The organism is uncultured Maribacter sp. (assembly GCF_947500985.1).
Classification (GTDB): domain Bacteria; phylum Bacteroidota; class Bacteroidia; order Flavobacteriales; family Flavobacteriaceae; genus Maribacter.
Window position 1 is genome coordinate 288,357 of the sequence record NZ_CANMTX010000005.1, and the last position, 57,671, is coordinate 346,027.

At 34.3% G+C, this 57,671-nt stretch carries 52 protein-coding genes (2 of these 52 cut by a window edge); 29 read left to right on the forward strand and 23 right to left on the reverse strand.

Annotated features, from left to right (window positions below; translation table 11 throughout):
- Positions 1 to 1,759, reverse strand: partial view of a 1,4-alpha-glucan branching protein GlgB gene (glgB, locus tag Q0871_RS13170; RefSeq protein WP_299324437.1) — the 5' portion only. The gene continues 137 nt to the left of window position 1, outside the view; only the first 1,759 of its 1,896 coding nucleotides appear in the window; the start codon lies at positions 1,757 to 1,759; the stop codon falls past the left edge of the window.
- Positions 1,760 to 1,932: 173 nt separating this feature from the next.
- On the opposite strand from glgB, the gene Q0871_RS13175 reads away from it, so the two are divergent.
- The 4 genes from Q0871_RS13175 to Q0871_RS13190 all read left to right on the forward strand — a co-directional run bounded on the left by Q0871_RS13175 (position 1,933) and on the right by Q0871_RS13190 (position 5,052).
- The gene (locus tag Q0871_RS13175) at positions 1,933 to 2,496 is read left to right on the forward strand and encodes a collagen-like protein (RefSeq protein ID WP_299324441.1); all 564 of its coding nucleotides are present in this window, start codon (positions 1,933 to 1,935) and stop codon (positions 2,494 to 2,496) included.
- A 159-nt stretch (positions 2,497 to 2,655) separates the two neighbouring features.
- A complete protein-coding gene (msrB, locus tag Q0871_RS13180; protein ID WP_299324446.1) occupies positions 2,656 to 3,153 on the forward strand; it encodes a peptide-methionine (R)-S-oxide reductase MsrB in 498 nt (165 codons plus the stop codon).
- A gap of 198 nt (positions 3,154 to 3,351) precedes the next feature.
- Positions 3,352 to 4,743: a dihydrolipoyl dehydrogenase gene (gene lpdA, locus Q0871_RS13185; protein WP_299324451.1), complete on the forward strand. Its 1,392-nt coding sequence runs from the start codon at positions 3,352 to 3,354 to the stop codon at positions 4,741 to 4,743.
- Between the two features lie 21 nt (positions 4,744 to 4,764).
- A complete protein-coding gene (locus Q0871_RS13190) occupies positions 4,765 to 5,052 on the forward strand; it encodes a DUF3817 domain-containing protein (protein ID WP_299324455.1) in 288 nt (95 codons plus the stop codon).
- A gap of 119 nt (positions 5,053 to 5,171) precedes the next feature.
- On the opposite strand, the gene aroQ is transcribed toward Q0871_RS13190, so the two are convergent.
- Both aroQ and Q0871_RS13200 read right to left on the reverse strand, forming a co-directional pair.
- Complete coding sequence (aroQ, locus tag Q0871_RS13195) at positions 5,172 to 5,588, reverse strand: type II 3-dehydroquinate dehydratase (protein WP_299324460.1); 417 nt, start codon at positions 5,586 to 5,588, stop codon at positions 5,172 to 5,174.
- Positions 5,589 to 5,655: 67 nt separating this feature from the next.
- Entirely contained in the window at positions 5,656 to 6,174 is a 519-nt protein-coding gene (locus tag Q0871_RS13200; RefSeq protein WP_299324464.1) for an outer membrane beta-barrel protein, read from the reverse strand.
- A gap of 187 nt (positions 6,175 to 6,361) precedes the next feature.
- On the opposite strand from Q0871_RS13200, the gene xerD reads away from it, so the two are divergent.
- Entirely contained in the window at positions 6,362 to 7,264 is a 903-nt protein-coding gene (xerD, locus tag Q0871_RS13205; RefSeq protein ID WP_299324469.1) for a site-specific tyrosine recombinase XerD, read from the forward strand.
- Between the two features lie 126 nt (positions 7,265 to 7,390).
- Here the strand turns inward: xerD and Q0871_RS13210 are convergent, their stop codons facing one another.
- Together Q0871_RS13210 and Q0871_RS13215 are read right to left on the reverse strand one after the other, a co-directional pair.
- A complete protein-coding gene (locus tag Q0871_RS13210; protein ID WP_299324473.1) occupies positions 7,391 to 7,777 on the reverse strand; it encodes a hypothetical protein in 387 nt (128 codons plus the stop codon).
- Between the two features lie 136 nt (positions 7,778 to 7,913).
- A complete protein-coding gene (locus tag Q0871_RS13215; protein WP_299324477.1) occupies positions 7,914 to 9,206 on the reverse strand; it encodes an NAD(P)/FAD-dependent oxidoreductase in 1,293 nt (430 codons plus the stop codon).
- Positions 9,207 to 9,306: 100 nt separating this feature from the next.
- Here Q0871_RS13215 and Q0871_RS13220 point away from each other — a divergent pair, with 100 nt between their 5' ends.
- From Q0871_RS13220 to Q0871_RS13230, 3 genes are all read left to right on the forward strand, one after another.
- Complete coding sequence (locus tag Q0871_RS13220; protein ID WP_299324481.1) at positions 9,307 to 10,734, forward strand: amidohydrolase; 1,428 nt, start codon at positions 9,307 to 9,309, stop codon at positions 10,732 to 10,734.
- Between the two features lie 125 nt (positions 10,735 to 10,859).
- Complete coding sequence (locus Q0871_RS13225) at positions 10,860 to 11,354, forward strand: sigma-70 family RNA polymerase sigma factor (RefSeq protein WP_299324485.1); 495 nt, start codon at positions 10,860 to 10,862, stop codon at positions 11,352 to 11,354.
- A 4-nt stretch (positions 11,355 to 11,358) separates the two neighbouring features.
- Positions 11,359 to 12,009 (forward strand): hypothetical protein, encoded by a 651-nt coding sequence (locus Q0871_RS13230; RefSeq protein ID WP_299324490.1) that lies wholly within the window; start codon positions 11,359 to 11,361, stop codon positions 12,007 to 12,009.
- Here Q0871_RS13230 and Q0871_RS13235 read toward each other — a convergent pair.
- Both Q0871_RS13235 and Q0871_RS13240 read right to left on the reverse strand, forming a co-directional pair.
- Positions 12,006 to 12,812, reverse strand: coding sequence for a 1-acyl-sn-glycerol-3-phosphate acyltransferase (locus Q0871_RS13235; RefSeq protein ID WP_299324494.1), 807 nt, complete (start codon positions 12,810 to 12,812; stop codon positions 12,006 to 12,008). The two genes, Q0871_RS13230 and Q0871_RS13235, sit on opposite strands and share 4 nt — an antisense overlap.
- Before the next feature lie 26 nt (positions 12,813 to 12,838).
- On the reverse strand, positions 12,839 to 13,480 hold the full coding sequence (locus tag Q0871_RS13240) for a CoA pyrophosphatase (protein WP_299324498.1): 642 nt from the start codon (positions 13,478 to 13,480) through the stop codon (positions 12,839 to 12,841).
- Between Q0871_RS13240 and Q0871_RS13245 the strand changes: the two genes are divergently transcribed.
- Positions 13,479 to 14,198, forward strand: a complete 720-nt coding sequence (locus Q0871_RS13245; RefSeq protein WP_299324501.1) for a peptidylprolyl isomerase — start codon at positions 13,479 to 13,481, stop codon at positions 14,196 to 14,198. The two genes, Q0871_RS13240 and Q0871_RS13245, sit on opposite strands and share 2 nt — an antisense overlap.
- A 74-nt stretch (positions 14,199 to 14,272) precedes the next feature.
- Here Q0871_RS13245 and Q0871_RS13250 read toward each other — a convergent pair whose 3' ends face one another.
- Both Q0871_RS13250 and Q0871_RS13255 read right to left on the reverse strand, forming a co-directional pair.
- Positions 14,273 to 14,884, reverse strand: a complete 612-nt coding sequence (locus tag Q0871_RS13250) for a trimeric intracellular cation channel family protein (protein ID WP_299324506.1) — start codon at positions 14,882 to 14,884, stop codon at positions 14,273 to 14,275.
- Positions 14,885 to 14,887: 3 nt separating this feature from the next.
- The gene (locus Q0871_RS13255) at positions 14,888 to 15,613 is read right to left on the reverse strand and encodes an RDD family protein (protein ID WP_299324509.1); all 726 of its coding nucleotides are present in this window, start codon (positions 15,611 to 15,613) and stop codon (positions 14,888 to 14,890) included.
- A 33-nt stretch (positions 15,614 to 15,646) separates the two neighbouring features.
- Here Q0871_RS13255 and Q0871_RS13260 point away from each other — a divergent pair, with 33 nt between their 5' ends.
- From Q0871_RS13260 to Q0871_RS13300, 9 genes are all read left to right on the forward strand, one after another.
- The gene (locus tag Q0871_RS13260; RefSeq protein ID WP_299324513.1) at positions 15,647 to 16,633 is read left to right on the forward strand and encodes a stage II sporulation protein M; all 987 of its coding nucleotides are present in this window, start codon (positions 15,647 to 15,649) and stop codon (positions 16,631 to 16,633) included.
- Positions 16,596 to 17,534, forward strand: a complete 939-nt coding sequence (locus tag Q0871_RS13265; RefSeq protein WP_299324519.1) for a hypothetical protein — start codon at positions 16,596 to 16,598, stop codon at positions 17,532 to 17,534. The genes Q0871_RS13260 and Q0871_RS13265 overlap by 38 nt, the downstream gene beginning before the upstream one ends.
- Position 17,535: 1 nt before the next feature.
- On the forward strand, positions 17,536 to 18,258 hold the full coding sequence (locus Q0871_RS13270) for a hypothetical protein (RefSeq protein ID WP_299324528.1): 723 nt from the start codon (positions 17,536 to 17,538) through the stop codon (positions 18,256 to 18,258).
- 1 nt (position 18,259) lies between these two features.
- A complete protein-coding gene (locus Q0871_RS13275) occupies positions 18,260 to 19,480 on the forward strand; it encodes a DUF4350 domain-containing protein (protein ID WP_299324537.1) in 1,221 nt (406 codons plus the stop codon).
- Positions 19,470 to 20,468 (forward strand): MoxR family ATPase, encoded by a 999-nt coding sequence (locus Q0871_RS13280; RefSeq protein ID WP_299324544.1) that lies wholly within the window; start codon positions 19,470 to 19,472, stop codon positions 20,466 to 20,468. Before Q0871_RS13275 ends, Q0871_RS13280 begins: the two co-directional genes overlap by 11 nt.
- A gap of 6 nt (positions 20,469 to 20,474) precedes the next feature.
- Positions 20,475 to 21,809, forward strand: coding sequence for a DUF58 domain-containing protein (locus Q0871_RS13285; protein WP_299324548.1), 1,335 nt, complete (start codon positions 20,475 to 20,477; stop codon positions 21,807 to 21,809).
- Between the two features lie 362 nt (positions 21,810 to 22,171).
- Positions 22,172 to 23,548 (forward strand): ATP-binding protein, encoded by a 1,377-nt coding sequence (locus tag Q0871_RS13290; protein ID WP_299324552.1) that lies wholly within the window; start codon positions 22,172 to 22,174, stop codon positions 23,546 to 23,548.
- A 133-nt stretch (positions 23,549 to 23,681) separates the two neighbouring features.
- Complete coding sequence (locus Q0871_RS13295; RefSeq protein WP_299324557.1) at positions 23,682 to 25,874, forward strand: transferrin receptor-like dimerization domain-containing protein; 2,193 nt, start codon at positions 23,682 to 23,684, stop codon at positions 25,872 to 25,874.
- A gap of 5 nt (positions 25,875 to 25,879) precedes the next feature.
- Positions 25,880 to 26,098, forward strand: coding sequence for a DUF2007 domain-containing protein (locus Q0871_RS13300; RefSeq protein ID WP_299324561.1), 219 nt, complete (start codon positions 25,880 to 25,882; stop codon positions 26,096 to 26,098).
- A 58-nt stretch (positions 26,099 to 26,156) separates the two neighbouring features.
- Here the strand turns inward: Q0871_RS13300 and Q0871_RS13305 are convergent, their stop codons facing one another.
- The 3 genes from Q0871_RS13305 to mnmA all read right to left on the reverse strand — a co-directional run bounded on the left by Q0871_RS13305 (position 26,157) and on the right by mnmA (position 29,502).
- Positions 26,157 to 27,095: a DUF1080 domain-containing protein gene (locus Q0871_RS13305; RefSeq protein WP_299324566.1), complete on the reverse strand. Its 939-nt coding sequence runs from the start codon at positions 27,093 to 27,095 to the stop codon at positions 26,157 to 26,159.
- A gap of 117 nt (positions 27,096 to 27,212) precedes the next feature.
- Positions 27,213 to 28,154, reverse strand: coding sequence for a nitronate monooxygenase (locus tag Q0871_RS13310; RefSeq protein WP_299324569.1), 942 nt, complete (start codon positions 28,152 to 28,154; stop codon positions 27,213 to 27,215).
- A 157-nt stretch (positions 28,155 to 28,311) separates the two neighbouring features.
- Complete coding sequence (gene mnmA / locus Q0871_RS13315) at positions 28,312 to 29,502, reverse strand: tRNA 2-thiouridine(34) synthase MnmA (RefSeq protein WP_299324574.1); 1,191 nt, start codon at positions 29,500 to 29,502, stop codon at positions 28,312 to 28,314.
- Between the two features lie 340 nt (positions 29,503 to 29,842).
- On the opposite strand from mnmA, the gene Q0871_RS13320 reads away from it, so the two are divergent.
- Complete coding sequence (locus Q0871_RS13320) at positions 29,843 to 31,714, forward strand: fasciclin domain-containing protein (RefSeq protein WP_299324578.1); 1,872 nt, start codon at positions 29,843 to 29,845, stop codon at positions 31,712 to 31,714.
- 485 nt (positions 31,715 to 32,199) lie between these two features.
- Here the strand turns inward: Q0871_RS13320 and yidC are convergent, their stop codons facing one another.
- The 3 genes from yidC to Q0871_RS13335 all read right to left on the reverse strand — a co-directional run bounded on the left by yidC (position 32,200) and on the right by Q0871_RS13335 (position 36,053).
- Positions 32,200 to 34,053, reverse strand: a complete 1,854-nt coding sequence (yidC, locus tag Q0871_RS13325) for a membrane protein insertase YidC (RefSeq protein ID WP_299324582.1) — start codon at positions 34,051 to 34,053, stop codon at positions 32,200 to 32,202.
- A gap of 69 nt (positions 34,054 to 34,122) precedes the next feature.
- On the reverse strand, positions 34,123 to 35,760 hold the full coding sequence (locus Q0871_RS13330) for a CTP synthase (RefSeq protein ID WP_299324586.1): 1,638 nt from the start codon (positions 35,758 to 35,760) through the stop codon (positions 34,123 to 34,125).
- 50 nt (positions 35,761 to 35,810) lie between these two features.
- Complete coding sequence (locus tag Q0871_RS13335) at positions 35,811 to 36,053, reverse strand: DUF3820 family protein (protein ID WP_133689005.1); 243 nt, start codon at positions 36,051 to 36,053, stop codon at positions 35,811 to 35,813.
- Positions 36,054 to 36,113: 60 nt separating this feature from the next.
- On the opposite strand from Q0871_RS13335, the gene Q0871_RS13340 reads away from it, so the two are divergent.
- Positions 36,114 to 36,983 (forward strand): TIM barrel protein, encoded by an 870-nt coding sequence (locus Q0871_RS13340; RefSeq protein WP_299324599.1) that lies wholly within the window; start codon positions 36,114 to 36,116, stop codon positions 36,981 to 36,983.
- A gap of 118 nt (positions 36,984 to 37,101) precedes the next feature.
- Here Q0871_RS13340 and Q0871_RS13345 read toward each other — a convergent pair whose 3' ends face one another.
- Genes Q0871_RS13345 through guaA form a run of 4 tightly spaced genes read right to left on the reverse strand, consistent with a single transcriptional unit; the run spans position 37,102 to position 41,775 of the window.
- Positions 37,102 to 37,635 (reverse strand): DUF922 domain-containing protein, encoded by a 534-nt coding sequence (locus tag Q0871_RS13345; protein ID WP_299324604.1) that lies wholly within the window; start codon positions 37,633 to 37,635, stop codon positions 37,102 to 37,104.
- Positions 37,623 to 38,027: an OsmC family protein gene (locus Q0871_RS13350; RefSeq protein ID WP_299324608.1), complete on the reverse strand. Its 405-nt coding sequence runs from the start codon at positions 38,025 to 38,027 to the stop codon at positions 37,623 to 37,625. The genes Q0871_RS13345 and Q0871_RS13350 overlap by 13 nt, the downstream gene beginning before the upstream one ends.
- On the reverse strand, positions 38,028 to 40,232 hold the full coding sequence (locus tag Q0871_RS13355; protein WP_299324613.1) for a LysM peptidoglycan-binding domain-containing protein: 2,205 nt from the start codon (positions 40,230 to 40,232) through the stop codon (positions 38,028 to 38,030). It abuts the gene before it with no gap.
- Positions 40,233 to 40,242: 10 nt separating this feature from the next.
- Positions 40,243 to 41,775, reverse strand: a complete 1,533-nt coding sequence (guaA, locus tag Q0871_RS13360; protein ID WP_299324616.1) for a glutamine-hydrolyzing GMP synthase — start codon at positions 41,773 to 41,775, stop codon at positions 40,243 to 40,245.
- A gap of 74 nt (positions 41,776 to 41,849) precedes the next feature.
- Between guaA and Q0871_RS13365 the strand changes: the two genes are divergently transcribed.
- On the forward strand, positions 41,850 to 42,575 hold the full coding sequence (locus Q0871_RS13365) for an SIMPL domain-containing protein (protein WP_299324621.1): 726 nt from the start codon (positions 41,850 to 41,852) through the stop codon (positions 42,573 to 42,575).
- 368 nt (positions 42,576 to 42,943) lie between these two features.
- Positions 42,944 to 43,489 carry a pyridoxamine 5'-phosphate oxidase family protein gene (locus Q0871_RS13370; protein WP_299324626.1) on the forward strand — a complete coding sequence of 182 codons (546 nt, stop codon included), beginning with the start codon at positions 42,944 to 42,946 and terminating at the stop codon, positions 43,487 to 43,489.
- Here Q0871_RS13370 and Q0871_RS13375 read toward each other — a convergent pair.
- Complete coding sequence (locus tag Q0871_RS13375) at positions 43,486 to 44,859, reverse strand: glycosyltransferase family 39 protein (RefSeq protein WP_299324628.1); 1,374 nt, start codon at positions 44,857 to 44,859, stop codon at positions 43,486 to 43,488. The two genes, Q0871_RS13370 and Q0871_RS13375, sit on opposite strands and share 4 nt — an antisense overlap.
- A gap of 3 nt (positions 44,860 to 44,862) precedes the next feature.
- Positions 44,863 to 46,467 (reverse strand): bacillithiol biosynthesis cysteine-adding enzyme BshC, encoded by a 1,605-nt coding sequence (gene bshC, locus Q0871_RS13380; RefSeq protein ID WP_299324631.1) that lies wholly within the window; start codon positions 46,465 to 46,467, stop codon positions 44,863 to 44,865.
- Positions 46,468 to 46,638: 171 nt separating this feature from the next.
- Between bshC and Q0871_RS13385 the strand changes: the two genes are divergently transcribed.
- From Q0871_RS13385 to Q0871_RS13405, 5 genes are all read left to right on the forward strand, one after another.
- Positions 46,639 to 49,092, forward strand: coding sequence for a M14 family zinc carboxypeptidase (locus Q0871_RS13385; RefSeq protein ID WP_299324634.1), 2,454 nt, complete (start codon positions 46,639 to 46,641; stop codon positions 49,090 to 49,092).
- An 8-nt stretch (positions 49,093 to 49,100) separates the two neighbouring features.
- Positions 49,101 to 49,295: a DUF4177 domain-containing protein gene (locus Q0871_RS13390; RefSeq protein WP_299324637.1), complete on the forward strand. Its 195-nt coding sequence runs from the start codon at positions 49,101 to 49,103 to the stop codon at positions 49,293 to 49,295.
- A 242-nt stretch (positions 49,296 to 49,537) separates the two neighbouring features.
- Positions 49,538 to 51,907 carry a DUF2339 domain-containing protein gene (locus Q0871_RS13395; protein ID WP_299324638.1) on the forward strand — a complete coding sequence of 790 codons (2,370 nt, stop codon included), beginning with the start codon at positions 49,538 to 49,540 and terminating at the stop codon, positions 51,905 to 51,907.
- The gene (locus Q0871_RS13400; protein WP_299324639.1) at positions 51,891 to 53,117 is read left to right on the forward strand and encodes a DUF3999 family protein; all 1,227 of its coding nucleotides are present in this window, start codon (positions 51,891 to 51,893) and stop codon (positions 53,115 to 53,117) included. The genes Q0871_RS13395 and Q0871_RS13400 overlap by 17 nt, the downstream gene beginning before the upstream one ends.
- 218 nt (positions 53,118 to 53,335) lie before the next feature.
- Complete coding sequence (locus Q0871_RS13405; RefSeq protein ID WP_299324641.1) at positions 53,336 to 54,292, forward strand: lipid A deacylase LpxR family protein; 957 nt, start codon at positions 53,336 to 53,338, stop codon at positions 54,290 to 54,292.
- Here Q0871_RS13405 and rimO read toward each other — a convergent pair.
- Positions 54,285 to 55,598, reverse strand: a complete 1,314-nt coding sequence (gene rimO / locus Q0871_RS13410; protein WP_299324642.1) for a 30S ribosomal protein S12 methylthiotransferase RimO — start codon at positions 55,596 to 55,598, stop codon at positions 54,285 to 54,287. The genes Q0871_RS13405 and rimO overlap by 8 nt on opposite strands.
- 51 nt (positions 55,599 to 55,649) lie before the next feature.
- Here rimO and Q0871_RS13415 point away from each other — a divergent pair, with 51 nt between their 5' ends.
- Both Q0871_RS13415 and Q0871_RS13420 read left to right on the forward strand, forming a co-directional pair.
- Positions 55,650 to 56,837 (forward strand): serine hydrolase, encoded by a 1,188-nt coding sequence (locus Q0871_RS13415; protein ID WP_299324645.1) that lies wholly within the window; start codon positions 55,650 to 55,652, stop codon positions 56,835 to 56,837.
- An 83-nt stretch (positions 56,838 to 56,920) separates the two neighbouring features.
- Positions 56,921 to 57,523 carry an NAD(P)H-dependent oxidoreductase gene (locus Q0871_RS13420; RefSeq protein WP_299324648.1) on the forward strand — a complete coding sequence of 201 codons (603 nt, stop codon included), beginning with the start codon at positions 56,921 to 56,923 and terminating at the stop codon, positions 57,521 to 57,523.
- 9 nt (positions 57,524 to 57,532) lie between these two features.
- On the opposite strand, the gene Q0871_RS13425 is transcribed toward Q0871_RS13420, so the two are convergent.
- A protein-coding gene (locus tag Q0871_RS13425) for a metallophosphoesterase (RefSeq protein WP_299324649.1) crosses the window boundary here: on the reverse strand, positions 57,533 to 57,671 show its 3' end. Its footprint extends 707 nt past the window's final position; 139 of the gene's 846 nt are visible here — the last part of the coding sequence; its start codon lies beyond the right edge, outside the window — the gene reads right to left on this strand; it ends in the stop codon at positions 57,533 to 57,535.

The following is a 57,671-nucleotide window of genomic DNA, read 5'->3' on the forward strand; positions in this document are numbered from 1 at the left end:
AAACTTCTATTAATTTTCCTTTTTTAGGATTACCAATTCTATAATTCTCTCTAGGCACAGGCGTAAAATTACACGCTATAATTAAATCGTTCTTTTCATCATGACCCTTACGTACGTATGTCAATACAGAATTTTCGTGATCGCCATAATCTATCCATTGAAAACCTTCTGGACTAAATTGCTTTTCATATAATGCCGGTGCGCTTTTGTATAGATGATTTAAATCTTTTACAAAGTCTTGAATTCCTTTATGACCATCATACTGCAATAAATGCCAATCTAAACTTTGCTCAAAATTCCACTCTGCGGTTTGACCAAATTCACCACCCATAAACATTAATTTGGTACCTGGGTGGGTAAACATATACCCGAACAACAATCTTAAATTTGCAAACCGCTGCCATTCATCACCTGGCATTCTATATACTAATGACTGCTTGCCATACACTACCTCATCATGTGAAAAAGGCAACATAAAATTCTCGGTAAAAGCATAGGTCATACTAAATGTTAGATCATTCTGGTGGTGCTTTCTATAAATTGGTTCTTTTTGAAAAAACTGTAATGTATCGTGCATCCAGCCCATCATCCATTTCATACCAAAACCTAAGCCACCATGTTCAACTGGTTTTGAAACCCCTGAAAATGCTGTAGATTCTTCAGCAATAGTCTGTACACCGTCGAAACTAGAATATACCGCCTCATTCAATTCACGAATAAAAGATATAGCTTCTAAATTCTCATTATTACCATAAATATTTGGCTCCCACTCACCATCTTCTCTAGAATAATCTAAATATAACATAGATGCAACTGCATCTACACGAAGACCATCTACATGAAATTGGTCTAACCAAAATATGGCATTACTTATAAGGAATGCTTTTACCTCATTTCTACCATAATTAAATATCAAACTCTTCCAATCGGTATGGTAGCCTTTTCTTCTATCTGGGTGTTCATATAAATTAGAACCATCAAAGAAGCCAAGACCATGTGCATCTTCTGGAAAATGAGAAGGTACCCAGTCTAAAATTACCCCTATATCGTTTTGATGGAAAGCGTCTACTAAAAACTTGAATTCTTCAGGAGAACCAAATCTTGATGTTGGCGCAAAATAACCTGTTAATTGATACCCCCAAGAAGGATCATAAGGGTACTCCATGATCGGCATAAATTCTACATGGGTATACCCCATTTCTTTTACATAGTTTACAAGATCTATTGCAAACTCTTTATAGGTTAAAAACTTATTCTCTGAATTTTTCTTCCATGACCCTAAATGCACTTCATAAACAGAATAGGGTCTATCTAATCCGTTTTTATCTTTTCGATAACCCATCCAAGCATCATCTTTCCAATTGTGCTCTGCTGTCCATACTATAGATGCAGTATTTGGTGGGTGCTCACAGTACCGAGCAAATGGGTCTGCTTTCTCTGTCCAAATATCATTGTTGTTAGACTGTATCTTATACTTATAGACTTCGCCTTTACCTATATTAGGAATAAAACCTTCCCAAATACCGCTAGAATCCCAACGAACATTCAACTTATGGTCATCTGAATCCCAAGAATTAAAATTACCAACTACCGATACAGATTTTGCAGAAGGTGCCCAAACTGCAAAGTATGTACCCGCTACACCGTCAACTTCTACCAAATGAGAACCTAACTTTTCATATAGACGATAATGCTTTCCACCTTTAAAAAGATCAATATCAAAATCGGTAAATAATGAGTGTACTTTTACGTTTGGCATATAATTGGTTTATTTGGGTAAAGCTAATCATCTTTTAAAGACGTTCGACTCTATTTATTTTTTGTTAATAATATAGCAGTTAATATCCGATTTAAATATCTAAATACCAAAAATGGAACGCTTTTTGAAACAACTATTCAAAATTTAAACGTAAAACGAATAATTATAACATTATGAAAAAACTGAATTTATTTTTAGGCGCACTTGTAACTATATTTTTTATTTCATGTGAAGGACCACAAGGACCTCAAGGATTTGATGGATTTGATGGTGCAGACGGATTTGATGGTGCAGACGGAATCAACATCTTGGGGCAAGTAGTAGATATTGAAGGAACCTTTACCTTAGATAATGATTATTCTATATTTTATGAATTCCCACAAACAATTGAAGTCTTTGAAACCGATGTTGTTCTTGTTTACATGCTTTGGGATGTAACCGAAGATAGTAATGGTGAACTAGTTGATATTTGGAGATTGATGCCACAAACACGAATTTTAGACCAAGGCTTACTTCAATACAATTTTGACTATACTTTTTTAGATGTTAATATTTTCTTGGAATCAGATTTTGATTTATCAACCCTAGCTGCAGGTGATACTGACAATCAATTTTTTAGAATTGCGATTTTACCTGCAGAATCTACTACAGGCAAATTAGATACATCAAACATCAATTCTGTAATGGCACATTTGGGCATTACAGAAGATAGCATACAGAAAACAACAATAGAATAATACCCATATATAGTTGACCTATTTAAGTCAGAGCCCTTGATTTATTATCAGGGGCTTTTTTATATTTTTTTTAAAACCTTAATGCAAAAACTTTCGTAAATAAAATACATTGATAAGGAATACATTAATTTATCGACTGAACTAAAAAAAATCGAAGAAATGAAAATTAATATTGTAATTGCACTATTGGTACTTTTTGTAAGCTGTAAAGGCACTTCTCAAGAAAAAGAGATGACTACCAGCATAAAGACCAACGAGAAAAAAGAATTCGCGGTTCAAAAAACAAATAGCGAATGGAAAAAGGAGTTGACCGATTCTGAATATTATGTACTAAGAGAAGCTGCCACTGAAAACCCGTTTACGAGCGAGTTATTAAAGAATAAAGAAAAAGGAACTTACGTTTGTGCTGCATGCTCCACTCCCTTATTTAAAAGTTATACCAAATTTGATTCTGGTACAGGGTGGCCTAGTTTCTATGAAGAAATTGAAGGCAACGTTGCTTATGACGTAGATTACAAAATTGGCTACAAAAGAACCGAAGAGCATTGTGCTACCTGTGGCGGACATTTAGGTCATGTTTTTGAAGACGGACCAGACCCAACCGGTTTGCGCCACTGCGTTAACGGTGTTGCACTTAATTTTGTCCCGACCGAATAAACTTTTTAATTAGAATTTATAATAACAGGGGGTCTAAATAGACCTCCTGTTTGTTTCTATAACATTCATATTAAACCAACTAGAAACTTTTCTAAATATCACAATTTCATATTAAAGGTCATATTTTAAAAACCTGCGAGCAATCTCAATTAGGTTTTGTATTTTTGCTCCTCAATTAAAACTACAAAAATTCAGAATATGAGCACTTTCGATATTATTGTTTTAGGTAGTGGTCCCGGTGGATATGTAACCGCTATTAGGGCTGCACAATTAGGTTTTAAGACCGCCGTTATTGAAAAAGAAAGTTTAGGCGGCGTTTGCTTAAATTGGGGTTGTATACCTACCAAAGCTTTGTTGAAATCTGCGCAAGTATTTGAATACTTGAAACATGCAGAAGATTACGGTTTAAAAATCAAAGGTGCCGATAAGGATTTTGATGCTGTAGTAAAAAGAAGCCGTGGCGTTGCTGAAGGAATGAGCAAAGGTGTTCAATTCTTAATGAAAAAGAATAAAATTGAAGTTATTAAAGGTTACGGTACCTTAAAAGCAGGAAAGAAAGTTTCTGTTAAAACTGAAGACGGTTCTACTACTGAATACAGCGCAAACAATATTATCATTGCAACAGGCGCGAGAAGTCGCGAACTACCTAGCCTACCACAAGATGGTAAGAAAATTATTGGGTACAGACAGGCAATGACCTTAAAAAAACAACCTAAGAAAATGATTGTCGTTGGTAGTGGCGCAATTGGTATCGAATTCGCTTACTTCTACAACTCTATGGGAACTGAAGTTACCGTAGTTGAATATTTACCGAACATTGTACCTGTTGAAGACGAAGATATTTCTAAGCAATTAGAAAGAAGTTTCAAAAAAGCGGGAGTTAAGATTATGACCTCTGCAGAAGTTACTTCTGTAGACACTTCTGGCGACGGAGTTAAAGCTACCGTAAAAACAGCAAAAGGAGAAAAAGTTCTTGAAGCTGATATCGTATTGTCTGCGGTTGGTATTAAAACTAATATTGAAAATATAGGATTAGAAGATGTTGGTATCGCTACCGACAGAGATAAGATTTTGGTAAATGATTATTACCAAACGAACATACCTGGTTATTATGCAATTGGTGATGTTACACCAGGTCCAGCACTTGCTCACGTTGCGTCTGCAGAAGGTATTTTGTGTGTTGAAAAATTAGCAGAAATGCATGTTGAGCCATTAGATTATGGTAATATACCAGGTTGTACATACTGTTCTCCTGAAATTGCTTCTGTTGGTTTAACTGAAAAACAAGCTAGAGAAAAAGGTATCGATATTAAGGTTGGTAAATTTCCTTTCTCTGCAAGTGGTAAAGCACAAGCTTCTGGTGCATCTGAAGGATTCGTTAAAGTTATATACGATGCCAAATACGGGGAATGGCTAGGTTGCCATATGATCGGTGCAGGTGTTACAGATATGATTGCTGAAGCAGTTCTTGGTCGTAAACTAGAAACTACCGGGCATGAAGTATTAAAAGCTATTCACCCACATCCAACTATGAGCGAAGCTGTTATGGAAGCAACCGCAGCAGCTTATGACGAGGTAATCCACTTATAATTAATTAGAATATAGTATAGCATGTTAAAATTATTTCGAGCAACGGCAATTTTAGAAGGTATCTCCTATTTGGCGTTGTTCGGAGTAACCATGCCTTTAAAATATTGGGCAGAAATACCAGAACCAAATAAATTAGTTGGCTACGCTCATGGTTTCTTGTTCATCGCCTTTATAGCTCTTACACTTATAGTAGGCTTTAAGCACAAATGGAGCTTTAAAAAAGTCTTTATTTTTGGTATAGCCTCCCTTCTACCCTTTGCTACATTTTACGTAGAAGAGAAATACTTAAGACCTGAAGATAACGCTTAAGGCTCATTTCCCTTTTAACCAAGACTTATATATATAAGAAACTATTAAAATGGCTCTAATGGTTCATTTTAAAAGGTATAGAAGTAAGCACTAAAAGTGCCTTTTAAATAATACGCTACTTAAAATAAAAAACTCTCGATAGCGAGATCATAGCTTTTTAAACCAAAACCAAGTATTACACCACTTGCTGCTGGCGATATGTAAGATATATGCCTGAATTCTTCGCGCTGGTGTGTATTAGAAATATGCACTTCTATTACGGGAGTTTCTACCGCTTTTACAGCATCACCAATACCCACAGAAGTATGTGTATAAGCTGCTGCATTGAGCACAATACCATCATATGAAAAGCCTGTCTCTTGAATTTTAGAAATTAGTTCACCCTCAATATTCGATTGAAAATATTCTAATTCAACATCTTTAAATTTGAATTGTAATTTTGAAAAGTAATCCTCAAAAGTTTCAGAACCGTATACTTCTGGCTCCCTTTTTCCTAACAAATTTAAGTTGGGACCATTTATAATGATAATCTTCATATATCAAAAATAACGAATGTTATTGTACAATGAATTAGAAATATCAGAAGTAAATTAAAGTATTTCTTTAGCGACGAGTTCTATATTTAGGCTCAAAATTGTAAACGATACCCAAGGTAACCGTAGACCATGTAGTTTCTTCAATATCAATACCTGTATAAGAAAAATTGACTTCTACACTTGAACTCATTAAATAAGCAATTGTAGGTCTGTAATATAAACCACCCTCATTACCATCATTAATACCCATAGCATAGCCAATATTCCCGCCAAATGAGAAATAATTTGATGTCCAAAAACGAACGCCTGCAGACAATGGTAAAAACTGAACAGCTTCTTGCTCTTCTCTAATAATTGTTGTTTGAAAGGTTTCTGCAAAACCATGAATATAACCTACTGCAGGTCCAACATCAACCACTTCACCTAGCGGATACATGTATGAGAAATCTGCTCCTAGTACAATACTTACCGCTTCATTATAATCATCTAGAGGAATACCTCCTTGTATACCGAATTTGAAGCCTTCTTGGGCAAATACTCCGGTTGAAAGACATAAGGCAAATAATAAAATGAAATACTTATTCATGGTTTGTTCGGTTTGTTTTCTTCAAAAATAAAGGTAAGACTAAGCTTACAGGCATCTTTGTTGTGAATACCATGAAAGTAGTGGTACAGCTAAGTTTTAGATAGGTCATGTTATTTAAAAAATTAAAATAGGCTCCCTATTATTACATTATCACATACTCAATTAATGTATTCTTTATCTTTAAACCATGAATTGGAAACATGCGTTAAAGGATTACACGGTATATCTTAAGCTTGAACGAGGGTTATCAAAAAACTCTATACAGAGCTATACTATGGATATCGAGAAATTGATGTCTTTTCTTGATGCCAATACCATTAACACAAGCCCTATAATTATAGACAAAAACACTGTTCAACAATTCATATATGAAATTGCCAAAGTTGTAAACCCTCGATCCCAAGCTCGAATTATATCGGGACTCAAAAGTTTTTTTAACTATTTAATTTTTGAAGATTACCGAAAAGATAATCCGCTGGATTTAATAGAATCGCCAAAAATCGGGCGCAAATTACCAGATACACTTTCTGAAAACGAAATAGACAAATTAATCGGCGCTATTGATTTAAGCTCAGCCGAAGGAGAACGCAACAGGGCTATGCTTGAAACTTTATATGGTTGCGGACTAAGAGTTTCTGAACTAATCGGATTAAAAATATCTGATCTGTTTTTTGAGGAAGATTTTATAAAGGTAACCGGCAAAGGAGACAAACAACGCTTTGTACCCATTAGCCCTGTAAACAAGAAATACATTGATATTTATAGAAATGAAATTAGAGTTCATTTAAAAATTCAAGAAGGTTTTCAAGACATTCTATTTCTTAACCGACGTGGAAAGCAACTTACCAGAGCCATGATTTTCACTATCGTAAAAAACTTAGCGGTAATAATAGGGTTGCAGAAAAGTATAAGTCCGCATACCTTCAGACATTCTTTCGCTACTCACCTTCTTGAAAATGGTGCAGATTTACGATCTATACAACTAATGCTTGGACACGAGAGTATTACTACAACAGAAATTTACATGCACGTAGATAGGTCTCACTTAGCTGAAGTTATGAATACGTATCACCCTAGAAAAGATCATTAAAATTTCCACTTACTACCAATAGTATATACCGAAGACATAGTTACTTGGGTTTCTCCAAAAGCACCGATGGTCGATTTATTTAATTGAACATTACTTTTTAATTCAATCATAAAATTTTCGCTAACGTCATAACCAGTACCTGCCACAAAACCAAGACGATATGGCACTTCCAACAGTTCTTTTTTTTTCAGTTGCTACTTCAACTTCTAGACCTGACAACAAATATAATTTCTCATTTAAATAAAACTTACCCAATAAACTAGATCTGGATCTTTCGCTCAAAATATAGGTGTCATAAAATCCTTGAAGCTCTAATTGTATTCCACTGGTAATTCCATACTGTACCATAAAAAATTTATGTACATCACCAAATGCAGAAACAGGGTATGCATGCCCTGAAATTGATATTCCAGTTAATGATGAAGGCAGATTTGTTACCGGCTCGTCTTCTGTAGTTTGACCTTTCGACACTATTACAAACAAGAACAGAAAACTAAGTACAAGTATTTTCATCGGTTGGGCATCTTAAATTGTTGAGCATAAATTCCTACAAAAGATATTTTAAAAATCAATGCCACAGAAATACTTAGCAAAACTTTAACTGCCAACTATTTAGAAAGTCTCTCTTAAAATATGAAATACAGTTTCACTAATCTTTAAACTGGCTGTAATCTCTTTTAAACGGGCGAATGATCAAACGTGCCTCCCTATCAAATCGAATGTAGTTGTATACCCAATTGATAAATACTACCATTCTATTTCTAAAACCGATTAAGAAAAACAGGTGTACGAACATCCAAACGAACCAAGCAAAAATGCCCTGAAATCTGATTTTTTTAATATCACAGACCGCTTTATTTCTACCAATAGTTGCCATGCTACCTTTATCATTATAGACAAATGGCTTCATGGGCTTGTTTTCCAATAAATTTACTAAGTTTTTACCCAGTAGTTTACCTTGCTGTATTGCAGGTTGTGCTACCATTGGGTGTCCACGAGGGTTATCTTCGGTAGCCATGCACGCAATATCGCCAATAGCAAATATTTCTGGATGACCTATTACCTGATTGAATTCATTGACATTTATTCTATTACCACCAGCAATTACGCCTTCAGCATCTAAACCTTTAATACCAGCACCTTTTACCCCTGCTGCCCAAACTACAGTAGCTGCATCGAATTTTAAATCTGTTTTTGTTGTAACTGTCTTACCATTATACCCGGTTACCCGAACTCCCTTCCAAACCTGAACTCCTAACTTTTCTAAGAAATCTTCAGCCTTTTTTGATGCTTGCGCACTAAAACCTGGCAGTAAACAATCACCACCTTGTACAATATTTATCTGTGCTCTTCTTGTATCTAAATCTGGGTAATCTTTTGGTAAAATACCTTTCTTTATTTCTGCTAAAGCACCAGACAGCTCAACCCCTGTTGGTCCGCCACCTACAATCACAAAATTCATCAAAGCATCTCTTTCATGATAATCATCTGTAAGAAGTGCTTGTTCAAAATTCTCTAAAATTAAACTACGAAGATTTAATGATTGCGGAATCGATTTCATAGACATCGCGTTCTTTTCTATCTCCTCATTTCCAAAGAAATTAGTTTCAGAACCTGTTGCGACCACTAAATAGTCAAAACTTAAATCACCAATATTTGTATTCAACTTTTTGCCGGCAGTATCTATACGCTCTACTTCTGCTAAACGGAAATAAAAATTATCATACCCTATTAATACTTTTCGAAGTGGGTATGCTATAGAATCTGGTTCAAGACCACCGGTAGATACTTGATATAATAAGGGCTGAAAAGTATGGTAATTGTTCTTATCGATAAGAACAACCTGTACTTCTTGCTTACTTAATTTTTTAGCTAGAGAGACTCCGCCAAAACCACCACCTATTATTACAATTCTAGGATAGCTCGAAAGTGGTATGTTCATAGTATAAGTACTTAAATGCGAAATTAAACAAATGGATTTCTACTTTAAAATAATAATGTGTTTTTAGTATCTTTAAGGTCTAACTCAAACAAACACCACAATGCATAAAACCCTTATTTTATTGGCAGTACTCGGTACTTCCTTTTATTCGATGAATGCTCAAAAGAGCGAAAAAGACATTATTAAAAATTTAGAGCAAAAAAGTGCCGATTACGGAATTATAGCTCAAAATATTTGGGAATTCGCAGAAATGGGCTATCAAGAAGAACAAAGTTCTGGTCTTCTGCAACAGACATTACAAGATGCTGGTTTCACCATTAAAAAAGGTGTTGCAGGCATACCAACAGCTTTCATTGCAGAATATGGTAGTGGTAGCCCGGTAATTGCTATTATGGGGGAATACGATGCTTTACCTGGTCTTTCTCAAAAAGCAGTAGGTGAGAAGGAATCGGCTGGCGCAGCTGCAGGTCACGCATGCGGACACCATTTATTCGGGACCGCTTCTACAGCTGCTGCCATTTCAACAAAAGAATGGTTAGAGGCAAACAAATCTAAAGGTACAATTCGTTTTTACGGTACCCCTGCAGAAGAAGGAGGTTCTGGTAAAGTTTATATGGTTCGTGAAGGACTTTTTAATGATGTTGATGTTGCCTTACACTGGCACCCAGGAGCTCAAAATGCTGCGAGCGCTGGCGCGGCCTTAGCAAATAAATCGGCTAAATTTAGATTTCATGGTATTTCTGCACATGCAGCTGCTTCGCCAGACAAAGGTCGTTCTGCTTTAGATGGTGTTGAAGCTATGGATATGATGATCAATATGATGCGTGAGCACATACCTCAAGAAGCCAGAATTCATTATGTAATTACAGATGGTGGTAAAGCACCGAACGTTATTCCTGATTTTGCAGAAGTGTATTACTATGCTCGCCATAATAGACGCGACGTCGTTATTGAAATTTTTGACCGTATGGTAAAAGCTGCCGAAGGTGCTGCTTTAGGTACAGGTACAACGATGGATTATGAAATGATAGGTGGTACGCATGAGTTACTACCAAATCTTACTTTACAGAAAGTGATGCATGAAAACCTATCTGAAGTTGGCGGAATGGAATATACTGCAGAAGAAAAGGCTTTTGCCGATAAAATTGCAAAAACATTAGGTCAAGAAAAAGCAGATCTTGCTACTGCAAAAAATGTACAACCGTACAAGACCGAAGCTAAAGCATTTGGTTCTACCGATGTTGGCGATGTTAGTTTCACCGTACCAACAGTTGGTTTTAGCACTGCTACTTGGGTGCCAGGTACACCGGCGCATAGCTGGCAGGCAGTTGCCGCGGGCGGTACTTCTATTGGTAATAAAGGGATGATGATTGCTGCAAAAACATTAACAATGACTGCAATAGATTTATTCAAGGATAAAAAACTTATTGAAACTGCAAAGAAAGAATTCATTGAAAAAAGAGGTGCAGATTTTAAATACATTCCTCTATTAGGGGATAGAGCACCTGCTTTAGATTATAGAAAATAGTCATAGATTACTATAGATTAAAAAGTGCCAAATAATACTTTGGCACTTTTTTTTATGTATTTGTAGATTTATTGTAACAAAAGAAACTATCGATAGACTAACGTGATAAGAACAACCAACCAATAGTGAATAAAGAACTTGAACACAAATTTGTGACCGAGCTGCAGGACAATCAAAATATTGTCCATAAAGTGTGTACCCTGTATACAAATGACCGCGACTCTCACAACGATTTGTTTCAAGAAATAACTATTCAATTATGGAAGGCTTATCCCAAATTTAGGGGAGAAGCAAAGTTTAGCACGTGGATGTATCGTGTGGCATTGAACACCGCCATCACCTTATATCGAAAAAATAAAAGAAGAATTGATACTGCTGATTATGAGTCTATAATTTTCAAAATTAAGGCAGATGAGTATGATGAAACCGAAGAATTGCAATTGAAGCTAATGTATAAAGCTGTAAAGCAATTAAATGATATTGATAAAGCATTAGTTTTTTTATATCTGGAGGATAAAAATTATGCAGAAATATCAGAAACATTAGGTATTACCGAAGTAAATGCACGTGTGAAAATGAACCGTATTAAAACAAAATTAAGAACCATTTTGAATCCATAAGCATATGACGGATGAACTGGAATTATTAAAGAAAGACTGGCAGAAGAAGGAATTTGATGTTCCTAAACTGAGCTATGAAGATATTCACAAAATGATATGGAAAAAATCTTCTTCTATTGTTAAATGGATTCTAATCATTAGCATATTAGAATTTACCGTACCCCATCTTTTATACCTATTACCTTCTATGCGTGAAGGAATGGAAATCTATGATAAAATTGGCGTATCTAAATATCTACTGATTATTTCTGTATTTACTTATGCAGTTGCATTTTACTTCATATTTCAATTCTATAAGCGATTTAAAGAAATATCAGTTTTAGATAATTCTAAAAACTTGATGAAGAAAATTATAAAGACAAGAAAAACAGTAAAGCACTACGTTATTTTTTCATTATCAATGATAATGGTTACCATTATCATTATGATTATTGGTGTTTATTTGAACGATAATATAATTTCGGCTTTCCCAGAATTAAAAGGTAGTCTAGAAAACATATCACAAGAAAAGTTGAAAATCACCGTAATGCTATCCATTGGTATTTTCGGAGTAATCTTAACTTTACTAATGGGAGTAATTTACTTTTTACTTTATGGTCTTCTACTAAGAAAACTAAAGAAAAATTATAGTGAATTAAGGCATTTAGCAGTTTAAGAATTTCTCCACTTACGCTGCTTATTTTCCTCTTCTACAGCCATTAAATCTTTTTTAGAGATTACCTTTAAAAATGAAGGGTGTTGTTCTATGGCGTACTCTAATTTTTCAATTATAGATTCAGAAGATTCATTCTCATAATCTATTTGCAATGGCTCTTTAATGATTATAGATTGAAGAATTCCTTTTTTCTTGACACGAAGTCCTTTCTTATCAAAAGAACGTCTAAATCCATCAATTACTACTGGTACAACAACTGGTTTGTATTTTTTAATAATATGTGCAGTACCTTTTCTTAAAGGTTTCCACGGTGTTGTAGTCCCTTGAGGAAAAGTAATAACCCAACCATCGTTTAAAGCTAAACCAATGCTAGAGATATCGCTCATTTTTACTTGACGCTTTACATCTTTACCTTCAGAACGCCATGTTCTCTCTACACTTACAGAACCTGCATAGGCCATAATTTTCGTCAACAGACTTTTTCTCATGGTTTCTGCAGCCGCAACATAATACATGTTCAATTTAGGCTGCCATATATAACCTAAGTTCTTTATAGAATCTTCTCGGCCACTTAAGCTAGCATTGAATACATGAAACATAGCCACTACATCAGCAAAGTAAGTTTGATGGTTACTTACAAATAGTACATTTCTATCTGGCAGGCTTCTAATAATATCAGAGCCTTCAATTTCTAACGTATTAAATCCTTTATAGCGCTGATGCGAAAGCAAGGCTAAAATACGAATTAGCCATTTTTTAATATATAAATTATGCCCGAAAGGGTTTTTATCGAATAATCCCATAGAATGCTAAAATAAATAAATATGCCTTACAACACCTGCTTTAATAACTCTTTAATCTCATTCAACATCATTGCCGTAGCACCCCAAACAATATAACCGTTTAATTTAAAGGCAGGTACTTCAATATCTACAGCATAAGAGGTTGTTATTTTTTTGGATACAATTTTTGATTCGTCTAAAAAATCTACAATTGGAACTTCTAGAATCAATTCTACTTCTGATTCTTGTTTTACAAAAGGTTTTGGTTCTTTATACAGCCCAATAAATGGCTGAACAATAAAATTACTTGGAGGAATAAAAATTTCTGAGATTTCTTTCACCAAGGTAACATCTTTGGGCTCTACCCCTACTTCTTCATAGGTTTCGCGCAAAGCAGTAGTAAGCAATCCGTCATCTGATTTTTCCACTTTACCGCCCGGAAAACCTACTTGGTTAGAGTGCACACCTTTATATGTTTTTCTCAGAATCAACAATAGATTGGTATTTTGATTTACCGTTGGATAAAATAATGCCATAACTGCCGCTTTCCTCGGATTCTTCTTCGCCTGACTAATTCGCTGCAACTCTTCTATACGAATTTCTGGAGCCATTTTATACTGCGAAGCTTCTCCCGGTAGCGGTAGATCCTTTATTTTTGATATTTGTTGTTCAAAAAAATTAAAATCCATGCGTTCACTTAAATTCTATATATTCCTTTTTGTTGTTATTGTAGCTTTAGCTGGCTGTAAAGATACTTCTAAGAAAGTTGACACTACAATTTCTACGGCCCAGACAATTATAGACTCTACTAAAATTACAGAAAAAGAAATAATAAATGACGAGCAAGAAGAAGCTTTTGAACTCACCGAAGACAATGCCATTGATTTCTTTTTCAATTATGAAAAAACGTTAAAATCGAATAAGGTAAAAATCACTACTAATCTTGGCAGTTTTACCATAGAGCTATTTGAAAATGTACCTTATCACCGAGCCAATTTCATTTACCTTACTGAAAAGGGTTATTTTGATTATACGCAATTTCATAGAGTGGTGAAAAATTTCATTATCCAAGGTGGTAATTCTGATGACGAGAAAACAGGAAAGAAGAGAAATGACATAGGCAGGTATTTATTACCTCCAGATACTCGAAAAGGTCATAAGCACCATAGAGGAACAGTTTCTATGCCTAGTAGCGAAATGGACAACCCTCATATGCTAGCATCTCCTTTTGAATTTTTCATAGTTGTTACCGATCCTGGCTCTTATCATTTAGATAATGAATACACGCCATTTGGTAGAATTACAGAAGGTATGGATGTGGTTGATAAAATTAACAATGTACCCGTTGAAAAAGGAGATTGGCCTTTGCAAAATATCTACATCGAAAAGGCTGAAGTACTAGAGTAGTTGTTGGTTGTTGGTTGTTGGTTGTTGGTTGAAATTTAGCTATTTGGCTTTGCCAAATAACCCAAAAAAAATCTTCACACTCCTTCGCGATAAATATTTGGGAGCGAAATTTTAAAATGTACCGCCAACACCCGCATGATTATAATGGTTACAATTGCCATAGAATAGGCTATGGTATTTTGTATCGGAAATTGAATTAAAAGAAAATACACCAAGCCCCCTAAAATACAGACTGTTGCGTAAATCTCTTTTCTGAATATTACGGGAATTTCATTACATAAAATATCTCGAATTACTCCGCCAAAACAAGCTGTAATTGTTCCTAAGGCTATGCACATTACAGGTAGCAAATCTACGGCTAGCCCTTTTTCGATACCTACCATAGTATATAACCCAATACCTATAGTATCAAATAGAAAAAGTGATTTTCTAACGTATTTCAATTGCTTTACAAAGATAATTGCCAACAACACGGTAATTACAATAATGAGTAGATGCATGGGTGCATTCAACCATCCTACGGGTTTAATACCAATTAATAAATCACGTAAAGTACCACCACCTACCGCTGTTACAAAGGCTATAATAAATACACCAAAAGCATCTAGTTTTTTATCCATCGCTACTAATACACCTGATATAGCAAATGCAATGGTTCCTAAAATATCAATGATGAAATAAAACATTGGTTATAGCTTTTGAGTAAAATAATTATAGTCTTTTAAGACCGTATCTAAATACTGTTTATCGTACAAATCTGAATTGGTTTGCAATATACTATCAACTTTATCTCTAAGCGCTTTCATCGTTTTAAAATCATTGCTTTTATTAGCTATACTAAAGGTTTCTTTGATCAGCCTTACATCTTTATCGGTCAGTATGGTAACGTTTACAAATTTAGGTACATATGTATCTTCCACTTCTTCTAAAATAGTATGAGAAACTTTAGTCTTGTTTTTTGTACTTATTACAACCGTACCTGCCGCCGCATCACCTAAACGTTGTCTTTTTTCAGAGAATAGAATGGTAAGAATACCAATAGACCCAACAAAGATCCAGATATCGACCAAACGAAGCATCCACCGAATTAAATAATTGCTCCAATTTACAGGTGATCCATCAACCGATACCACCCTCATTTTCATAATCATTTTACCTACAGTTCTACCATTAAAAATTATATGCATCAATAAACTATAAAACATTGCGGGTAAGGTAATTAAACCAACAATCCCTCTCTGCGTCCACCCATCATCATAAATATAACCAATGGCGTCACCAATTAAATCCACTAGAATATAATAGAGATATAATATAAATGCATCTATAAAAAATGCCACAATTCGTTCACCAATACTTACAATAGTATAATTAAGGTTAACATTTTGCGTTGTATTGATTTGAAGGTTATTCATTAAGTCTTAAATTTAACAAGGTAAAAATAGTTTATGCGCGAAGCTGCTTTTTTGAAGCAAAATAAGGAAAAATGGATAGCATTCGAAAATGCTATAAACCTTGGTGCTACCTCAAACCCAGATGAACTTGCCAATGGCTACATTCAACTTACTAATGATTTAGCCTACGCGCAAACGTATTACGCAGAAAGTAAGACTTTATTGTATTTAAACGGATTAGCTTCACAAGCTCACCAAAAAATTTATAAGAATAAAAAAGAAAGTAAAAATCGAATTCTTAGCTTTTGGGTAACTGAATTTCCACTTTTTTTCAAAAAATATCACAGCACACTTGGCATTGCATTTTTAATATTTGCTATAGCATCTGCCATTGGTTCATTATCTGCTTTGAACGATGCAACCTTTGTTCGTTTAATTTTAGGTGATGCATATGTAAACGAAACCCTTAATAATATTGCCAACGGTGATCCTGCCGCTATTTACAAAGGCGGAAGTGAAATCGTTTCATTTTTAGGTATTACCATTAATAATATTAGAGTTGCATTTCTGGCCTTTGCATTTGGTGTAATTACTAGTATTGGTACTGGTTATATTCTTTTTAGCAATGGTGTTATGCTCGGTGCCTTCATTACATTCTTTTACACCAAAGGGGTTTTCTTTGAAGCAAATAAGCAAATATGGTTACATGGTACTATTGAAATTTCAGTCATTATTATTGCGGGATGCGCTGGTTTGATTATGGGCAATAGCATTCTTTTTCCAAAAACCTATTCTAGACGTGTGTCCTTCATGAAAGGCGCCAAAGACGGACTAAAAGTTGTAGTCAGTACGATTCCGTTTTTTATTATTGCCGGTTTTATTGAAGGTTTTATTACACGATATACCGGTATGCCCAATTGGCTGGCTTTTATAATAATTGGCGCTTCTTTATTCTTAATTATATTTTATTATCTAGCCTACCCGATCATTCTTAACAACCAATATGAAAGACAATTACATACCGTTACGGGTAAACCGTGATTTTGGCGGAATAGTATCCGTTTATTTCGACTTTTTTAAACAGAATATTAAAAACTTTACCAATGTTTTTATCAGTTATAATGGTGTTTTTTTAATAGGTCTTTTAATAACTAGCTATTTATTAGTATCTGGTTTTTTAGGAATGATTGCGCAAGAATCTAGCAATAATTCTTTTGGTAATGGTAATGAATTTGAACAGGACTATTATATTTATTTAGGTGTCGGCGGATTTTTATTCGTTATTATTTTCTTAGGTGTTGCCTTCTTAAACTACTCGCTTTCTACTAGCTATATGATAAAATATGTAGAGACTAGAGATGAAAATGTAGATAAAAAAGAAGTTTGGGAACTAGCCAAAAGCCAATTCGGGAATACCTTTGTATTTGTATTATTATTGATACCGATTTACTTCATTTATTTTATTGCAGCCATTATTTTAAATATCATACCATTAATAGGTTTTATTGCACAGTACATTGTACAATTCGGTTTAACCGCATGGATTGGTGTTTCATTTTTTGATATGCTTCAAAACAAAAAAGGTGTTACCGAAGCATTAGGCGAAGGTTGGAAATTAGTAACTACAAATTTCTGGAAATCTATTGGTGTCAACTTTATCTTGGGTCTCTTACTTGGTATATTACTAATGATCGCATTAATAGTACCTGGTATTATTGTAGGTGTTTACACCTTTCATGTTGTCGAAAACAATGTAGACTACTCACACTCTATCGTTTCTACAATAGTCTATACTATCGGTACTTGTATTATATTAATTATTGCAGTGTACGGTCAATGTCTTTCTCAATTTGTAAATGGCTTATTATATTATGCGTTACACGAAAAAACATACAACGAAAACACTAGAGCTACTATCGAACAAATAGGTCAAAACGATTAAGTTGAAGCATACTTTTTTCCTCATATTCTTTCAGTTGTTAGCGCTATGCTCATTTGCACAGGGCACGAACGATAGTATCATAAAAATTGATACTTCGTCTATACTGACTTTAAGAACTATTGACGATGATCTTACTAAAAAGTATACAGGCGATGAGTTTAACTACACCTTTAAAACAGGAGAATCTCAAAACCTATTGGCTAGATTTATCAATTGGGTCGGTCGAGGACTGGGCAACATCTTTGGCGTTAACATATCGCCACAGCTTTTAAAAATCATTGAATATGTCATTTACTTTTTGTTGGTAATTTTAGCAATATACCTTATCGTAAAGGTTCTAATTAATGAAAACTTCAATTCTCTTTTTCAGAAAAAAGCAAAAATAATTAACGCTATCAACTTAACAGAAGAGCATATTGAAGGTATCGACATTAACAATCTTCTCAGAACTGCTTTAGTACAAAAAGACTACAGACTTGCCATACGTTATCAGTTTCTTCTAACGTTACAAAAATTGTCTAAAAGCGATATTATAGAATGGCATTTCGATAAAACAAATTCAGACTATTTCAATGAAATCGAGCAACTAGAAATAAAAAAAGGATTTAAGAAAATAGCCTACCTGTACGATTATATCTGGTATGGAGAACAGGCTATAGATGACATAAAATACACAAAATCGGTTTTAGATTTCGAATCGATCAACAAACAAATTCAATCATAATTTGGGTAAGCGTTCTAAAATAATACTTGGGCTTTTGATTGCGGTGCTAATTGGTATCATCGTAACCGAAATAGTTCGCCCTAGACCCATAAATTGGAGACCGTCGTACACATCAGTATCTAAAATTCCGTTTGGTTGTTTTGTTCTTTATAATGAGCTGCCTTCAATATTTCCGAACAGCGAAATTGAATCTGTTGAAAAGAGTATTTACGATTTGCTTATAGAGCGAGATTCTACCATAGCTTCGAACTATTTAATGATTAATGATTTTATCTATTTAGATGAACAAGAAACAAATCAAGTTTTAAATTATGTAGCCAATGGTAATCAAGTTTTTATAGCCAGTAGCAATCTTACAGGGCAATTAGCCGATACTTTGAATATTGAAATTACACAGCAATATGATATACAAGAAGACTCGGTTAAAGCTTCTTTCTCAAATCAAAATTTTAAACAAGAATATTTCTATTTTGAAAGAGGAGTCGATCCTTCTTATTTCATTAGTGTAGATACGGCAAACACGGAAATACTGGGACACATACAATTTAAATCCTCAACATTTTTAGAAAATAATAAGGATGAAATTAGAGTAAAACCCAATTTTATAAAGACATCTTTTGGTGAAGGAAGTTTCATTATCAATACCTTACCAATCGCATATACTAACTATTACGTACTTGGTGACAATAGAAACTACAGCGCTCAGAGTTTTTCGTATCTAAATGATCATCTTTTATTTTGGGATGATTATAAGAAATCTGGCAGAAAAGTTATAACATCACCAATGCGATTCATTTTAAATCAACCCGCATTAAAATGGAGCTATTATTTACTTGTTGTAGGCTTACTACTCTTTGTAATATTTAAAGCCAAAAGAGAACAGCGAATAATCCCTATTATAAAACCTTTAGAAAACTCTTCTGTAGAATTTGCAAAAACTGTTGGTTCATTGTACTATCAACATAAAGATTATGCGAATTTGAACGATAAAAAAATTACCTATTTTTTAACCTACATTAGAAATAGATACTATGTAAACACCACAGTGTTAGATGAAAACTTTATTACCCAATTAAGTGCTAAAGCTGGAAAATCTAGAGAGGAAACAAAAACTCTAGTGGACCTCATACTTAGTCTAAAAAATAAACCTATACATACTGAACAAGACTCTTTAACCCTAGTTCAGAAAATAAATACATTTAAACAATCTTATGGAAGATAATACACAAGATGAAAACAACGTAGAATTTAATTCGCGCATAGACCTAACCAAACTACAGGAGTCTGTAGCCAAAGTAAAAGCAGAATTAGGTAAAGTAATTATCGGTCAGCAAGAAATGATCGAATTATTAATTGTTTCTATTTTAGCTAACGGTCATTCTCTTATTGAAGGTGTACCAGGTGTAGCAAAAACAGTGACCGCAAAACTCTTGGCAAAAACAATGAATGTAGATTTCAGCAGAATTCAGTTTACGCCAGATTTAATGCCTAGCGATATTTTGGGTACGTCTATATTCAACGTAAAGACCTCAGAATTTGAATTCAAAAAGGGACCTATATTCTCAAATATTGTTTTAATTGATGAGATAAACCGTGCACCAGCCAAAACCCAAGCTGCTCTTTTTGAAGCCATGGCAGAGCGACAAATTACTATTGATGGAAATGAATTTGAAATGCAACCTCCATTTTTGGTTTTTGCCACTCAAAACCCAATTGAACAAGAAGGTACCTACCGATTGCCAGAAGCTCAATTAGACCGTTTTCTTTTTAAAATAAATGTACACTACCCTACTTTAGAAGAAGAAATACAAATTTTAGAAAACAAGCATCAACAGAAAAATACTAATGTGGAAGCATTGATTGATTCTGTTCTTTCTGCAGAACAAATTGCAGCGTATCAATTAGTGATAAAAGACATAATCGTCGAAGATAATTTACTAAAGTACATTGCTGCCATTGTGAACAATACAAGAACTAATGCCAATTTATATTTAGGAGCTTCTCCAAGAGCCTCTATAGCCATACTAGATGCGTCTAAAGCCGTTGCTGCTATAAATGGTAGAGATTTTATAACCCCAGATGATATCAAGAAGGTAGTAGGTCCTATTTTAGGTCATAGAATTATATTAACACCTGAACGAGAAATGGAAGGCTACACCGCAGAAAAAATGATCAGTGACCTTATTCAAACTATCGAAATTCCTAGATAAATAATCGTGAAAAAGGTTTTCAAAAATATATTTCTTCAAAAAAGATTCTTCCTAGTATTAACGGGTATTATCTTGTGCTTTCTAGTTTCCTATATTTTTGAGAATATATCATTTATTGCCCAACTACTTTTCTATCTGTTTTTAGTGCTAATAATAGTAGATATTATTCTTCTGTTTTTATCAAAAGGAAACATAGTTGCCGACAGAATAGTACCTGATAAACTTTCTAATGGCGATGAAAATAATATCAAAATACAAGTTACCAATCAATACTTATTTTCAAGCCGAGTAAACATAATTGACGAACTTCCTTTCCAATTTCAGAAACGCGACTTTAATTTTCGGAGTATAGTAAAATCCGGAGAACAGAAATTTTACACCTATAATGTAAGACCTGTTGAACGCGGAGTTTATAGTTTCGGGAATTTAAATGTATTCGCTACTTCCCCTATCGGATTTCTAGCTAAAAAATATACATACGACCAAGATAAGGAGGTACCTGTGTATCCGTCATTTTTACAACTTCGTAGATATGAGCTTTTAGCTTTTAGTAATCGATTACTTGAATTCGGAATTAAAAAAATTCGCCGCATCGGTCATACGATGGAGTTCGAGCAAATAAAAGATTACATACAAGGCGATGACATTCGTAATATAAATTGGAAGGCGACAGCTAAAAGAGGTCAGTTAATGGTCAACCAATTTCAAGATGAAAAATCACAACCAATATATTCTATTATTGACAAAGGAAGGGTAATGAAAATGCCTTTTAATTCGCTTAGCTTACTCGATTACGCAATCAACGCCACTTTGGTCATTAGCAGTATTGCCCTTAAAAAGAACGATAAAGCAGGTATGTTCGCTTTTAGTAATAAGATAGAAAATAGGGTCGTTGCAGAACGGAGAAGTTCTCAAATGAACCTCATTCTTGAAACGCTTTATAACCTAAACACTAATTTTGTTGAGAGTGATTTTAGTAGATTATATATTGATGTAAAAAGGCATTTACCACAAAGGAGCCTTTTGCTATTATATACCAATTTTGAAACATTAGATGCTTTACACCGACAATTACCTTATTTACAAGCGATTGCAAAACAACATTTATTGGTAGTCATATTCTTTGAAAATTCTGAACTTATATCTTATGCCAAAGAAAAACCAAACAATACTCTTGAGATTTACGAACAAGCTATTGCAGAAAAATTTATCTACGAGAAACAATTGGTAGTCAATGAACTTAGAAAGTATGGCATACAGACTATTCTAACTAAACCCGAAGATTTGACTATTAACACTATTAATAAGTATTTAGAAATAAAAGCGAAGGGTCTTCTTTAAGCTATCTTAGAAGATACGCTGCTTGCAATTCTGATGTTATATCGCCCGTACCATTTTCTACAAACGAGGGTAATTGAATTTCATATTGGCTATAAATTTCAAAATTATTGATAAATCAAAAATTCTAGTCATGGAAGTTCCTATGAGTGTTTCATAGTAAAAGGTTTAAAAGAAAAATAAGTATTAAAAGGCACCAATAAAAGGTGTCTTTTCTAATTTTATAAGCTGCTCTTTATTATATTTATGTAAAATATGAATCTTTAAAAAACTCCCCCAATTCTTCATATTTTACTAGTTGAGAGTTATTATAAAAAAATCGCCTATTTGACTCTCGAAAAATAAAGCACTTTAAAATTTACAGTTTGTCTAAACAAAACACTTCTAATAAAGGCGCAAAAAAAATCAACTTTTTAGATGAATTTGGTTTAATAACCATAATATCATCAATTTTTACATTTGCTGTATTTATATATACTCTTCTTTTTCATGCTTATACCGAACGAGTACTGGCATTTATTGTTGCTTTAGGTTTCGGCATTGGATTTATATTAAATCGTTTAAAACTTCATAAAGCCACTAGAATATATATGACCCTTTTTCCCCCGGTCATGTTTATGAGCCTTATATTTTTAATAGGTGGTTTTTTTGGGCAAGCAGTTGCATTTGCTACAATGGGTTTCTTAGCGTATATAGGTTATCGTAGAAACCCTAAGTTAAGAAATCTAATTATCGGTTTTGATATTCTAGCATTTATAGTACCTACTATTTATATTTCAATATACGAACCTTTTTTAGGGACTATAGATGTTCCGTTCGATGAAATTTTTGCGTTTTTAGCTTGCTTAGGCTGGCTTTCTCTTACATTTAGCATGTATGATGAAAATAAGACGAAAACGTATACCTCCGATCTAGAAAACCATATTACCGCTTTAAAAGAAAGTGAACTTAATCTTAAAAAAGCCCAAAGCGACCTAAGAAATCAAAACAACAAATTAGCCGTTTTAAACAATGAACTTGAATTAAAAAATACGCATATTGAAGAATTCACCTTTATTGTTACCCATGATTTAAGAGGACCTTTAAACAATATAAAAGTCATTTCCACAGAATTAGAAAAACAACATACAGCAGCTAACTATGCGAATTTCGACAACTATTTAAAGCATTTACAGAGCAGCTCTACAAGGCTTACAAATTTGGTAGAAGGTCTTTTAAAATATGCTGAAATCGGGAATTCTAGCGGAATGGAATTTGTAAATCTCAATGAAGTTATAGCGTTAGTTATTGATGATTTATCAGAAAGTATTAAAGACTCTAAGGCAACATTAAACATTGACGATATGCCTACATTGATTGCTAGACCTAGCGATATTAGAATGCTTTTTCAAAATTTAGTTCATAATGCACTGAAATTTAAAACCAATAATGGGCTAATGGTTATTAACATCTCGTCTGAAAAGAAAGATAATGAATACCTGTTTAGTGTTTCCGATAATGGCATTGGAATACCAAAAGAACATCTTGAAAATATATTTAAAGCTTTTCATAAGCTTCACAACCAATCTAAATTCGAAGGATCGGGTATCGGACTGTACGGAAGCAAAAAAATAGTAGATCACCACTTAGGTAAAATATGGGTAGAATCTGAAGAAAATGTAGGTAGCACCTTTTATTTTACCATCAACACAAATTCTTTAAAACATCATAAAACTGAAGAGCATAGCGTAAGTCTCAATTAAATATAACACTTTGAAAAATGAATTTACTTTGACATATTATTTTTATTGAGAGCATAACTAGAGTTTATAACAAACTACTAATTGGTGCTCCCTTTTGTCTAAACTAATTAAACCTCAACAACTATATTTTATTATGAAACAATTATTCACCACCCTATTTCTTTTATTGGTCCTCAACGGATATTCACAAAATTCAATTATCGGATTTTCTTCTGAGAACGCCAACAAACAACTACAGCTCGAAAAAAGCTTTGAAGAAAAATTAAATGCAACAAACCTTGACGAATGGATGCAGAAAATGGCTGCAGAACCTCATTGGGTAGGCACCAAATTCGGAGAAGAAAATGCAAAATGGATTAAAACTCAATTCGAATCTTGGGGTTACGATACCAAAATAGAGACCTATCAAATTCTATTTCCTTATCCAACAGAAAGAGTTTTAGAATTAACCGGCCCTACACAATACAAGGCTAAATTAACAGCTGTACCAGTAGAAGGCGATCCATTTACCGCACAAGGCGATGCCTTATTACCAAGCTACAATGCTTTCTCTACCGATGGTGATGTTGAAGCAGAATTAGTTTTTGTTAATTACGGAATTCCGAAAGATTACGAAGAACTAGAAAAACTAGGCATCAGCGTAAAAGGTAAAATAGTAATTGCCAAATACCAAGGTTCATGGCGTGGTATTAAACCAAAATTAGCTGCCGAAAAAGGTGCTATCGGTTGTATTATTTATTCTGACCCAGAGGATGATGGCTACGGACAAGGAGATGTCTACCCAAAAGGTGCCTACAAGAATAAAACCGGAGTACAACGTGGTTCGGTGATGGATATGCCAACATATCCTGGCGATGTATTAACTCCCGGTTATGCAGCTACAAAAGATGCTAAAAGACTAGACAGAAAAGATGCCCCTACTATAACTAAAATTCCTGTTTTGCCAATTTCTTACGAAGATGCACTACCGCTATTATCTGCCTTAGATGGTACCGTTGCGCCAGAATCTTGGCGAGGCGGATTGCCAATAACTTATCATATAGGACCAGGACTAGCTACCGTTCATTTAAAACTTACATTCGATTGGAAACTGGTACCCGCCCATAACGTTATTGCTACTTTGAAAGGAACTGAATTTCCAGATCAGTGGGTTATGCGTGGTAATCACCATGATGCATGGGTACATGGTGCCAATGACCCAATTAGTGGTTTGGTCGCCCTTATGGAAGAAGCTCGCGCCATTGGTGAACTTGCCAAAAAAGGACAAAAACCAAAACGCACCTTAGTATTCTGCGCATGGGATGCTGAAGAACCAGGATTAATCGGTTCTACTGAATGGGTTGAAGATCATAAAAAAGAACTACAAGAAAAGGTAGTTGCCTATATAAATACTGATGGTAACGGTCGCGGATTCTTAAGCGCCGGTGGATCACATTCACTGCAGGCCATGGTAAGCGAAGTGGCAGGTACTGTTGTTGATCCACAAACGAAAGTATCGGTTAAAGACCGTAGAATTGCTGCAAATATGGTTAGCGGTGGTGACGACTCTTTTCATCTTTATGCATTAGGCTCTGGTTCTGATTACACTCCGTTTATTCAACATGCAGGTATTGCTGCCTTGAATCTTGGTTTTGGCGGGGAAAATGGCGGCGGAGAATATCATACCATTTACGATACCTACCCACATTACAAAAGATTTAAAGATCCAGAATTTGCCTATGGCATTGCTTTAGCGAATACTGCAGGTTTAATTACCTTACGTTTAGCAAATGCAGATGTTATTCCGTTAAACTTCTCGCAATGGCATTCGACTATTTCAAATTATTTGACTGAAATTATTGATGAAACAGAAAGTATGAGAAAAGAGGTGCTAAAGCACAACAAAATGGTTTCTCTAAAATCATATGAATTAGCGGCAGACCCAATTAAAAAAGTTAAAACTCCTACGAAAAAACAACTCATTCCTTATATAGATTTTTCACCTTTACAAAATGAATTGGTAATACTTAACGAAACTATTACCGAGTTTGAAAAAATCAACATAACTACCCTATCTAAAAAATCGAAAGAAGAGCTCAATAAGCGTTTAATGCAAGCGGAACAGATGCTTACATCAGAGAAAGGCTTGCCTCGTAGACCATGGTTTAAACATCAAATTTACGCACCAGGTTTTTACACAGGTTACGGCGTAAAAACTTTACCGGGAGTTAGAGAAGCAATCGAACAAAAAAATTGGGTAGAAGCACAAGAACAAATTGAAATTTTGACAAACACTTTTAAAAATTTTAATATCTATATAAAAGACGCAACTAAAAATTTAAATTAATTATTATGGACTCAAACTATATAAAAGTATTCGGTGGCAATAGCATTGCAGCACAACGCGTAGAACTTGCATTAAAAGAAAATAACATTGAACCTATTCTTAAAGATGAAACGGAATCTGCACGCCTAGCAGGTTTTGGCACTCCTTTACCTGAGTTGGTCGAAATCTTTGTTAATAAAGATGAAGAAGTTAGAGCCTTGGCTATAATTACTGAAATCAACTAAAGTGAATAAAAAAAGCCTCCAAAAATGGAGGCTTTTTTATTAAGCATATCTTCTAAAACTATCCTTTACTAAAAGGTATAATTTCTAATTTTCTAAATTCTACCGGTCCATGATCACCTTGTATCATTATTGGTCCGGCTTCAGCTTCATTATTGTCTAAAGCACCTCCGGTCATCGCTTCAATATTCTGATTTGAAATTACAGTCTTTCCATTAGCTACAATAGTAACTCTTCTACCAATTAAGGTAATATCGTATGTCTGCCACTTCCCTGCTTTCATAGCCGCGTTTTCATTTGGTGTAAGTAAACCATAGATTCCTCCAAAATAAATAGACGATGGTTCCAAACCTATATTATCAGCAATCTGTACTTCATAGCGTCCTCTTAAATATATACCACTATTACTACCTTCTGGATATCTAAATTCTGCATGCAATTTAAAATCATTAAATTTTTCTTCAGATATTAAATTTACTCCAGGTTTAGCACTTGTAAGTATACCATCTAAAACTGCCCATTGATTGCCAGGCTTCATCACCCATCCGTTTAAATTCTTGCCATTAAATAGTTTAACAGTCTTACCTTCTTTCACATTTGCATAATACGGAAGCTTAGGCGATTTGGTCGCTGTCCAATTATAAGTTTTTCCATCTACATAAATCATGGTTCCTGCTAATCCGTCACCTACAATTTTTCCTTCAAATTCCATATTGGAAGCTCCAGGCTCCCATTGTGGCGGAATTTCAAAAGAAAACAATTCACCGTGCTTTTCAATTTCAGCAACTGGTCTTGCGCTACCAAAAGCATAGGTAAATCGTCCAATCAATGTATTGGTACCTGAATGTCTAATTTCTAACCAAGATGGTAATTTTTCTCCTTCTTGATCAATCGTTAAATTCCATTTTCCTTCTAAAGGATGTCCTTCTTGCGCTTGAGTAACATTTAAGCTGAAAACTGCTAGTAAAAAGAAAACTAATGTTGTTTTAAGAGTATTCATATTATTTTGGTTTGATAAGTAATCAAATATAAAAGAAGTTTCAAATATTGATTCTAAACAAGTTATAAAATATTGAAAAAATAAAATCTAATTTTACAAATATTAAAATAGGATAATTTAGATTGAGGATATTAGTTCTATACTACTATAAAACTCACTCATCATCTCTTTAATAATTTCACCAGCGGGTTTTATGTCGTGTATCAAAGCAGATACTTGACCTATTTCTAGCTCGCCATCTTCTAAGTCGCCTAAGAACATACCTTTTTTGGCACGACCTCTACCTAAAAGGGTTTTCAATTCTTCGTTAGTTGCTCCGTCAGCGTATGCTTTTTGCACCTCGTTATAGAATTTGTTTTTCACTAAACGAACGGGAGCCAATTCTTTTAATGTCAACTGCGTATCCCCTTCTTTGGCATTCACCACTACCTCTTTAAAGTTCATGTGATTCGATGCTTCTTCACTAGCTACAAATCGACTGCCCACTTGTACACCATCAGCACCTAAAACCATAGCAGCTAACATTGCTTTACCAGTGGCAATACCTCCTGCTGCAATTAAGGGTATAGTTATTTTTTCTTTCACTGCAGGAATCAAAACTAAAGTTGTAGTTTCATCTCTACCATTATGTCCGCCTGCTTCAAAGCCTTCTGCAACAATAGCATCTACTCCGGCTTCCTGTGCTTTTAATGCAAACTTCAAGCTACTTACTACATGTACAACGGTAATTCCTTTTTCTTTTAGGAAAGATGTCCAAGTTTTCGGATTTCCTGCAGATGTAAATACAATTTTTACATCCTCCTCAATAATAATATCCATCAATTTATCAATATCAGGATACAACATAGGTACATTGACCGCAAAAGGTTTCGAAGTCGCCTTCTTGCATTTTTGAATATGCTCGCGTAAAACATCAGGATACATGCTACCGGAACCAATAACACCTAAACCTCCACTATTAGAAACAGCACTGGCTAATCGCCATCCGCTGGTCCAAATCATTCCTCCTTGAACTATCGGAAATTCTATCTTAAAAAGTTCAGTAATTCTATTTTGCATGAATGAAGTAATTTACCTTGGATAAATCACCCAAAGCTTTGTATTGAAAATTTAATATAGAATTCGACACAAGCATTAAAACACTTAAATCTCGATTATCGAATAAAAGATTACATTTTAAAGATACTATTAAGCTCTTTAAAATGTAACCGTCTAGTTAAGAAATTACACCTGACCCTATAAGGTCATCTTCAATATACCATGCTACAAATTGACCTTCGGTAATTGCAGATTGCATTTCTTTAAAATCAACATACATACCACCTTCTACTCTATATATAGTAGCTTCTTGTAATTCTTGACGATATCTAATACGTGCTTTTACTTCTAATTTCTCATCAATCTTCAAAGCTAAATCTGTACGCACCCAATGTATTTCTTCATCTTTTACAAATAACGTTCTTCTATATAAACCTGGGTGTGCTTTACCTTGACCTGTGTAAATAACATTTTCGTTAACATCGGTATCTATGACAAATAACGGTTCTTTTGTACCACCTACATGCAACCCTTTACGTTGCCCTTTAGTAAAATAATGCGCACCTTGGTGCTCACCAACTATTTTACCATCAGTTAAATGATAAACAGGTTTCTCTGCATAAAATTCTAATTCAGCGTTTTTATCTGAAAACGATGGTATAGCTCTTTCGTAACTACCAAAAGCTGCCGGGATCTCAACAATTTTACCAGTTTTTGGTTTTAATTGCTGTTGTAAAAACTCTGGCAATCTAACCTTACCAATAAAGCATAAACCCTGTGAGTCTTTTTTATCTGCAGTAATCAAATCCATTTTCTTGGCAATTTCCCTCACCTGTGGCTTGGTCAATTCCCCTATCGGAAATAATGTTTTTGATAATTGCTCTTGCGATAATTGACATAAGAAATAAGATTGGTCTTTATTACCATCTTTTCCTGCCAATAATTGATATGTCTCAGAACCATCAGAATTATGAAGTGTTCCTTTTCTACAATAATGACCTGTGGCAACATAGTCTGCCCCTAATTGCATGGCTATTTTCATAAATACATCAAACTTGATTTCTCTATTGCAAAGCACATCAGGGTTCGGGGTGCGTCCCATTTCATATTCCTTAAACATATAATCAACTATACGCTCTTTATACTCAGTACTTAAATCAACTGTTTGAAACGGAATACCCAATTTTTCAGCGACAATTAATGCATCGTTGCTATCTTCTAACCACGGACACTCTTCTGATATTGTTACCGAATCATCATGCCAATTCTTCATAAACAAACCAATAACATCATAACCCTGCTCTTTTAGCAAGTATGCAGCTACGCTTGAATCTACTCCTCCAGAAAGTCCTATTACTACTTTTTTCATTTCTTATACTTGGTCGGTACAAAATTACAAAATTTCATTTCAGAAATACTTTTTTTACAACTCACATGTCTCATCAAAAAAAATAGTTTTTTTATCCAAAAACCTTTTAAAATGTTAAAACTGAATCATTTATTATCGATAAAAATGTTAAACTTTTACCAATTTATATTCAACAATATTAAATCATAATTTAAAGTAAACCCTTCTATTATCTACAATTATCAGTCATATTTTACAACATAATGTAATTATTTAGACCTATACCTATCATATCTTCATTTTAAATGTATTTATTTTTTGTTTAGCTTTACATCATAATAGTTCAACAAAAAATATAAAAATGAAAAATCTAGGTAAAATTTTAAAATCGACAGCAATGGTAATGCTGTTAGTTTTTGCTGCTTCTTGCAGTGATGATGACAATGACGATCCAGTAATTATCGTTGAAGAAGACAACATAGTAGAGGCTGCACAAAAAACCAGTTCTTTAAGCTCTCTAGTATCAGCACTTACAAAAGCAGATGAAAGTGCAAATAATGATTTAATTACAGCTTTAAGTAGCGAAGGTCCATTTACGGTTTTAGCACCGACAAATGATGCATTTGCAAGTCTATTAGCTCGATTAGATGGATTTGACTCATTAGATGATTTTAACAATGAGCAATTACAAGACTTATTGGCAACAATTTTAAAATATCATGTAGTATCTGGAGCTGCAGTAAGTTCTGGGGATTTAACAGAGGGGCAAACCATTACAACACTACAAGGAGAAACACTAACTGTTAGCATTGCTAACGGAGTTATTTTTACAGATGCCGCAGACGAAATGGCTACGGTAACTACAGCTGACGTAGAAACAGAAAACGGAATCGTACATATAATCGATAAAGTATTGATTCCTCAAGAAGCCTTAGATGCATTAAGCGGAGTTCTATTGACTTCAATTACCGATTTGGCTATTTCAGTACCAAGTTTAAGTATATTAGTTGAGGCTTTGGTTGCTGCAGATGGCGAATTACCCACAGTATTGGCAGGTGAAGGTCCTTTTACCGTATTTGCCCCAACAAATGATGCCTTTGCTGCTTTTTTAGAAGCAAATGATTTTGCTGCTCTTAGTGATATTCCAACAGATGTTCTTACGCAGGTTTTATTAAACCATGTTGTATCAGGTACTAATTTATCAACTGATTTAGCTACCGGATATGTTTCCTCTCTTTCAACTGCAGGTCCTGATGACGCAAATCTTAGTATGTTCATAAATATAGAAGATGGCGTTCTTATTAATGGTGTTTCAACAGTAACCGCTGCAGATAATAAAGCCATAAACGGAGTAGTACATATTGTTGATGCCGTTATAGGTCTACCAAATATTGTTGATCATGCAATAGCAAACCCTAACTTAACATCTTTAGTAGGTGCCTTAACTACAGATGGCAATACAATTTTTACAACATTACTTTCAGATTCAGAAACTGACTTTACCGTATTTGCTCCTTTAAATTCCGCTTTTGACAATTTTACAAATCCTTCAGATAATGACATCAATAGTATTTTAGCAAACCACGTAATTTCTGGTGCAGCAGCTAATGCAGCAAGTCTTTCTAATACATATTTTAACACTGCTGCGACTAATGTAGATGGCGATAATTTAAGTATATATGTGAATGTAGATGATGGCGTAACATTAAATGGAACAAGTACAGTTGCTGCAGCTGATATTGTTGCCACCAACGGAATTATACATGCGGTAGATATGGTAATTGATTTACCAAGTGTGGTAACGTTCGCAACAGCTGACCCTAACTTCAGTTCTCTTGTAGGCGCTTTAACCGCTGAAGGTCAACCAGACTTTGTTAGTATTTTAAGTACTGACACCGGTACAGATCCTGCACCTTTTACAGTATTTGCACCTACTAATGGAGCATTTGCAGAATTAGCAGCAGTACCAAGCGGAGATGTTTTAACTGCTGTATTAAACCATCATGTTATTGCTGGAGCCAATATCGTTTCTGGCGATCTAACTAATGGATTGGTTTCTCCTGCTACTCTAGAAGGTGACACCTTAACTTTCACTATCGACGGTGATGGTAACGTTACCATTACTGATGGTTCGGGTAATTCAGAAATCGGTATTATTGCGGTAGATGTTCAAGCTAACAATGGTGTTATACATGCTATCGACACCGTTATGATACCAGACACAACGAACTAACTTTTATCTTTTTTCAAAACTTAAAGAGCCGCATAATGCGGCTCTTTTTTTATAAAGCTTTAAGAATACTTAGCTTATTTTCAATGTCACCCGTTTAATAATAACCTTTAGAATACGATAGAACTATACTATTAAGTATGCTACCTATCAAAAGTAGATAGTCAATTTAACCTTTTACAATGTTATTGAAGCTGTAACCAATATTTTGCAATCTTTGATTTTTTATATGATGTATCTAAACATTTTAACCTTTTATTTCTACAAAAGCTGCAATTCAAAGAGAGTATTCTATTTCAAAAAAACTCACACATCATCATACACTCTTTTAACATACAATATGCCACCCTTTACAACTAACTTTTTATAGAACTTTAAATTAATTACATCTTTGACATCCCAAATCTTACCAAACCAAGCCTTAACCAATGGCAAAAGCCCTTTCAATTTTGAAAGGGCTTTTTATTTTTATAATAATACGGTTTTTTTTAATTCTTCTTCTGCGCTTCTGCTTGTTCCATCATCTCACGCATTTTCTTTTGGAACTTATTTTCCTTCTTAGGTTTCTTCTTATTCTCTTGTATTTGGGCATGTATCTTATCATTATCTATGATAACATTCTTAATGACCAACATAATACCAATTGTAATTAAGTTAGACACAAAATAGTACAAACTTAAACCACTCGCATAGTTGTTAAAGAAAAACAACATCATAAATGGCATCAGGTACATGATAAATTTCATGTTTGGCATACCTGGTTGTGTTGGCATGTTTTGACCCGTAGTCATATTCATGTAAAAGAAAATTGCTATAGATGCCAATATTGGAAACAAACTTACGTGGTCACCATAGAAAGGAATTGAGAATCCTTCTGGAAATTGATAAATGGTATCAAAAGAAGAAAGGTCGTCTGCCCATAAAAAAGGCTTTTGTCTTAATGCAAAAGATGTTGGAAAAAACATGAACAGCGCATAGAAAATTGGCATTTGTATTACTGCAGGTATACAACCACTCATGGGACTGACACCAGCCTTACCATACAGTTTCATGGTTTCTTGCTGCTTCTTCATCGCATTATCTTTGTACTTCTCCCCTAGCTCTGTAATTTCTGGTTTTAACACCTTCATCTTAGCTTGAGACAAATACGATTTGTATGTTACAGGAGACATTGCCAAACGAACTAGAATGGTCATAATAACAATAGCTATACCGTAAGGGAAATACGTGCTGATCAACCCGTAAAAAGGTGTAAATACATAACGGTTTATCCACCCGAAAATACCCCAACCAAAAGGAATAGAATCTACCAAACCTAAATCTTCATATTGAGAAAGGGTATCTACATCCGTAGGACCGAAATACCAATGCAAATCTTTAGAAATTTCTCCGCCTTCCAGTTCTACTGGTAGTGCAGATGCGTATTCTTTTGTAAATCCGAAAGTTTTACTTTCCTCTTCTACTAAATTAACAGAAGTTAAATCTCCACTTTTAAAAGGTTGGTCTGCCGCTAGAATACTGCTAAAAAAGTGTTGTCTGTAAGAAATCCACTTTACATCCTCTTCAGTCTCGTCATCATCGCTACCTTCAGAAAGCTTGCTTATTTTATCATCTTCATGATTATAAGTTAAACGTGTATACCTATTCTCGTACTGAATACTTTTAGAATGACGAATACCTTTTAACTTCCAATCTAATTGAACTGGTTTGCTAGAACTAATAACATTATCCAAGCCTTTTGACTTGATTGTGAAGTCTACCAAATAGTCATCTGGCTTCATTTCATATCTATATTCTAGATATTGATTGCTCGAAGTTTTCGCTTTTAATGACAATACTTGGTTGCCATTATCATTGGTCATTGATGGCTCAAAATATAAATCTTGAGTATTCAACGTTCTAGTATCTGAAGTGGCAAAATCCAATCCGAAGGAAGCATTACCATCCTTTATTAAATATACTGGTATAGAATCGTAAGTAACGAATTGTTTCATTTTCGCCTCTACAATCTGCCCACCTTTATTGCTGATTTTCAATAAAAGAATATCGTTCTCTAAAGTAGTAATATCATTAGAAGGTTTTGTAAAACCAAAAGCACCAAGTTTACCTTGGTAATTGGCAACTGCGGTTGAATCTTGTAAATCTAACTGTGGTACATCATTAATAACAGTTTCTGTTTCTGAATTTTCTGATGCTTTTGCAGCCTCTACTTGTTCTTGCTTTGCCTTTTCTGCCTCTAACTCTTCTGGAGTTGGTTGATTTTGGTAAAACATGAAGATGAGTATTCCAAAAATAAGCACGAAGCCAATTATGGATTGTACATCAAATTTCTTTTCTTCCATATGGTATTTCTAATTAATTGGGAATATTTTGAATTTTTAAGAAAGCAAATATATGTCCAAATATGATGTTTATGCCAATGTGGCATTACTTTGTGCCTTTTTGTGCTCTAAAGCTGCCTTAACGAAGCCCACAAATAATGGATGCGGATTAGCTACAGTACTTTTATACTCTGGATGATACTGCACGCCAATAAACCAAGGATGGTCTTTAGCCTCTACAATTTCAACCAAATTAGTCTCTTTGTTGAAACCTGTTGCCATGAGACCTGCATTCTCTAATTGCTCTAAATAGGCATTATTAAATTCATATCTATGACGATGACGCTCAGATATTTGAGAAGCACCGTTGTACATTTCTTTAACCAAACTACCATCTTTCAAATCACAATCCCAGGCACCTAAACGCATAGTACCACCTTTATCAGTTATGGTCTTTTGTTCTTCCATAATGCTAATTACAGGATCTGGAGTGTTTTCATCCATCTCGGTAGAATTTGCATTTGTAAGTCCTAATACATCACGTGAATATTCAATAACCGCCATTTGCATACCTAAACAGATACCCAAAAACGGTATTTTATTAATACGTGCGTATTCAACGGCTTTTACTTTACCCTCTATACCACGCTCACCAAAACCTGGTGCTACCAAAATAGCATCTAATCCTTTTAATTTACTTTCGTAGTTAGCAGCTGTAATATATTCTGAATGAACAGATTTTACATTTACTTTCACTTCGTTCGCTGCTCCGGCATGTATAAATGACTCCAGAATAGATTTGTAAGAATCTTGCAATTCTACATATTTACCTACTAAACCAATAGTAACCTCATCTTTCGGATTCTTATGTCTTGCCAAAAACTCGTTCCAACGGCCTAAGTCTGGGGCTACAGTATTAGGCAATGCCAATTTTTGCAAGGTTACGGTGTCTAAACCTTCTTCTTGCATTAATAATGGCACATCGTAAATAGTCGATGCATCAATACTTTGTATAACCGCTTCACGCTTTACATTACAGAAAAGCGCCAGTTTATCTTTTATCTCGTTAGAAATTTCATGCTCTGTTCTACAAACAAGAATATCGGCTTTTATACCGCTTTCCATCAATGTTTTTACAGAGTGTTGTGTAGGTTTTGTTTTCAACTCACCTGCAGCAGATAAGTAAGGTACTAAGGTTAAATGAATAACAATGGCATTGTTATCACCTAGCTCCCAAAGTAGTTGACGAACCGCTTCAATATAAGGTAGTGACTCAATATCCCCTACCGTGCCACCTATTTCAGTGATAATAATATCGTACTCACCACTATTGCCTAGCAGCTGTACACGTTCTTTTATTTCGTTCGTAATATGGGGAACTACTTGTACTGTTTTACCTAAAAATTCTCCTCTACGTTCTTTTTCAATAACGCTTTGGTAAATTCTACCGGTAGTAACATTGTTGGCTTGAGAAGTACGAACATTTAAAAAACGCTCATAATGACCTAAATCTAAATCTGTTTCTGCACCGTCATCAGTTACATAACATTCGCCATGTTCGTAAGGGTTTAAGGTTCCTGGATCTACATTAATGTAGGGATCTAGTTTTTGAATGGTAGTTTTGTAGCCGCGAGATTGCAGTAATTTCGCCAAAGATGCAGCAATGATGCCTTTTCCTAGTGATGAAGTAACGCCTCCCGTAACGAAGATGTATTTGGTTTGTGCCATGTATCGAATTCTATGTTACGGGACACAAAGTTACAAATTGAGGTGAGAACTTAACGGGTTTCTTTAGGAAAATGTTTTTGTATTTTTCGAATTATCGATTCTAAGCCGTTTGTTTTGATTTCTAACATAGAACGCAATAAATCTCCCAATTTACCATCAGGAAATCCTTTTTGATTAAACCATACCAAATATGGCTCTGGTAAATCTATCAAATACTTACCCTTATACTTACCGAATGGCATTCGGTAATGAGCCAATTCTATTAACTTCTGCTTATCTGGATTAATTTCCATTTATAAATCTAAAAAAATTATCTTTAAAGAATCAACTACTCAATCTACAATTCAATTAACATGAAAAGAAGAAATTTTATTGGAACCTCAGCGGCGGCCTCTGTAGGATTCTTAACTACTTCAGCAGCAGCGACAAACAATAAAAGCCTTGAAACTGATACTAAATTAAAGTACAATATTAATCATAGTGTTTGTTATTGGTGCTATGGAAGCATCCCTTTTGAAGATTTTCTAAAAAAATTAGTGGAGCTAGATATTCGTTCTATAGATTTGGTAGGTCCAGATGAGTTTCCTCTTTTAAAGAAATATAATATTCACGTGGCCATGTGTTGGGGTGCCGGTATGGGTATAGAAAAAGGTTTTAATGACCTTTCATTACACGATGAGCTAATTGCCGATTACGAACGTGTAATACCTTTAGTAGCAGAAGCAGGCTATACAAACTTGATTTGCTTTAGCGGAAACAGAAACGGAATGAACGATTTGGTCGGATTACGAAATTGCGCGCTAGGTCTTAAAAAACTTATGCCTTTGGCTGAAAAGCATGGCGTGGTTTTACAAATGGAACTTCTGAATAGCAAGGTCGACCATAAAGATTATATGTGCGATACTTCTGAATGGGGGGTATCACTTTGTGAAGCGATAGGTTCTGAACATTTTAAACTGCTTTATGATATTTACCACATGCAAATAATGGAAGGTGATATCATTAGAAACATACAAGATTACAATCAGTATTATGGTCATTACCATACTGGTGGAAACCCAGGTAGACACGAAATTGATGAAACTCAAGAAATTTTCTACCCGTCAGTTATGAAGGCTATTCTAAAAACGGGTTATACCGGTCATGTAGCGCAAGAATTTGTACCTAGTTGGGCTGATAAAATTTCTGCTTTAAAACAAGGCGTTACTATTTGTGATGTATAATTTTAACAAGAACTTTTCTTAATTCTAAAATATCATATTGAGTGAAGTCTAAATACTCGAATCAATTAAAAAGCACTTCTTAGAGAAGTGCTTTTTAATTACCGAAAAATTTTAAGTCTTATTGTTTTAAAGCATGTTCAATTTCTTTAACCCATCTTTCTTGAACGGGTAAATTTCTTGAGTAGTTGGTTTCTGAATCGTACTTATTTTGAAAATCGTTCAGTTGGCGAATTATAGCTTTATAGATTTTACGAATCTCTACTTTTACATTCTTCGTAAATTTTGTCTCTGCCAATTGTTGTCGTAATTTTCGTGCATAGAGCTCGGTAATATCAAAATGTAATTGCTCATGTAGCAAGGTAACATTATTACACAACTCAGGTTTGTACCACGACTTCGTAGGGTAGAAATAAGCGAACACCTTATAATCTACCTGTAATTCATCATTCTCGTAAAAAGTGGAAAAGCGATAGGTTATACCGCTCGCTGTAGTTGCTGCGGCACCTGAAGTAACAGGTACAGCGCCTTTAAAGTCGCTCCAAGTAAATCTGAAATCTGGCTCCCAAGACACTACTTCTTGACTCTGAACATTAGAAATGGTCAGTAGCGCTAATAGAAATAATATAAAATGTACCTTTTTTATAAGTCCCAATTATAAGTGATTACTTTCTCAATATCTGGATGTAAACTATAGTGCACCGGGCATGTATTTGCCGTGTGCACTAAGATTTTTTTGTTCTTATCTGATATTTCTTTTGGCAAATGAACCTCTACTTCTATTTTAGATATTCTTCTAGGTGAAGCAGCCATGTGTTTTGTAACAGATGCCGTAGCACCTTTTAAGTCTACTTCTAATCCGTTTGCCTTAATACCCATCATTGTTAACATACAACTGGCCAAACCTGTAGCTACGGTATCGGTCGGTGAAAATGCCTGACCTAGACCATTATTATCTACCGGTGCATCTGTCACGAAAGAATCGTTCGATTTTAAATGAACACATTCTGTTCTTAAACCTCCGTTGTATGTAACTTTTGATGTCATCTACTCTATTGTTTTTATTCTTAAATCGTCTATCATCATAATATATGAAGACTGGTTATAATATCCTGCAACACCTTTTCTCTGGTAATTAAACTTATTACCATTATATTCTGTTTCACCTATAAATCTTGAAACATCGATTAAACTGTTATTATAAGCTAGTTTCAGCAAAAGATCATACGTAAGGTCAAAACCTCTTACTGCATATCTATCTGGATCATCACCGAAACGTTTTCTATAACGTTCAACGAATGAATTATTAGCCACTTGACGATTTACCGAAGGGTACGTAAACTTCAAATTCGATAAATGCGTATTTGAAATAACATCGTTTTCAAAAGCTGAATTCATATCTGTTGTAAACATGCGAACATTAACCTTGTTTTTACCTAACACAGGATCAAAAGCTGTATTATTGAAGGAGTTTAAAATAGATACCACACTGGCAATCAACTTATAATTATCAGATTCCACAAATACCCAATTCGAAACTTCATCTGAAAGTAGTGTTTGTAATTTATCTCTATTAATACCTATATTCTTCTCTTCTTCCTTTACTACAACTACTTTCGCCGTTGGAAATCGTTTTATAATAGCCTCTTTCTCCTTTTTATTATCCTCGTCTGCGATAATCAGAAGTGTCTCATCTTTATGGCTGGCTTCTACATAATCTAACATATGTTTCCACAATACTTCTTCTTCTGTATAAGAGAAGAAAACGTTGTCTAAACTAATATCGCTCTTAGCATTTACCGGTGCCAACACTGGTACATTAAATTTAGATGCTTGCACAGCGGTTTCTTTAAGGGATGGCGCATCTAAAGGTCCGAAAACAGCACTATAATTACCTAACTGTTCCGCTTGCAGAATCTGCTTTGTTTTCGCTAAATCTAATTGGTTATCAAAAGTCTTTATATCAATTGATACTCCCAATGATTTCATCGAGTCAATAGCTACCAAAGCACCCGAATACAGACCTAAGCTAACGGTCATATCTCTTCGCGCATTAATAGTTTTTTCTGAACTCTCCTTATTTTCTAAATTAACCTTATCCAACCTAAATGGTAATAAGAACAATATTTTTGGCGTAACACCAACATTCATACTATCTAATAAATTTACTTTATCTAGAACTAGAGCATTTCTCACCTCAAAATCACCAACTTTATCTTTTGGTAGTTTTAAAACCATACCTGCTTTTAGTCCGTCTTTCAAATCAGGATTCAAAGCAACCAATTCTGCCCAAGTCATTCCGAATTTTCTAGTTAATCGAAACTCATTTTGCTTTGGTTTAACCTCATAAAAAATATAGTTATCTGTATTTATTTCTCCTGTTTCAATTTTCTGTTCAGGAATACGAATAACCATACCTTCCTTTAATCCGCCACGTTCTGTAATCTCAGGATTTAAGCGAACAATCTCGTCTGACTTTACACCAAATTCTTTTTCTAAACGATAGAAATTCATTTTGGCAGGTACCGTATACGAAGTATATAATTGTGTTACCTGATTTTTAACTGTGCTACCTGCAATTTTAGGCATCAACAATTCATATCCTTCAGATAAATAATTATTAGCTGTAGATAACCCTGGGTTTAGTTCTAGCATTCTTTCAATGGTAATACCATATTTATGAGCTATACTCCACCTTGTTTCTTTTGCCGCAACAATGTACTTTTCTAAATCATCTTGATTACCAACTACTTCTTCAACTTTAGGAGCACGATACTTCGGAATACGCAAATCCATCTTCTTCTGAAGTGGTGAGGCATACAACTTCGGATTGTATTTTTTTAACTCATCTTCAGTAATATTATACATTTGAGTAATGCCAAAAATTGTTTCCTTTTTCTTGACACGGTGCTCGGTATAACCAATAGGTTCTCTTGCCTTTGCCGAATCTTGAACTACTCTAGTATTTACTGTTGTTACCGTGCTAGAAGTCGGAGTATTAGAAGCAGGCGTACTTGTTTGCTCAACTATCTTTTTACCCGGCACTACCAATATCGTATTAGACCTCAGTTTCTGACCTTCCTTAATTTCCTTATTATACTGTAATATACTTGACGTTGAAACTCCGTAGATTTTAGAAATGCTTTCTAAAGTTTCTCCTGATTTTACTTGATGGGTATTGAATTTTTGCGCCATTGCCGTGCAAGACACCAATAAACAAAATGACCCTATTAAGTAAATTTGATTAAACATGTATTTCATACTATTCCCATTCTATTGTTGCTGGTGGCTTTGAACTTATATCATATACGACACGATTGACCCCAGGGACTTTATTAATAATATCATTTGATGTTTTTTGTAGAAACTCATATGGCAAATTCACCCAATCGGCTGTCATACCATCTGTACTTTCTACAGCTCTAAGCGCTACACATTTTTCGTACGTACGCTCATCGCCCATTACACCAACACTATTTACAGGTAATAACATGGCACCTGCTTGCCATACTTTATCATAAAGATCCCATTTTTTTAATCCGTCGATAAAAATTGCATCTACTTCTTGTAAAATAGCTACTTTCTCGGGAGTAATATCTCCAAGAATACGAATTGCCAAACCAGGACCAGGGAAAGGATGTCTACCCAACAATGCCTTGTCGATACCCAAGCTAGCTCCTACTCTTCTTACCTCATCTTTAAATAACATCTTCAGCGGCTCTACCACTTTCAATTTCATATAATCTGGCAAACCACCAACATTATGGTGACTCTTTATTGTTTGAGATGGACCACCTGTTGCTGATACAGATTCGATAACATCAGGATAAATTGTACCCTGTGCCAACCATTTTGCATTTTCAACCAAATGCGATTCATCATCAAAAACTTCTATAAATACACGACCAATTGTTTTTCTTTTGGTTTCGGGATCACTCTCACCAGCTAAATCATCCAAAAAACGTGTCGAAGCATCTACACCTTTTACATTTAAGCCCATACCTTCGTATTGCTTCAATACATCGCCAAACTCGTTCTTTCTTAAAAGACCGTTGTTTACGAATATACAATGAAGGTTTTTACCTATTGCTTTATGTAACAAAACTGCTGCTACAGTAGAATCTACTCCGCCAGATAATCCTAAAATCACCTTTTCATCTCCAATTTTTTCTTTCAGCTCCGCCACTGTTTTATCAACAAAAGCATCGGGAGTCCAAGTTTGTTCCATTCCGGCAATGTTAACCAAGAAGTTCTCCAATACTTGTTTTCCATCCTTCGAGTGATATACTTCTGGGTGAAACTGAATTGCATATGTCTCTTCGCCTTCAAACTTAAATGCTGCATTTTCCACATCGTGGGTACTTGCCAATAAGGTTGTATTCCCTGGCAGATGCTTAATCGTATCTGCATGGCTCATCCATACTTGGCTGCCTGTATCAACTTTATCAAAAAATGGTTCGTTTTCCTTAATAAAGCTAAGGTTGGCACGACCATACTCTCTTGTATTAGATTTTTCTACACTACCACCATGAAAATGCGCCAAATACTGTGCGCCATAACAAACGCCCAATAATGGTTTTTTACCGCGTATTTCAGACAGATCCGGATGAACGGCATCTTCGCCCCTAACCGATAAAGGAGATCCAGAAAGAATCACCGCTTTATACTCAGAAAGGTCTTTTGGTAGTTTATTATAAGGTTTAATTTCGGAGAAAATATTCAGTTCACGTACGCGTCTTCCAATCAATTGGGTGTATTGTGAACCAAAATCTAGTATCAGGACTTTATTTTGCATGGGCAAAAATAGCAAATTGGCGGTTCTTGAAAAGGATCTTTTGTTATATTTAAACTCTATTTTAAATATTTTTTATGAAACACGTTAGTGCATTAATTTTTGGAGTGGCAATTGTAATCGCTGCCTATTTTTTAGGCAACTCATATATACAAAGGGCGAACCCACCTCAAATGATATCGGTTACGGGTTTGGGCAACGAAAATTTCACTTCTGATCTTATTGTTTGGGAAGGTCAATTTTCTACAAATAGTACCGTATTAAAGACAGCTTTTGATCAATTAAACCGCGATAAAGAAGTTGTTCGCCAATATTTAACCTTAAAAGGTATTGATGCGAACAGTATAATTTTCAATAGTGTACAAACTACCGAAATGAGAGATAATCAATATGAAAATGGAAATTATGTTGGTAGTATTTTTAGAGGATATCAATTAATTCAAACTCTAAAAATAGAATCTGAAAACGTTTCATTGATAGAAGGTGTATCAAGAGAAATTACTGAATTATTAAATAAAGGAGTGCAATTCAACTCATCGCCACCAAGATATTACTACACTAAATTAGCTGACCTTAAAATTGAAATGATTTCGAAAGCTACCGAAGATGCTAGAATACGTGCCGAAAAAATAGCTGAAAATGCAGGCAGTAATTTAGGTGATTTGGTTTCTGCAAATATGGGTGTTTTTCAAATTACAGGGCAAAATTCTGGTGAAGATTATAGCTGGGGCGGTGCATACAACACCTCATCTAAAAATAAAACAGCATCTATTACCATGCGCCTAGAATACAAGGTGAAGTAATAGTGTTACTTTGATCAATGTCATTTACTGATCTGGTAAAGAATATATTAAATATAAAAGCCCGGTAATCACCCGGGCTTCTTAATAAACCAATTATCAAATCGAATACTTAAAAAATCTTTTTCATAACAATCTGTATTCAAACACTAGGTCGTTACTTATCTTTTCACCTTACAATCTTTTTATAAAAAAAAGAAAGCTCAGGAACCACCCCGAGCTTTCACATAAATCAAAAACCAAATTCAAACCAAAGCTTAAAAATTGAACCTAATCAATTCTTTTTCACAGCTATTACTTATATAACAACCAGCTCATCATTTACCCTACTATAAAATTCATTTATTTTTACCTTTAGATAAATTAACTGTATGATCAATTCATTTTTTGAAGAATTAAGTACTGAAATACACAACGGAGTAAATGAAAAAGGGCATCCGTTCAGATTCATTACTATGGCAACAGTCGGCAATGAAACTATCGCTCGTTTGCGTACTGTAGTGTTACGTGAGATTACCGAAAATTTACGCCTAACTATATATACAGATAGCCGCACACAGAAAATAAAACATATAAATGATAATAATCAGGTTAGTTTTTTATTATATCATCCTGAAAAAATGCTACAGTTAAAAGTTGAAGGTACTGCCCAAATGGTAACGGACACAGAAAGATTAAATACAACTTGGCAAACTATCCAGCCTAACAGCAGAAAAGACTACATTACTCAAACCACGCCAGGAAGCACTATTAATAACCCAGATAATGTTGAATATATTGAAGATGAAAACTATTTCAGCATAATTGATATTACACCTAAAAAGATTGAATATTTAAAACTTAAGCGACCTAATCATATTAGAGCTGTTTTTGTAAAAACCAATGATAAATGGAAAGGGAAATTTCTTGTTCCTTAATTGATATAGAAATAAAGATTTTCCTTATCCTTTCCAAAAACAATTAGACTATCTACAGGTGTGATCTGTTTTACTTCGGATGGGTTAATCGTTATTTCAACTTCCTTTTTATGTTTGAATTCTAAAGTTCTCAAGGAATAATCATCTGCAGAAATTATTGTTCGCTCAGGATGTAACAATCGCACATTACCTGCATAGGTTACATTAGGAAGCACCCATTGATTATCATCATAATTCTTGCTCAACTTATTGGCAATAGGCTCAAAACCAAAATGAACAGATGATGGAATATTCAATATTTTTTCTATTGGTGTTCTTACTGTTTGTATAAAAACTACAGCTATAAAAATTCTGAATCCAAATGAAACTAATTTCGTACTATTCTTAAAACTTACTGTCTCTATTAACAATACTATAAAAGGAATAAAAAGTGGTAATAACCATCTTGTTTCTACTTTCTGACTTTGAAAAACAAGAAAGAACAAGCCCAACACCAGTAATTGCGCCAAGAACATTTTAGAAAACCAGTTTAAATTTTGCTTATTTAAAGTGATCAATTTTGAGAAGTACCCGATACCAATTACCAATAGCAAAGGGAATGATAGCGCAAATAATCCTTTTACATAAATTAGAATCGGCATAAATGAAAATCCCGATTCAACTTCTTCTATTCCAATTTTCTCTTCAATACTAGAAGCTAAAAAAGATTGAAATCCGTCAGGACCCAATAACCAATAGGTATGTGGCGCAACTAACAAACAAGAAAGTAAAATAGTGAACAGCATTTTCGGGCTAAATACTATAGCTCTCAAATCTTTATCCCATAAAGAACCTAAGGCGAAGGTTACCAGAAAAAATGCATAATTGTATTTAGATAATAAACCTACACCCACGACAAAACCGAGTAATAGATAATTTAAAATCGATTTTCGTTGCATCAATAACTGTATACAATAGTAAGACGCTACTACACTTAAACACAATAGACTGGTATGTGAAAGCCTTCGGAACGTAAAGTCGATATACACAGGTATGAAAACCAATGCCAAAATAGCCAATTTAGATGTTTCAACATCTTTAATTCTTAGCTTAGAATATCGATACAGCATAAGTAATGTGCCGGCAAACAAAATCCCCCTAAGAATGGAAAATGATATTTTACCTACACCAAATATGGTATTGAAACCATACTGCAACCATGTATAAAGTGGTGGTTGATCATCATAACCCCAACGAAACCATTGCGAGTAATATGCCTGTTCAGCGTCTTCTAGCTCTAAGGCACTTTTAAAAAATGTAATTAAGGTTATGGCTAAAAATGATAAAAAAGCAAGTATGGTTATCTTATTTAGAGATTTGTACTTGCCCATAATTTATTTTTGGGTAATAACCGTAAAACTTAAATCTAATGGATTTAAAGCTTCAAATAACATAGGCACTAAGTCTTCGCCATACGCTAAATAAAACTCAGAAAAATTTAACTGACGTTCTTGAAGTGACTGGTTTGGAAAAATTTCATTCTGCAGCTCTGTCATTCGAACTACGTGATCTTTCAATTTTCTTTTCTGCGCTTGCAACAATCTCTTTTCTAAAGCATCTAAGCCTTTTTTCTGCTTTACTTCTTGTGCTTTTACAGCACCTAGAAAAGATTTGTCGGTCTTTTCTGTTAGTACATACAAATCTTTAAACTGCTCTTCTAGCAATTTCTTTTGTGGAGAAAAATCGATATCGATATTAGAAATTTCTCGAATCTTTTTATTGATAAGGCTATTCTGCTTTAAGAATATATCTGACTTAGAAATATTCATTCGCTCTAGCTTTTCGGCTTGTTTCTCGGTAATGATCAAAGCTGAATTTCTAACTAATAGAATAGGAAAAGGAACATTCATAGCTTCAAAAGCTGCCTTTAATTCTAACCAATACGCAATTTCTCCGCCTCCGCCTATATAGCATAAGTTTGGTAATATTACTTCTTGATATAATGGTCTTGCAATTACATTAGGCGAAAACCGCTCTGGGTGAGCATTCATCTCTTCTATCAACTCTTCTTTAGTGAAAGAAATAGTTGTTTCATTTACTAAATACTTCTCTTTACTTTCTATAATTCTTTCGCGAATACCGTCTTTCAAATAGAAATAATTGATTTCACGCGGATTTACTTGTACCGGATAATCAGATGAAATATTTTCAATTTCTTTGATGGTTTCTGAAACTTTCTCGAACGCAGTTTGCTCAAAAATATCTTTCTTTATATACGGTACTAGGGTCTTTTTTAAGTCGATATCATCACCGTCTACGATAACTAATCCGTAGTCCTTAAAAATTTCGTTTGCCAAAAACCGGGTTGCATCTGTTAAGTTATCATGTTTTAGATATGCGTTTTCAAACAACTCTTTTAGCTTCTTAGCATTGTTACTATCGCCAATAGTTTTTGAATATAGTGTAAAAACTTCTTCCAATCCTTCAGTAGGCAAATGCCCAACGGCACCAGACGCTTCTTTATTCCACTGAAATTTTAATCCCTTGAAATTAAAATAATTAATTTCGTCAAAATCGTGATCTTCTGTAGCCATCCAATATATAGGCACAAAATTACTATTTGGAAACTCTTTCTTTAATTGCTTCGTTAAATTGATGGTAGATATAATCTTGTATAAAAAATACAACGGACCCGTAAAAAGATTTAACTGATGCCCCGTAACTATAGTAAACGTATTTTTTTCTTTTAACAGCTCAATATTAGCCGCTGTACCTTTAGAAGTATCTGTGCTTTTATATTGATTCCGCATTGAAGAATACAGCACATCTCGTTGAGCTTGGGTAAAATGCCTCCCTTTCTCTTCAATTTGCCCTTTAAATCCGTCAACATCGGGAAACCGATTGTATAATGGTTTTAATTTGGTATCAGTAGCGACATAATCGCAAATTAATTTCGAAAAATAGCCCGTTTTTTCTAAGGGCAAACAATCAATATCCATATAAAAAGTAAATACTTGGTAAATATAAAACCCTTTCGTTTTACATTTCCTAAATATAAGTTAATTACCGCTAGTATTAAATACCTGATTACTCGTCAAAATACAAGCTAAATCAACTACATTTTACATTTATTTTAATAGATTTGACTGACTCTCAACACAAATAACTATATGAAACTAATTTTACGCTACGCATTACTTTTTATTCCACTTTTAAGTTTAGCTCAACTAAAATCTCCATCAGAATTTTTAGGTTATGACTTAGGCACACAATTTACAAGACACCATGAAGTTGTTGATTACTATCAATATTTAGCAGAGGCTGAACCACAACGCATGACGCTTATTGAATATGGTAAAACCAATGAACGCAGACCGCTAATATTGGCAACTATTTCTACAAAAGAAAATATGCAAAATCTAGACAATATTAGAGAAGAGCATATGAAAGCCTTAAACGGCGAAGGCTCACCAGACAAAGCTATTGTATGGCTTAGCTACAATGTTCATGGTAATGAAAGTGTTAGTACAGAAGCCTCTATGCAAACCATTTATGATCTATTTACTAGCAAAAGCAGTTATCTAGAAAACACCGTGGTACTTATCGACCCTTGTATTAACCCAGATGGTAGAGACCGTTATGTAAACTGGTACAACCAATTTAAAAACTCACCCAATCAAATTGACCCTAATAGTAAAGAGCACCATGAAAATTGGTGGAGCGGTCGTAGTAACCACTATATGTTTGATCTAAATAGAGATTGGGCTTGGCTTACACAAGTAGAAAGTCAGCAACGTTTAAAGCAGTTTAACAAATGGCTGCCTCACGTGCATGTAGATTTTCATGAGCAAGGTGTCAACAACCCTTATTATTTTGCACCAGCTGCCGAACCTTTTCATGAAGTAATTACAGATTTTCAAAGAGAATTTCAAGAAACTATTGGTAAAAACCACGCTAAGTATTTTGATGAGAATGGATGGTTTTACTTTACTAAAGAAGTATTCGACCTACTATACCCAAGTTATGGTGACACCTACCCTACTTATAATGGTGGTATTGGTATGACTTATGAACAAGGTGGCGGAGGTCGTGGCGGTCTTGGTATTACTACCAGTATTGGAGATACGCTTACCTTAAAAGATAGAATTTCTCATCATCTAACTACTGGTTTATCTACCGTAGAAGTGGCTTCAAAAAATGCATCTAAATTAAATGACGAGTTTAAGAAGTTTTACCTGAATAAAAATTTCAAATACAAAAGCTATGTATTGAATGGTAACCCAGATAAATTAGAAGTTTTGGCTAGTTTATTAGACAAGCATGAAATAAAATACCAAGCCGGTACCAACAGTACGGTTAAAGGTTACAGCTATACAACCGGCAAGACAGGATCATTAAAAAGTACCGACCAAAGTTTGGTAATTTCATCGAATCAGCCGAAAAGTACTTTGGTAAAGGTATTGTTCGAGCCTATGGCTAAACTAAGCGATTCTGTTACTTATGACATTACTGCATGGTCTTTACCTTATGCTTACGGATTAGATGCTATCGCGAGTGAAAGTAATTTTAGCGGTTCTTCTGCTGCACCTAAAAAGCCTGAGCTTAAAAATATAGATGCAAATAAGTATGCTTATTTGGCGGACTGGAATAGCATGAAAGATGCTCAATTTTTGGCTGAATTATTACGTAACAAGGTACGTGTACGTTATGCACACAAGCCTTTTACTTTAGATGGTATTTCTCATGAGCGCGGTACATTGATTATTACGAAAAGTGATAATAAGCAGTTGAAGAATTTTAATGATATTTTAAATACTGCATCTGCCAACCATGCTAAAGAATTAATTTCTACCAATACTGGCTTTGTAGAAAGCGGTAAAGATTTTGGCTCGGGTTATGTTGATGTTATTCAGAATTTGAATATTGCCGTACTTTCTGGCGAGCCTACTTCTACCCTTCGCTTTGGAGAAATATGGAACTTTTTTGAACAACAATTAGACTACCCTATTTCTGTATTGGATGAGGATTATTTTACACGCGTAGATCTTGCCAAATACGATATTTTAATTTTACCTGATGGCAGAGGTTACAATAGCTTTTTAACCACCTACAACAAAGAGAAAATTAAGGACTGGGTAAAACGTGGCGGAAAATTAATTGCCATGGGTGGCGCTATTGATGGTATTACAACTTCTGACAAAGACTTTACTCTTAAAGAAAAAGAAATCAAAAAAGACTCTTCAAATACCATTGAATCTTTTGAAATTTCAGAAAGAGAACAAATCAAATCTGCCATTACAGGCGCTATTTTTAAAGCAACGGTTGATAATACAAATCCGTTAGCTTATGGCTACAGTGATACTTATTTCACCCTTAAACTTGGGTCACGATCATATAACTATTTAGAAAATGGTAGTGCAGTGTATTTAAGCGAAGGCAACAATGTACCTGTATCTGGATTCGCAGGTAGCGAGGCAAAGAAAAAAATTGCCGAAACCTTAATTTTTGGAACAGAAGATATGGGTCGCGGTCAAGTAATATACATGGTAGATAATCCGCTTTTTAGAGGTTTTTGGGAAAATGGAAAACTATTTTTCGCTAATGCTTTATTTATGGTTAACTAGAAAACAGCATGAAAGAATATAAAGTCGAAACGCTAATTTTCTATTCAAAACTAACTTTTGACAGGTTTCATTTAGCGAAGTCATCAAATAAAGAAATTCAAGAAAAACTTGATGAGTATGCAAAAAATGGCTGGCGTTTGGTTTCTACCGACACTTCTAATTTTGGTGCGGCAATGTATGTTTATTTATATTTTGAAAAATAAATAACCTCGGAAAAAGATCGTTAGGCATTAAATTAAAAATTTAATTGAGATTTCGACGCAAGCTTCAGAGCATTTAAATCTCGTTTATCTAGTAAAATCATATTATTTAGATACCCCTGAAACAGTTAAATTCGTTTCAGGGATATTTTATTTCATAGCTACACCAATCTTTCCCCAACATATTTAGATCTTTTGCGTTTAAAATAGAAGACACTAACCTGTTAGTGCAAAAACCACAACCAATGCCAAACAACCAAGATCAAATAAATGCATTAATGCAAAAGTTAGAACTGCTTTTAAAAAAGCAGCAAGACTTTAATATTGAGGTAAATGAAATTCGCAGAGATATTCAAATTCTCAGAAACACTCAAGCGATAAAATTCAACGAAGAGACTACCGAACAAACAACTAAACCTGAAGCGATAAGTATTGAAAAAGAGGCTGCAATAACTGATAAAGCAGTAGAAATTGAAACTCCCGCTCCTGTTCAAGCTCCAATAGAAATTGCTTCTATAAAAGAAGAACCTAAAAAGATTCCTGAAAAGAAAATAAAATTACCAAAAGGTAAATCTAATCTTGAGAAATTTATTGGTGAAAATCTTATCAATAAAATAGGGATACTTATTACCGTAATTGGTGTTGGTATTGGCGCAAAATATTCTATCGAAAATAACTTAATTAGTCCGCTAACCAGAATTATACTTGGGTATTTGGTAGGCATAGGCTTATTAGGATTCGGATTTAAGTTAAAAGCAAAATACGTAAGCTACAGCGCTGTTCTAGTAAGTGGTGCTTTGGCTATTCTCTATTTCTTAACCTATATCGCTTACGACCTTTATGGGTTATTTCCGCAGATGGTAGCATTTGGTATTATGCTGTTATTTACCGTTTTTGGGGTCGTAGCTGCACTAAGTTACAACAAGCAAATTATTGCTCACATTGGTCTAGTAGGGGCTTACGCCGTACCTTTTCTTTTAAGTAATGATTCTGGCAATGTTACTGCACTATTTAGTTATATCGCCTTAATTAATATAGGTCTCTTAGTTATTTCGTTTAAAAAATACTGGAAAGCACTTTACTACGTAGCCTTTGCATTCACGTGGCTTATTTATGGATCTTGGTATGCATTCTCTAGCTACGATGAAGATTTCTCTATTGGCTTTGGCTTTTTAGCGCTATTCTTCACATTGTTCTACGCTACGTTTTTAGCATTTAAATTGATAAAATCCGAAAAATTTCAAGTTGCTGATATTATTCTAATCATGCTGAATTCGTTCATATTTTACGGCTTTGGTATTGCATGGCTCTATGATTATGAAGGTGGAGAATATTATTTAGGTTTATTCACCCTATTGAATGCAATTATTCATTTTGTGATAACGGTAATTATCTTCAAAAGAAAATTAGCCGATCGAAAACTATTCTTCTTAACCTCTGGGTTTGTACTTACGTTTATTACCATAGCGGTACCTGTTCAATTAGATGGCAATTGGGTAACGTTATTTTGGGCATTTGAAGCCGCATTATTATTTTGGATCGGGCGCACCAAAAAAGTCAAATTCTATGAATATCTTTCCTATATTTTGGTTGCTCTAGCATTCTTAAGCTTAACAATGGATTGGGCAGCAAGGTACTCTTATATGAATACCACAGATGAATGGAGCCTATTATTAAACACAACGTTTTTGACTTCGACACTTTGCGTTGCTGTCTTCGGATTCATGAATTGGATTCAAACAAAATTCAGCACTGAAAAACCGTCAATAGTTCAACAGATAATGACATTTGGTATTCCTGCTTTATTAGTAAGCACTCTCTACTTTGCCTTCTATCTTGAAATTGAACAGTATTGGAACAATGCCTTTCAGTTATCTAAAATAGAAATATCAAGTTCTTCTAGCGATTACCCTGAGTACAACTACAATCTCATCGATTTTGAAGCTATTTGGTTAATTCTATATACCATGTTTTTTATAAGTGTTTTAAGTTTCGTAAATATTATTAAAATTAAAAACAAGGTATTAGGAATTGTAGCCCTAGGCTCTGCGCTTATAATAACTTTAACATTCCTTACTATCGGACTTTACACCTTAAGCGAGCTTCGTGAAAATTACCTTACCCAGCAGCTGACAGAATTTTATAATGTAGGAGCATATAATATTTACATGCGCTATATTTCATTTGCATTTCTTACATTTCTTCTATTCGCCATTTACAAATTAGCACAACAAGAGTATCTAAAATTCAATTATAAAATTTCGTTTGAAATGCTAATGCATACCGCAATTATATGGGTAACAAGTAGCGAATTGTTAAATTGGATGGATATATCTGGATCTGAACAATCTTATAAACTAGGGCTTAGTATTCTTTGGGGTATATATGCGCTTTTACTGATCGCTTTAGGTATTTGGAAAAAGAAAAAATACCTGCGAATTGGGGCTATAATACTATTTTCAATTACGTTAATTAAGTTGTTCTTTTATGATATTTCATCATTAAATACTATTTCTAAGACAATCGTATTTGTATCATTGGGTATCTTATTATTGATTATTTCATTTCTTTACAACAAATACAAATACATTATTTCAGATGAGACTGAACAATAGCTTTTTAACAATACTTGCATTTTTAACGATTTCAGTTTGTTTTGGACAGATGGATTCCTATTCTAAAAAAATAGAGTTGAAGGGTATCGAAAATCAATGGCACACTATTGAAGCACCTAACAATGTATTTGAAGATGTAAATACCAACATGAGCGATATTCGCGTTTATGGAGTTACCGCTACCGATACTATTGAAGCGCCATACCTGCATAAGGTTTCTAAAGCTGAAAATTCGAATTCAGAGATATCTTTCAACCTAATTAATAGCGTCAATAATTCTAAAGGTTATTTTTATACTTATGAGCTACCCCAAAAAGAAACTATTAATGAGATTCTACTAAACATAGAAGATCCTAATTTTAATTGGGAAATTACACTTGAAGGTAGTCAACATCAGAAACAATGGTTTACTATTCTAGAAGACTATCGTATTTTATCTATTAACAATGACCAGACAAATTATTCGTTTACTACTTTAAAGTTTCCAGATGCTAGCTTTAGATATTACAGAGTATTAATAAAGAGTAAAGAAAAGCCGAATCTAACATCTGTACATATTACTAAAAAGGCTAAAAAGGCAGCAACTTATCGCAATTATGAGGTTAGTGATTTCCAACTATCTAAAGAAGACAAAAAAACGATTATAGACATTGATTTAAAAAATCGTGTACCTCTCAACTTACTAGAGTTTACGGTCGATGATAAAATTGATTACTACAGGTCAATTTCAATTCAGTATTTGGTTGATAGCGTAAAGACTGAAAAAGGATATTATCACAATTACAGACCTTTAGCTACAAAAACTCTTTCTTCAATGGAAGATAACAGCTTTCAATTACCTGGTACGTTAGCACAAAAACTCCGCGTTATCATTTTAAACAATGATAATCAACCTTTAAAAATATCTGCTGTAAAACTTAAAGGGTATGTGCATACGTTGACCACTCGTTTTACAGAACCAGCTACCTATTATTTAGTTTATGGTAAGCCGAATGATAATTTCCCTAATTATGATATATCAAAAACTACGATTTCTTTACCTGAGAATATTACAAAACTAGATTTTGGTAGCGTAGTAGAAATTCCTAAACCAGAAATTGAAACAACCAATCCTCTTTTCGAAAATAAGTGGTGGTTGTGGGTTATTATTGGTGTGGTAATAGCTTTGCTAGGATATTTCACCATTGGTATGATGAAGAAGGAGCTTTAGTTGTTTTTATCAAGCGATTTACTTTCTAAAGTGGACACAACTGATTCCTAAAATCAAGTATAAACAAGTTACTCAACTAAGTTCAAACATATCTCTATGATCTAGGAATCAACAACTAAACTATTGTTATATAAATTATAATATGATGTAAAGGTCATTGATATAATTTAACACCCAAACAAATAAAACCTTCATAAGATTTCATCGTAAATAGTGTGATGAAAAATTACATTCTAGTTTTACTATTACTGCCAACGATACTTTCAAGTCAAAAAATAGACCATCTTGCCTCCTTCAAAGATATGGGTAGTGAAAGCTATTTCCGATTTAATTATGACAATGATTTCTTCGCTGCGTCAGATAAAAATTACACGCAAGGTTATAGTTTTGAGTATGCCAACCGAAGCTTAAAGAAAAATCCAATAAACTATCTTTTCATCAATCCAAAAGCTATGTACTTCACTTATGGGTTGGCATTAGAGCATATTGGCTATACACCTAGCGATTTTGTTAGTCCAGATATTCAACTAGATGACAGACCCTTTGCTGCTGCTATATACCTTAAGAGTTTTGCTATTGCAACAGATACTATTTCTAAATCAAGATTATCTCAATCGTTAAGCTTGGGATTAATTGGTCCGGGTGCATTTGGCAGAGAAATGCAAACAGCAATTCATAAGCTTATCGAAAACAAAACTCCCGGTGGCTGGGACAATCAAATTCAGAACGATTTAGTCTTGAACTATAAAATTGGCTATGAGCAACAAATTTTCAATTATACAGATTTTATCAGCCTACAAGCAGTAACTTCTTTACAACTAGGAACCTTGTTTACAAATGCATCGGTCGGATTTAATTCTACTATCGGACTATTAGATAATCCATTCTCTAGAAACAGTACACTTTCGAAGTTTAAATTTTATGCTTTTGTACAGCCAACAGTACATGTCGTTGGTTTTGATGCCACCTTGCAAGGCGGCATTTTTACCAATGACAATCCTTATACCATTTCTTCAAAAAATATAGAAAGGTTTACCGCACAAATCGACTACGGACTCATACTCAAATACAGAAAGTTGTATTTAGAATATACCCGAACAACGATTACCAAAGAATTCACCTCTGGTAATTCTGCCAATTGGGGCGGTTTTAAAGTAGGATTTCTATTTAATTAGATAATACAACAGGTTCACCGTAAAGGTCAAAGTCCGCCGCTTCTGTAATCTTAATATTTACAAACTCACCTTGCCTCACATAATGCTTAGCTGCATCTATTAAAACCTCGTTATCAACATCGGGAGAATCGAATTCTGTTCTTCCAATAAAATAGTTACCTTCTTTACGATCTATAATACAACGAAAAGTCTCCCCTACTTTCTTCTGGTTCAATTCCCAAGAAATTTGAGATTGAATTTCCATGATAATATTGGCACGTTCTTGTTTTACTTCTTCTGGGACATCGTCTACCAAAGTATAGGCATGTGTGTTTTCTTCATGACTATACGTAAAGCAACCTAAACGCTCAAAACGCATGGCAACTACCCAGTTTTTAAGAATCTCAAAATCTTCTTCAGTTTCACCAGGGTAACCAACAATCAAAGTGGTTCTAATGGTCATTTCTGGTACTGCAGCTCTAAACTCCTTTAACAACTTGGTTGTTTTAGCTTCTGTGGTACCACGACGCATACTTTTAAGAATACGGTCAGATATGTGTTGTAATGGAATATCTAAATAGTTACAAACCTTTGGTTCTTTATTCATTACATCTAAAACATCCATCGGAAAACCTGCAGGAAATGCATAATGTAAACGTATCCACTCAATACCTTCTACCTTTACCAAAGCTTCTAAAAGCTCGGCAAGATTTCTTTTCTTATAAAGATCCAACCCATAATACGTAAGATCTTGGGCAATCAATATTAATTCTTTCACTCCTTTGGCAGCTAACTTTTCAGCTTCGGTTACCAAATCTTCAATCGGTGTACTCTTGTGCTTACCACGCATTAGAGGAATTGCACAGAACGAACAAGGTCTATCACAACCTTCAGCAATTTTCAAATAAGCATAGTTTTTAGGCGTAGTCGTTAAACGCTCACCAATTAACTCGTGTTTATAATCTGCCCCTAGTGCTTTTAATAAACCTGGCAACTCACTAGTACCAAAGTATTCGTCAACATTAGGAATCTCTTTCTGTAAATCTGGCTTGTAACGCTCACTTAAGCAACCAGTAACAAAAACTTTATCTACCGTACCATCTTCTTTCTTTTGAACATATTCTAAAATGGTATTAACACTTTCTTCTTTTGCATTAGCAATAAAGCCACAGGTGTTAATTACAACAATGTTTCCTTCTTCTTCATGTACAACTTCTTTGTCGTTAGCCTTTAGCTGGCCCATGAGTACTTCAGAATCATATACATTCTTTGAACAACCTAGAGTTACTACGTTGATTTTGTTCTTCTTAAGGGTTTTTGTCCTCATAATTTAAATTGGGGTGCAAAAATACGATTTGGGTACTTAAAAACGTTAGATATGGACAAATTTACTTGTAATCTTTATTTGATTACAGTTTATCAATACCCAAATCTTAAATTAACCATGAAATTCTCCCAATATTTCAGGCTATTTGCCCTATCATTAATTGTAGCTTCATGCTCCAGTGATTCTGAACCTACCTCAGAAACTGGCAAAAGTGGCGTACCACCCGAGGTGGCACCAATACCGACAGAAACTTATTTTCCTCCAATTTCAAGAGCTAACGAGTGGGAAACCATATCTATGGAAACCTTAGGATGGAACGAAGACCAAGTAAGCAACTTATATTTCTTTTTAGAAAATAATAACACAGACGCTTTTATTATTCTGAAGGATGGTAGAATAGTGATCGAAAAATACTTTGGCGATTTTAAGTCTGATGATAATCATGCATGGAATTCAGCCGGAAAAAATTTAACGGCAATGCTTACAGGTATTGCTCAAGAAGAGGAATATCTTAAAATTACAGATTCTACGTCAACTTATTTAGGTGAGGGCTGGTCAAGCATGCCTATAGAACAAGAACTGAATATTACCATAAAAAATCAATTGACGATGACTACTGGTCTAGATTATACGGTGGATGATATTTTTTGCACTGATTTAGAATGTCTATCATATTTGAATGACCCTAGTACTTTTTGGTATTATCATAATGCACCTTATACGTTATTAGATGATGTCATTGCCAACGCGACCGACACGGATTTTAATTCTTATTTTTCTGAAAAGATCAAAGAACCAATTGGCATGCAAGGCTTATTTATTAAAGTAGGCTATAATAATGTATTCTTTAGTTCTGCAAGAAGTATGGCTCGTTTCGGAATTTTAAACTTAAATCAAGGTAATTGGGACGGAACCTCGATTCTATCTGACCAGAGTTACTTTAACGCCATGACAAATAGCTCTCAAGATTTAAATCTTTCTTACGGATACCTGTATTGGTTAAATGGTAAAAGTAGTTTTAGACTACCAAGTACCGTTGAAGAGTTTACCGGCAGCTTAATACCCAATGCACCTGCAGATATGTATGCAGGCTTAGGGTTAAATGACCAAAAACTATATATGGTGCCAAGCTTAGATTTGGTAGTTGTACGATTAGGTGGTGCAAGTAACGAAGAACTTTTAGGTCCTTCTAATTTCGATAATGAAATATGGGAGCTGATCAATGCTATAATCGAGTAGTTTTTCTATCTATTTAAACACATCTTATATTCGTAGTCTACACTTAGCAAATAAGTATGCTTACTTTTGTATAAAATTGTAAAATGGATTTTAGAAGTATTGCAGAAAAAAGATACACTACCCAAAAATATGATGTTTCTAGAAAAATCTCAAATTCAGAAATTGAAGATTTAAAACACATTCTAAAATTAAGTCCGTCTTCTATTAATAGCCAACCCTGGTTATTCACATTCGTTTCTAATGAACAGGTGAAAAATGATTTAGCTGATGCTTCATATTCTAATGCCCCTAAAATAAAAAATGCCAGTCATTTGGTCGTTTTTAGTGTAATGAATAACCTTGAAGAGTTTGAAAAACGTGTTGAAGAAAATTTACTTGAAAACTCTATTAAGTTTTATAAGCAATACATAAAAACGCAATCAAAAGAGAAAACGGTTAACTGGTTATCTCATCAAGTTTATATTACGTTAGGATTCTTTTTGGCCGCATGTGCGTCTATGGAAATAGACTCCACACCTATGGAAGGTATTGACGTTGCAAAATATAAGAACATACTTAATATTAAAGATCACAAGGTTTTATTTTCAGTAGCAATAGGCTACCGTGATGAACATGATAACACACAACCGAATTTAATAGGTAAATCTAGATTGGCTGCAAATACAGTGATTCAATCAATTGATTAGTCTAAGGTTTTAAACTTTTTTCATCAATTCAAATACCGTAATTTCTGGTCTTACATTAAAACGAACTTGACGCAAACAACCCAATGCACTATTAATATATAAGGTTCTTCCGTCATTTAAATCTTTTATCCCAGCATCGTAATTTTTA

Excerpts from the sequence above, each read along its gene's own strand:
- Q0871_RS13175 (WP_299324441.1), top strand. The coding sequence starts at position 1,933 with ATGAAAAAACTGAATTTATTTTTAGGCGCACTTGTAACTATATTTTTT.
- msrB (WP_299324446.1), top strand. The coding sequence starts at position 2,656 with ATGAAAATTAATATTGTAATTGCACTATTGGTACTTTTTGTAAGCTGT.
- lpdA (WP_299324451.1), top strand. The coding sequence starts at position 3,352 with ATGAGCACTTTCGATATTATTGTTTTAGGTAGTGGTCCCGGTGGATAT.
- Q0871_RS13190 (WP_299324455.1), top strand. The coding sequence starts at position 4,765 with ATGTTAAAATTATTTCGAGCAACGGCAATTTTAGAAGGTATCTCCTAT.
- aroQ (WP_299324460.1), bottom strand. The coding sequence starts at position 5,588 with ATGAAGATTATCATTATAAATGGTCCCAACTTAAATTTGTTAGGAAAA.
- Q0871_RS13200 (WP_299324464.1), bottom strand. The coding sequence starts at position 6,174 with ATGAATAAGTATTTCATTTTATTATTTGCCTTATGTCTTTCAACCGGA.
- xerD (WP_299324469.1), top strand. The coding sequence starts at position 6,362 with ATGAATTGGAAACATGCGTTAAAGGATTACACGGTATATCTTAAGCTT.
- Q0871_RS13210 (WP_299324473.1), bottom strand. The coding sequence starts at position 7,777 with ATGAAAATACTTGTACTTAGTTTTCTGTTCTTGTTTGTAATAGTGTCG.
- Q0871_RS13215 (WP_299324477.1), bottom strand. The coding sequence starts at position 9,206 with ATGAACATACCACTTTCGAGCTATCCTAGAATTGTAATAATAGGTGGT.
- Q0871_RS13220 (WP_299324481.1), top strand. The coding sequence starts at position 9,307 with ATGCATAAAACCCTTATTTTATTGGCAGTACTCGGTACTTCCTTTTAT.
- Q0871_RS13230 (WP_299324490.1), top strand. The coding sequence starts at position 11,359 with ATGACGGATGAACTGGAATTATTAAAGAAAGACTGGCAGAAGAAGGAA.
- Q0871_RS13235 (WP_299324494.1), bottom strand. The coding sequence starts at position 12,812 with ATGGGATTATTCGATAAAAACCCTTTCGGGCATAATTTATATATTAAA.
- Q0871_RS13245 (WP_299324501.1), top strand. The coding sequence starts at position 13,479 with ATGCGTTCACTTAAATTCTATATATTCCTTTTTGTTGTTATTGTAGCT.
- Q0871_RS13240 (WP_299324498.1), bottom strand. The coding sequence starts at position 13,480 with ATGGATTTTAATTTTTTTGAACAACAAATATCAAAAATAAAGGATCTA.
- Q0871_RS13250 (WP_299324506.1), bottom strand. The coding sequence starts at position 14,884 with ATGTTTTATTTCATCATTGATATTTTAGGAACCATTGCATTTGCTATA.
- Q0871_RS13255 (WP_299324509.1), bottom strand. The coding sequence starts at position 15,613 with ATGAATAACCTTCAAATCAATACAACGCAAAATGTTAACCTTAATTAT.
- Q0871_RS13260 (WP_299324513.1), top strand. The coding sequence starts at position 15,647 with ATGCGCGAAGCTGCTTTTTTGAAGCAAAATAAGGAAAAATGGATAGCA.
- Q0871_RS13265 (WP_299324519.1), top strand. The coding sequence starts at position 16,596 with ATGAAAGACAATTACATACCGTTACGGGTAAACCGTGATTTTGGCGGA.
- Q0871_RS13280 (WP_299324544.1), top strand. The coding sequence starts at position 19,470 with ATGGAAGATAATACACAAGATGAAAACAACGTAGAATTTAATTCGCGC.
- Q0871_RS13295 (WP_299324557.1), top strand. The coding sequence starts at position 23,682 with ATGAAACAATTATTCACCACCCTATTTCTTTTATTGGTCCTCAACGGA.
- Q0871_RS13300 (WP_299324561.1), top strand. The coding sequence starts at position 25,880 with ATGGACTCAAACTATATAAAAGTATTCGGTGGCAATAGCATTGCAGCA.
- Q0871_RS13305 (WP_299324566.1), bottom strand. The coding sequence starts at position 27,095 with ATGAATACTCTTAAAACAACATTAGTTTTCTTTTTACTAGCAGTTTTC.
- Q0871_RS13310 (WP_299324569.1), bottom strand. The coding sequence starts at position 28,154 with ATGCAAAATAGAATTACTGAACTTTTTAAGATAGAATTTCCGATAGTT.
- mnmA (WP_299324574.1), bottom strand. The coding sequence starts at position 29,502 with ATGAAAAAAGTAGTAATAGGACTTTCTGGAGGAGTAGATTCAAGCGTA.
- Q0871_RS13320 (WP_299324578.1), top strand. The coding sequence starts at position 29,843 with ATGAAAAATCTAGGTAAAATTTTAAAATCGACAGCAATGGTAATGCTG.
- yidC (WP_299324582.1), bottom strand. The coding sequence starts at position 34,053 with ATGGAAGAAAAGAAATTTGATGTACAATCCATAATTGGCTTCGTGCTT.
- Q0871_RS13330 (WP_299324586.1), bottom strand. The coding sequence starts at position 35,760 with ATGGCACAAACCAAATACATCTTCGTTACGGGAGGCGTTACTTCATCA.
- Q0871_RS13335 (WP_133689005.1), bottom strand. The coding sequence starts at position 36,053 with ATGGAAATTAATCCAGATAAGCAGAAGTTAATAGAATTGGCTCATTAC.
- Q0871_RS13340 (WP_299324599.1), top strand. The coding sequence starts at position 36,114 with ATGAAAAGAAGAAATTTTATTGGAACCTCAGCGGCGGCCTCTGTAGGA.
- Q0871_RS13350 (WP_299324608.1), bottom strand. The coding sequence starts at position 38,027 with ATGACATCAAAAGTTACATACAACGGAGGTTTAAGAACAGAATGTGTT.
- Q0871_RS13355 (WP_299324613.1), bottom strand. The coding sequence starts at position 40,232 with ATGTTTAATCAAATTTACTTAATAGGGTCATTTTGTTTATTGGTGTCT.
- guaA (WP_299324616.1), bottom strand. The coding sequence starts at position 41,775 with ATGCAAAATAAAGTCCTGATACTAGATTTTGGTTCACAATACACCCAA.
- Q0871_RS13365 (WP_299324621.1), top strand. The coding sequence starts at position 41,850 with ATGAAACACGTTAGTGCATTAATTTTTGGAGTGGCAATTGTAATCGCT.
- Q0871_RS13370 (WP_299324626.1), top strand. The coding sequence starts at position 42,944 with ATGATCAATTCATTTTTTGAAGAATTAAGTACTGAAATACACAACGGA.
- Q0871_RS13375 (WP_299324628.1), bottom strand. The coding sequence starts at position 44,859 with ATGGGCAAGTACAAATCTCTAAATAAGATAACCATACTTGCTTTTTTA.
- bshC (WP_299324631.1), bottom strand. The coding sequence starts at position 46,467 with ATGGATATTGATTGTTTGCCCTTAGAAAAAACGGGCTATTTTTCGAAA.
- Q0871_RS13385 (WP_299324634.1), top strand. The coding sequence starts at position 46,639 with ATGAAACTAATTTTACGCTACGCATTACTTTTTATTCCACTTTTAAGT.
- Q0871_RS13390 (WP_299324637.1), top strand. The coding sequence starts at position 49,101 with ATGAAAGAATATAAAGTCGAAACGCTAATTTTCTATTCAAAACTAACT.
- Q0871_RS13395 (WP_299324638.1), top strand. The coding sequence starts at position 49,538 with ATGCCAAACAACCAAGATCAAATAAATGCATTAATGCAAAAGTTAGAA.
- Q0871_RS13400 (WP_299324639.1), top strand. The coding sequence starts at position 51,891 with ATGAGACTGAACAATAGCTTTTTAACAATACTTGCATTTTTAACGATT.
- Q0871_RS13405 (WP_299324641.1), top strand. The coding sequence starts at position 53,336 with ATGAAAAATTACATTCTAGTTTTACTATTACTGCCAACGATACTTTCA.
- rimO (WP_299324642.1), bottom strand. The coding sequence starts at position 55,598 with ATGAGGACAAAAACCCTTAAGAAGAACAAAATCAACGTAGTAACTCTA.
- Q0871_RS13415 (WP_299324645.1), top strand. The coding sequence starts at position 55,650 with ATGGACAAATTTACTTGTAATCTTTATTTGATTACAGTTTATCAATAC.
- Q0871_RS13420 (WP_299324648.1), top strand. The coding sequence starts at position 56,921 with ATGGATTTTAGAAGTATTGCAGAAAAAAGATACACTACCCAAAAATAT.